This is a genomic window from Saccharothrix mutabilis subsp. mutabilis (genome assembly GCF_039521145.1).
Lineage (GTDB): Bacteria > Actinomycetota > Actinomycetes > Mycobacteriales > Pseudonocardiaceae > Actinosynnema > Actinosynnema mutabilis.
Map to the genome: position 1 here is coordinate 497634 of NZ_BAAABU010000002.1, position 55636 is coordinate 553269.

Below are 55636 nucleotides of genomic sequence, written 5' to 3' on the forward strand. Positions count from 1 at the left end.
CTCGGGTGTTTCCGCGCCGCAGGCGTCGAGGTGGGTGTGGGCGTCGACCACCGGCACCGGAAGCGCTTCCGGGACCGGTGGCCGCTCGCCCTTGCGCGGGGTCACGAGGTGACGATCGGGGCCCACTCCGGGCCGGTCTCCGCCAGCTCCGGCGCGAGCTTGGCGAACAGCGGCGCGGGCTTGGCCAGCGGCCGGCCCACCTCGATCGGCGTGGACTCCCACTTCGCCTGCTCGGCCGCGTAGTCACCGGTGAGCACCGGGTACTTGCGGTCGGGCACGTCCAGGTCGGTGACCTCGTTGACCGACGGCTGCGCCGCCCACACGCCGGTGCCGCCCAGCGCCTCGTGCACCTTCTGCGACGAGTGCGGCAGGAACGGCGTGAGCAGCGCGTTCGCGTCCTGCACGACCTGAAGCGCGGTGTGCAGGACGGTGTCGCGGCGCGCCGGGTCGTCCTTGAGCTTCCACGGCTCCTGGTCGGACAGGTAGCGGTTGGCCGCGCCGACGACCTTCATCGCCTCGCCCACGGCCTGCTTGAACCGCGACCGCCGCAGGCTGGCGCCCACGACGTCGAAAGCGGCCCGGGACTGCTGGAGCAGCGCCTCGTCGGCGTCGGTGCGGGTGCCCGGGGTCGGGACCGCGCCGACGTTCTTGTGCGCCATCGAGATGGACCGGTTGACCAGGTTGCCCCACTCGTTGGCCAGCTCGAAGTTGGTGCGGCGGACGAACTCGTCCCAGGTGAAGTCGGTGTCCTGGTTCTCCGGGCCGGCCACGGAGATGAAGTAGCGCAGCGCGTCCGGGCCGAACTCGCGCAGGAAGTCCGTCACGTAGATGACGGTGCCGCGCGAGGTGGAGAACTTCGAGCCGCTCATGGTGAGGAACTCGCTGGAGACGACCTCGGTGGGCAGGTTCAGCTCGCCGAACACGCCCGGCTGCCCGCCCTTGGCGCCCTGGCCGTTCTGGCCGAGCAGGAGCGAGGGCCACATCAGGGAGTGGAAGGTGATGTTGTCCTTGCCCATGAAGTAGTAGCCCTGGGCGTCGCCGGTCCAGAACTCCTTCCAGGCGTCGTCGTCACCGGTGCGGCGCGCCCACTCGACGCTGGCGCTCAAGTACCCGATCACCGCGTCGAACCACACGTAGAACCGCTTGAGCGGCTGGTCGCGCCACCCGTCCAGCGGGATCGGCACGCCCCAGTCGAGGTCGCGGGTGATCGCGCGCGGGCGGAGGTCCTTGATCAGGTTCTGGCTGAACTTGAGCACGTTCGGGCGCCACTCGGTGCGCGTCCGGAGCCAGCCGCCGAGCGCGTCCACGAACTGCGGGAGGTCCAGGAACAGGTGCTCGGTCTCGACGAACTTCGGCGTCTCGCCGTTGATCCGGCTGCGCGGGTTCTTCAGGTCGATGGGGTCGAGCTGGTTGCCGCAGTTGTCGCACTGGTCGCCGCGCGCCCCGTCGTACCCGCAGATCGGGCAGGTGCCCTCGATGTAGCGGTCGGGCAGGGTCCGGCCGGTGGACGGGCTGATCGCGCCCATCTCCGTCTTCGGGATGACGTACCCGTTGTTGTAGAGGGCGAGGAAGAGGTCCTGCACCACCTTGTAGTGGTTGCCGGTGGTGGTGCGGGTGAACAGGTCGTAGGACAGGCCCAGCCCGTGCAGGTCCTCGGCGATGACGCGGTTGTACTTGTCGGCCAGCTCGCGCTCGGTGAGCCCCTCCTTCTCCGCCTGGACGGAGATGGGGGTGCCGTGCTCGTCCGTGCCGGACACCATCAGCACCCGGTGCCCCGACATCCGCATGTACCGCGAGAAAACGTCGGAGGGGACACCGAACCCTGATACGTGACCGATGTGACGGGGCCCGTTGGCATACGGCCACGCCACCGCGGTCAACACGGAGGCACTCATGGTCCAAGCCTACGGAGCCCCCGCCAGTCGGTTTCGCGCGGCTCGCCGTTGGCGAGGGGCGAGGTGCCCGGGTGTCGGAGACCGAGCACCATGGGCACGTGACCGAGGAACCGCTGCCGGACGTGTTCGCCCGCTGGACCGGCGCGCCGGAGTTGGACGACGCGTTCGAGGCCGCCGTGGCCGCCGCGCGCGACGGGGGCTCCGCCGCGCTCGACAGCGACCCGTGGCGCGACTGACCGTCAGCCCCCGCTGACCACGGCGTCGTACAGCGCCTTCTTGCTCACGCCCGCCGCCTGCGCCACCTCGGCCGCCGCCGCCTTCAGCCGCTCGCCGTCCGCGACCCGCTGCTTCACCTCGGCGACCAGCGACTCCATCGAGGGACCCTCCTGCGGGGCGGCCGGCCCCAGGACCACCGTGATCTCGCCCTTCACGCCCTCGGCCGCCCAGGCCGCCAGCTCACCGAGCCCGCCGCGACGCACCTCCTCGTAGGTCTTCGTCAGCTCCCGGCACACCGCCGCCCGCCGGTCCTCCCCCAGCACGGACGCCGCGTCCGCCAGGGTGGCCGCCAGCCGATGGGGTGATTCGAAGAACACGCACGTGCGCGGTTCCGAAGCCAAAGCCGCGAACCAGCGCTGCCGCTCGCCCTGCTTGCGCGGCGGGAAGCCCTCGAAGCAGAAGCGGTCCGACGGCAGGCCCGACACGGCCAGCGCCGTGGTCACCGCGGACGGCCCCGGCAGGCACGTCACGGTCACGCCCTCCTCGACGCACGCCGCGACCAGGCGGTAGCCCGGGTCGGACACGCTGGGCATGCCCGCGTCGGTCACCAGCAGCACGGTCTTGCCGGCGTGCAGCGACTCCAGCAGGCCGGGCAGGCGGCTGGTCTCCACCTGGTCGTAGAAGCTCACCACGCGCCCGCCGACCTCGACGTCGAGCGCCGCCGCCAACGAGCGCAGCCGCCGCGTGTCCTCGGCCGCGACCACGTCCGCCGTGGCCAGGGCGTCGACCAGGCGCGGCGAGGCGTCTCGCACGTCGCCGAGCGGAGTAGCGGCGAGCACCAAACGGCCTGATCCGGATACAGGTCTCACACCGTTCACCCTACGATCGGCCCCGTGAGCCTGATCGCACCGCAGTCCGCAGACGACGTGGTCGACGTCGGGGACGTCCCCCCGACCAGCCCGCCACCGGGCAACGACCGCGCGACTCGGGCGCAGCAGCTCGAACCGGGACCGCTGAGCAGCCCCCTGCGCGGGTGGCTGGTCACGCTGGCCGTGGCGCTGGTCGGCGGCGTGGTGCGGTTCTGGAACCTCGGGTTCCCCACCGACAAGGGGACCCCGATCTTCGACGAGAAGCATTACGTGCCGCAGGGCGCGCAGGTGCTGCGCAACGGCGGGTACGAGGACAACCCCGGCTACGAGCTGATCGTCCACCCGCCGCTGGGCAAGCAGCTCATCGCGATCGGCGAGTGGCTGTTCGGCTACGACGGCGTCGGCTGGCGCTTCGCGTCCGCGCTGGCCGGGACGCTGACCATCCTGCTGGTGGTCCGGATCGCGCGGCGCATGTCGCGGTCGGACCTGATCGGCGCGATCGCCGGCGTCCTGCTCATCGCGGACGGCGTGAGCCACGTCCAGTCCCGGATGGGGATGCTGGACATCTTCCTGGCGTTCTTCGTGGTGGTCGCGTTCGCGTGCCTGGTGGCCGACCGCGAGCAGGTGCGGGCGCGGCTGGCCGTGGCGGTGCGCGAGGGGTGGGCGACGCGGTCGGTGTTCGGGCCGGCGCTGGGTTTCCGCTGGTGGCGGTTTGGCGCGGGCGTCGCGCTGGGGCTCGCGTGCGGCGTGAAGTGGTCCGGCCTGTGGTACATCGCGTTCTTCGGCGTGCTGTCGGTGGTGTGGAGCGCGCTGGCGCGGCGGGCCGCGGGCGTCCAACGGCCGTGGGCGGGCGCGTTCGTGCGGGACATGCTGCCGTCGCTGTTCGCGCTGCTCGTGATCCCGGTCCTCGCCTACCTGGCGACGTGGTGGTCCTGGTTCGCCAGCGAGACCGCCATCGACCGGCACGTGGTGGGCGCGAAGCTGCCCGACGACTCGTGGGTCCCCGACCCGCTGCGCGCGCTCTGGTACTACAGCAGCAACGTGCTGGACTTCCACACCAAGCTGGTCACGTCGGACACGAACCGGCACCCGTGGGAGTCCAAGCCGTGGACGTGGCCGATGGGCCTGCGCCCGATGCTCTACTACTACGAGGGCGCGGTCACCGGCTGCGGCGCGGCGTCGTGCGTGGGCGCGATCATGCTCATCGGCACGCCCGCGATGTGGTGGCTGGCGTTCCCGGTGCTGGCGTGGGCGCTGTGGAAGTCGATCGCGAAGCTGGACTGGCGGTACGCGGCGGTCCTGGTCGGCTACGGCGCGGGCTTCCTGCCGTGGTTCGTCAACGTGGACCGGCAGATGTACTTCTTCTACGTGACGCCGATGGCCCCGTTCCTGGTGCTGGGCATCGCGCTGGCGCTGGGCGAGGTCCTGGGCGCGGTGGCGTCGGGCCGGGAACGGCGCGGCACCGGGTTGCTGGCGGTGGCCCTGTACGTGGGGCTGGTGGTGGCGAACTTCGTGTGGCTGTGGCCGATCCTGAACGGCATCCCGATCACACCGGAGATGTGGGAGGCGCAGCGCTGGCTGCCGTCCTGGCGGTAGCGCCGGTCAGCGCGGGAGTTCGGTGAGCACGGCGTTGCGGGTGCTCTCGAAGATCACCGAGCTGCGGAAGCTCAGGACCTCGCGGCGTTCGCTGAGCCGGTCGATGAGGAACTCGTGCAGGTGTTCCAGGTCCTGCACGGCGACGTGGATGAGGAAGTCGTCGTCGCCCGCGCACACGTAGGTCGCCAGCACCTCCGGCAGCGCGTTCAGGGCCGCCTTGAAGTTGTCGATCACCGCTCGGCTCAGCGGGCGGATGCGGCACGCCACGAACGCCTCGACACCGCGGTTGAGCGCAGCCAGGTCGATGTCCGCGTGGTAGCCCTTGATCACGCCCCGTTCGCGCAGCAGCCTGACCCGTTCCAGGGCGGTGGACGGGGCCACGCCCAGCCGTCTGGCCAGTTCGCGGTTCGTCAGCCGGGCATCTGCCTGGAGATGGGCGATGATCGCCGAATCAAGTTCGTCCACGCGCTGATCATGCCATCGCCCGCCGAATAGTGTTCGACAACCGACCAGCTGGACCCTCCAGGTGGCTAGTTTCAGCGGTAATCCACCGATCGAATGAACGGGATTCCGCTGTGCTGCCAACCAGGATCGCGCTCGTCCTCCGCGCCGACCTCCCGCCCGGCCTCGCCGCCAACGCCGCCGCCGTCCTCGGCCTCAGCCTGGGCGCGCGCCTGCCCGACACCATCGGTGACGACGGCAAGGACGCCGACGGCACCACCCACCTCGGGATCACCAGCCACCCCGTCCCCGTCCTCACCGCCGACGCCGCGACGATCAAAGCCCTGCACGCCGCCGACGGGGTCACGGCGATCGGGTTCACCGAGGTCGCCCGCCGCGCCCGCGCTTACGACGCCTACCTCGAAGACCTCGCCCGCGCGCACGACCCCGAGTTCGTCGCCGTCGCCCTCCACGGGCCGCGCGAGGTGGTCACCAGGTTGACCCGCAAGTTGCCGTTGATGCCATGAGGCTCACCGCGATGTACCTGGGGGCGGTGCTCGGGCCCGGTGTGCTGGTGCTGCCCGCGTTGGCGACCGGCGAAGCGGGACCGGCGTCCATCCTGGCCTGGGTGCTGCTGCTGGCGTTGAGCGTCCCCGTGGCCATGTCGTTCGCCGAACTCGGCACCCGCCACCCCGGCGGGCACGGTGTCGCCGGGTTCGTGGGGCGGGCGTTCGGGCCGCGCGCCCAGCGGACCGTCGCCTGGTGGTTCGCGGCGGTCGGTGTGCCGGTCGGGGTGTTGGGTGGCGCGCTGGTCGGCGGGCAGTACGCGGCGCACGCGGTCGGCGGGCACCCGCTGGTGTGGGGGACGTCCGTCCTGGTCGCCGCGTTCGCCGCGAACCACGCCGGGCTCAGGGTGTCCGCCACCGCCCAGGTCCTGCTGGTCGGCCTGCTCGTCGCGCTGGTGGCGGTCGCCATCGCGGTCCGGGCGCCGCACGTCACCGCCGACGACTTCCGGCCGTTCGCGCCGCACGGCTGGCTCGCGGTCGGGACGGCGGCGACCGTGCTGTTCTTCGCCTTCGCGGGCTGGGAGGCGGCGAGCCACCTGTCCGGCGGGTTCCCCGACCTCAAGCGGGCGACGCGGCGGACGTTGGCCGTGGTCGCCGTGCTCTACCTGGGGTTGGCGGTGACGACGGTGGCCGTGCCGGGGGACGTGCCGCTCGCCGTGCTGCTGGAACGGGCGTTCGGGCCGTCCGCGCGGGTGGTGACGGCGGTCGCGGCGGTGCTGTTGAGCTTCGGCGCGCTGAACACCTACCTGGCGGGCGCGGTTCAGCTCGGCACGGCGATGGGGCTCAAGCGGTCCCTGTGCGTGCAGGCCGGGTGGTGCGCGGTGCTGCTCGTGGCGACGGCCGCGTGGGAGGTCGAGCTGACCACGCTCATGGGCGTCACCGCCACGACGCTGGCGGCGGTGACGGCGGCGGGCATGGCGGCGGCGGTCAAGCTGCTGCCGCGCAAGGCCCCGCCCGCCGTCGCCCTCGCGTTCACGCTGGTGGTGCTGGGGTTCTCCGGCTGGTGGCTGCTGGTGCCGGCCGCGGTCAGCGCACTGGCCTGGTCGGCGGCTCCGGCCGGTCGATCAGCCGCGTCACCGGGCCCTCCTTGCTGACGCCCGCCTGGGACAGCCACGAGCCCAGCTCGGCCCGGATGGACGACAGCGTCGGCCGCTTGGCCGGGTCGGCGTCCAAGGCGTTGGTCAGCAACCGCGAGTGGGCGCTGTGCTGGGGCAGCTTCACGCACGGCTCGCCCTGCGCCGCCGCCATCAGCGACGAGATCGGGTTCTCCCGCGACCCGCGCGGCGGGTGGCCGGTCAGCGCGTAGCTGACCGTGGCGGCCAGCTGCCAGGCGTCCGACGCCGGGCTGGCCGCCTCGCCGCGCGCGGTCTCGGGGGCCAGGAAGTCCGGGGTGCCGACCATCATGCCGGTGGCGGTCAGGGTGCTGTCGCCCTTGGACCGGGCGATGCCGAAGTCGATCAGGTGCGCCGTGCCGCTGCCGTCCACGATCACGTTCGACGGCTTCACGTCCCGGTGCAGCACGCCCTGTTCGTGGGCGGCGGCCAGCGCGTCGGCCATGTTGACCCACAGGCGGGCGGCGAGGGTGTCCTGGAGCAGGCCGTTCTTCAGGACCACGTCGGACAGCGGCTGGCCGTCGATGTACTCCATGACGATGGCCAGGCCGTCCGGGTCCTGCACGATGTCGAACACGCGCACGCAGTTCGGGTGCCGCACCGCCGCCAACGCCCGCGCCTCGCGCAGCATGCGCTGCTCGGTGTCGTTGTCCGGGGCGTGGGCGAGCTTCACCGCGACCGTGCGGTCGAGCTGGGTGTCCACCGCGAGCCACACGGTGCCGAACCCGCCCCGCCCGAGCTGGCGGACGCGGCGGAACCGGCCGCCCGCCGGGTTCCACACCTTCCCCGAGTCCGGGGTCGGGGTGGGCGGGGTCGAGGACGCGCCCGGACCGAAGGGCAGCGGGCCCGGCGTGTCGGCCAGCTGGGCGGGCTGCTGCTCCACGCGCGTGGGACGCGGCGGCTCCGCGCCCGGCACCGGCGGGACCTCGGCGACCCGCGTCGGCGGGTACTGGCGCGGCGGGACCGGCTTCGGGGCCGGCGGCGTCGGGTTGTACGGCGGGATCGGCCGGTACGGCGGCACGTGCGCGGGCTGGTAGGGCGGCGGCTTGCCGGCCGGCTGGTACGGCGGCGGGTTGTGCGGGTTGTGCGGGTTGTTCTGGGGGTTGTTCTGCCGCGCGGACACGGCCGGCTGCGGCGGGGTGGAGCGCGCCGGCGACGCGCCCGGCTGGGGCGTGGCCGGGGTACCGCGGTCGCGGCCGGGGCGGTTGAGCATGGCGGTAGTCAACCCGAAAATCCGCACGACGAGTGAGCCGATCAGCGCAATCGGGAAGAACCCGAGCAGCAGGTGCCCCACCAGCGTCACGGGCAGTGCCGACGTGGCCACCAGGAGCACCACGAAGGGCGGCCAGAACACCCGACGGGGCCAGTTGGGGCCGAGCCGGAACGCCGACCCGGCCTGCATCATCACGAACACCAGGCACAGCAGCGCGAGCACGGCGGTGACGGACGACGCGACCAGGTACACCGTCCCCGACCCGCCCGTGATCGCGGTGATGATCGACGGCGCGCCCACCAGGTACTGCCCCTGGGTGAAGGTCATGCACGGCGACTCCGCCAGCGACCTCATGCCGTAGAGCGCGCCGCGTTGCAGGGCCTGGGCGGTGCCGGAGAACAGGACCCACGGCAGCACCAGCGTGCTGGTCACGCCCAGCACGGCGAACATCGCCCCGGTGACCGGACCGTAGGAGTTGCCGACGACCCGGCGGATCGTGATCGACAGCAGCGCGGCGACGGTCGGCAGGACGCCGATCAGCGCGCCGAGCGCGGTCGTGGTCCACGCCCAGTCGCCCGGGCACAGGGGGACGCCGGTAAAGCCGTGCAGCCAGTCCAGCAGCGACTTGGCCAGCTCCACGCCCTCCACCACCCCTTCTCGTCGCCTCTCAGGGTACGGGTGAGGGCCACGCCGACATGGCCGCCTCGGCAACATGGCCGAGTTCTTCGCGCGTCGCGCCGTCGCGGGCGAGGTCGGACATGCCGCGCACGACGGCCGCGACGTACACGGCGAGGGCGTGCGGGTCGGTGCGCGCGGGCAGTTCGCCGGTGGTGACGTCGTGCCGGATCTTGTCCTCGACGGCGGCGACGGCGACCGCGCGCAGGTGCCCGAGTTCGGGGGCGCTGAGGATCAGGCAGCCGCGCGGCCGGTCGGCGGCGGTGTACTCGACGGCGGCTTCCCGCAGGAGGCGTTCGACGGCCCGGCGCGCGGTGGGCTCCTCGGCGACGGCCCGGGCGGTGAACGCGCCGTACGTGCGGGCGTACCGCTCGACGACCTCGGTGAACAGGGCTTTCTTGTCGCCGAACGCGGCGTAGAGGCTCGGCGGGTTGACGCCGGTGAGCTTGGTGAGGTCGGCGACGGACGTCGCGTCGTACCCGGCGCGCCAGAAGGCACGCGTCACCTGGTCGAGCACTTCCTCCCGGTCGAAAGCACGCTTGCGGCCCGCCACGGAGCGATTTTATAACGACCGCTACAGCAGGGCGCGCCCGTGAACGTCCGGGCACAAGTGGGGGCGGGGCGTCTCCGCAAACGCCCCGCCACCCGGTGGTGGGACCTGGGGCGCCTCCGCAAACGCCCGTGCGGTCCCGGTGGGGGGAGGCGTCTCCGCAGTCGCCTCGCGCCCCCGGCTACGCGGGAAAGGGGGGTCCGACGCCGGGCGCCGGACCCCTCCCCCGCGCATGTGGCTTGCCGCTAGCCCACGCGCTCCCACAGGGCGGGCACGTTGGGCGGTTCCCAACCGGTTTGGGCTGTGTGCCCCTGCAAGCACCGGTACCCGACGCCGCTGTACGTCACGAGGGAGCCGATCGCGTACGTGGCGCCCGATTGCCAGGTCGTCTGGCCGGGGTTGCCGGTCGTGGTGGTCGGCGACGTCGATGTCGTCGGCGTGCCGCTCGTGACCAGCTGGAGGCCGTAGGCCTGGAGGATCTCGTTCACCGGCTGGAAGTACGTGGTGCCGCCGGACGAACAGTTCCCGGATCCGCCGGAGGTGACGCCCTGGGCCTGGTCACCGGAGAGCCACGAGCCGCCCGAGTCGCCGGGTTCGGCGCAGGCGCTGGTTCGGACCACTCCGGAGACGGTGCCCTGGGGGTAGGTGACGGAGGTGTTGCGCTGCTGGATGGTGCCGCAGCGCCATTGCGTGGTGGAGCCCGAGCGGCACACCGAGGCGCCCACCGGCGCGTCGGTCGAACCGGCCACCGGCACGGTGCCGGGGTAGCGGTTCACCAGGCCGCGCATGGTGTTGCCCGAGGCGACGCGGACCCACGCGTAGTCGTTGCCGGGGAAGCTGGACCCGGCGAACGTCCCGGTCGGCTGGGTGGTGCCCTGGCCGTTGCTGCCGCAGTGGCCCGCGGTGACGAAGCCGCCGTTGACCGAGAACCCGACCGAGCAGCGCCCGCCGCCGCTCATGTAGTAGGCGTTGCCGCCGATCACGTCGATCAGCGGGCGCGGGTCCTCGTTCGACGGCTCGATCCGCACGTCGGCCTCGGACAGGCCGCTGGCCTTGGCGAACGCCTTGGCGTTGCCGAGGTCGCGGGCCAGGACGACCACGGAGTTCGTGGTCACGTCGACGTACCAGGCGGGGACGCCCGCGGGGACGTCCTCGTTGGCGTCGAGCTTGGCCTTGAGCGCGTCGAGCTGGATCTGGCTGTGCTTGACGACCTTGGGCGTCGCCCCCGCGTCCTTCACGGCCTGGATCTGGGCCGCGTTGGTGACGGCGACGGTCAGCGTGGTGGCGTCCTTGTCCAGCCAGGAGCCCGCGTAGGTCGCGCCGAGGCGGTTCTTGAGGTCGTGGTCGGTGCGCGTCGCCTGGGCTTCGCGGACGAGCCGCGACTTGGCCTGGTCAGGGGTCAGGCCGAGGTCGCGGGAGAGAGCGGCGACGAGGTCACTGCTCTCCGCTGGTGGTGGGCCGGCGGTCGCACTGGTGGTCAGGACCGCTGCGACACCGGCAGCGCCCAGGACCGTCACGGCGACGGCGGCGGCGATGCGTCGAGTCATCCGCTGTCTCCTTGCAGGGGTGGTGACACTGGATGCGGGGCCGTGGTGTCGACGCTAGCCGGCCGCGGGGCTCGGCGGATATTCCAGTTCTGTCATAACACCGCGTTATGGTCCATACCATTCGTGATCATGGCTCACGTGCTCAGAACAGGCTGGCCTGCGTGCCCCCGCGCCGCCGCTTCGGCTGGGCGTCGCCGATCCGCCGGAACTCGCCGAGGTCGGCCAGGAACGGCGAGCGCGGCCGGGCCGCGGTGTGGCTGAGGAACAGGTGGCGCCGCGCGCGGGTCATGCCGACGAACAGCAGTCGGCGCTCCTCGTCGGTGTCGTCGTCCTGACCGGGCCAGCGCAGCGGCAACAAGCCGTCCTCGCACCCGACGATGAACACGACCGGGAACTCCAGGCCCTTGGACGCGTGCAGCGTGAGCAGCGAGATCCGGTCCGCGCGCGGGTCCCACGCGTCCACCTCGACGCCGAGCGCCAGCGTGGTGTGGAAGCGCTCGAAGTCCGTGCCGCACTCCACCGCCAGCGGCTTGAGCAACTCGTGCGCGACGTGGTCCTCCCCGGCCGCCGCCCGCACCCGGTCCACAACGGACTCGCCGGCGGTGAACGGGAGTTCCCGCACGATCCGCGCCACACCGGGCCGGTCGGCCAACCGGTCGTGCGACCGCTTCTGGAACGGCAACCCGGACTGGGTCAGCGCGTCCACCAGCGCCCTGGACCGCCGGTCGGTCCGGTAGAGGACGGCGAAGTCGGAGAACCCGAGCCCCTGCGTGCCGTCCGAGGTCACCCGCCCGCTGTCGAACGCGTGGAACGACGCCCCGCCCAGCACCTGCTCGATCGTGCGAACCACGAACGCCGCCTCGGCCTGCTCCGACGCGGCGTGGTGCACGGCGATCAACGCGTCGCCGTGGTCGCCGAAGGGGTGGAGTTCACGTCCGGGCACCAGCGTCGAGGGCGAGATCACTTCCAGAGCGCCCCGCACCACCGCCGCGCTGGACCGGTAGTTGCGGGTCAGGTGCACGACCCGAGCGCCCGGGAAGTCCTCCCGGAACCGCAGGAAGAACCCGACGTCCGCGCCCCGGAAGCGGTAGATCGCCTGGTCCGGGTCGCCGATCGCGGTGAGGTTGCCGTCGGGCGGGGCGAGCAGGCCGAGCAGCCGGTACTGCCGCTCGTCCACGTCCTGGTACTCGTCGACGGAGATCCACCGGTACCGGTCGCGGTAGGCGTCGACCAGCGCGGGATCGTCCTCCAGCAGGGCGAGCGGCAGCGCGACCAGGTCGTCGAAGTCGACCAGGTCCTGTGCCCGCAGGGCTTTCTTGTAGATCTCGGCCCCTTCGGCGACCAGCCGCCGGGCTTCCCCGTCGTCCCCGCACACCGAGCGCGCGACCTCGACCTGCCGCTCGGGGTCCGCGATGCCGAAGGAGGCGGACAGCCCGAGCCGGGCGTGGTGCTCACGCAGGATCCGCACGCCCAACGAGTGGAACGTCGCCACGGCGACCCGCACGCCCAGCGCTTCCAGCCGCTCGGCCATCTCCTCGGCCGCGCGCCGGGTGAACGTGATGGCCAGGCACTCTTCGGCGGGTACCGCGCGCTCGGTGACCAGGTGCGCGATCCGGTGCGTCAACGTGCGCGTCTTGCCCGTGCCGGGCCCGGCGATGATGAGCAACGGCCCACCACCACTCCCGGCCGCCGCCCGCTGGTCCGGATCGAGGCCGTCCAGCAACCCCGTGCCGTGCGCGTGGTCGGCCGGTGCGGGTGCCGCCACCGCCCGTGGAGCGGGTGCCGGCGCGGGTGCCACGACCGGTGCGGGCGCCTCCGCCCGGGCCGGTGGCGCGAACTCGAACAGCGACAGCGCCGAACCGCGCCGCTCCAACTCCCCCGGCTCGAACAGCCGGATCACGCCGTACTCCCCGTCGTACCCGGCGTCGCGCACCACCCGCCCCCGCCGCAGCCGCTCCACCGCCTCCCCCACCAACGGGGACAGCGCGGCCAACTCGTCCACCGGAACGTCCCGCAGGACCACCAGTTCCGGCCCGAACGCCGCCACCAGCCGGTCGACCTCGGCCAGCACCCTCTTGCTCTTCGGCCCGGTCCCCACGACCTCGGAGACGATCTCCGGCAGCGGCACCAGGTTGACGAACCCGGCGGCCCCGTCCGGCCGGAACCCGGCGGCGCGGTCCGCCAGCTCCTCGACCCGGCTCGACACCCCCACCGTCACCGGCTTCCCGCACACCGGGCAGATCCCGCCCAGCGCCGCCGTCTCCGCGGGCTCCAGCCGCACACCGCACTTGCGGTGCCCGTCGACGTGGTACTTGCCCTCCTCGGGGAAGAACTCGATCGACCCCGCGTGCCCGACGCCGGTCTCCAGCGCGCGCCGCACCGAGTGGTAGTCCAGGTCGGTGTCGAACACCGTCGCCTCCCGGCCCAGCGCGGGCGGCGAGTGGGCGTCGGAGTTGCTGACCAGGCGGTAGCGGTCCAGGGACGAGACGCGCCAGTTCATCTCCGGGTCGCTGGACAGGCCCGTCTCCACCGCGAACACGTGGTCGGCCAGGTCGGCGTAGCAGTCCGCGACCGCGTCGAACCCCGATTTCGAGCCCAGCACGGCGAACCACGGCGTCCACACGTGCGCGGGCACCAGGTAGCCGCCGCACTCCAGGGTGATCTCCAGCAGGTCCCGCGAGTCAAGGCCGAGGATGGGCCGCCCGTCCGAGGCGATGTTGCCGATGCGCGCCAACCGCCGGTTGAACTCCGCCGCCGACTCCAGGTCGGGCAGGTAGACCAGGTGGTGGACCTTGCGGGTGCGGCCGTCGCGCTTGTAGATCGTGGAGATCTCCACGGACAGCATGAACCGCACGGTCCGCGCCCGCAGCGACGGCGGCAGGGTGCGGTCGATCTCGCGGTCCAGGTCGTCGCGCAGCCGGAACAGGCCCGGTTCGGCGGGCACCAGCGCGTCGCGCAGGTGGTCGTGCCACGCGGGGTGGGTGAAGTCGCCGGTGCCGACCAGCGTGATCCCCTTGCGGCGGGCCCACCAGGTCAGGTGTTCGAGGTCGCAGTCCCGGCTGCACGCCCGCGAGTACTTGGAGTGGATGTGGAGATCGGCCACGAATCGCACCGTGCGGATGGTAGTGGCACGGCTACCCGGTGAAGTCCGGCGGAGGGGTCCACGGGTCGCCGACCTCGAACACGCGTTGCCGGTACTGGCGGCCCATCACGTCGTCCCACGTGCCGGGCCCGAGCACCGGGTCGTGCGGCCGGTACGCCTGCCACACGGCGGTTTTCTCGTCCCGCCAGTACCCCCGCCAGTTCTCCGGCCGCTGCCGGACCACGTACGCGTCGTACTCGTCGCGCCGCACCCACGTCCGCCCGGCGCCGTCGAGGTCGGCCAGCGCGGCCAGGATCGCGCCCGCCACGTGGTCGACGTGGTCGCGGACGGTCTCGCGGTGCCCGACGGTGCTCAACGTGCGCACGTAGTCGGGCCGCGCGACCGCCAGGACGTCGTGCAGCACCGCGACGAACGACGACCGCGTGTACGGGGAGCGCCCGTCGATCGGGTGCGCCACGAAGTCCTCGTCCAGCACCATGCGCGCCAGGTCCCCGGTCCGGTCGCTGCCGCCGGCGGCGTGGACGAAGGTGAACAGCAGCCGCACCCGCGTCCCGTCGAGCGTGTTGGTGGCGACCTCGTGACCGGCCAGCCGCAACGGCTCGGACGTCCACCGGTCGGCCGCGTGCGCCGCCCGCGCGTACGCGGCCCGCGCGCCGTGGATCCGCATGTCCGCGTAGTCCTTGCCACAGGCCGGAAACCCCTCGCCGCACGGCAGGTCGCCGGCGGTCAGGTACACCACCCACACGTCGTAGCCGGCCTGCACGTCGGACAGGATGTCCGGGTTCATGAAGAGCAGGTCGTCGTCCGGATGGGCTACGAAGCTCACCGTGGTCGTCATCGAATCCCTCCCCTACGGGGGAAGGAGCCGCCCGACCCGCGCCGGATACCCCGGCAAGCGCGCGAACCGCCCGCGGGCGAACCAGGTCGCGCGAGAAGTATTCGGGCGGCGTCCCGAACCCGCCGGGCGCACGAATCCTGGCGAGCCCAGCGGCGGTGTTCTCGGGGAATTGCGACTCACGCGCCTTCGGCCGTCACCAAGCACCGGTCCGGCGCGGGACCTCGCGAAACTAAGGGCGGCACCGGTCAGCCCGGTACCGCCCTCGATGTTTGTGGAGCTGAGGGGAATCGAACCCCTGACCTACTCGATGCGAACGAGTCGCGCTACCAACTGCGCTACAGCCCCGTGTTCAGTTGTCCTTCTCGGTGGTGCGGCGAAAGCATATCAGGCGTCGGGGGGTGGTTTCGCCACCCCCCTCTACTCGCCCACCGCCCGCCGGTACGGCAGCGTCTCCGGGCCGTCCAGCTCGACGAACACCGGGTCCTCGTCGTCGGCGTCCACCACGACCGTGCCGGGGCGGACGTGGTGCTCGAAGCGCGGCTGCGGGGCCAGGCCGTGCTCCTCCTCCACCTGCTCGTCGCGCTCCTCCACGACCACCGGGCGCGGGGCCGGGCGGCGGCGGGACTGGGCCAGGCGGGCCAGTCGGCGGGCGCGGATGTCCTCTTCGATGCGCACCTGGCGGCGCAGGTACACCAGGTAGCCGACCAGGGTCAGGTCGACCGCCGCGTGCCCCCACCACACCAGCGGGTACAGCACGCCCGCGACCACGCCCGTGACCAGGGCGAGCAGCAGCAGCGTGCCGACCACCCGGCGCCGGAACGCGTACTTCGCCTGCGCCACGATCGCCGCGGTCTCCGGGTCGAAGCCGCCGCGACCGGGCCGGTAGGGCCGGTGGGCGACCTCCTCGAACTCGTCGGCCTCCGCGTCGGCGTAGTCGTCGTAGTCGTCGTACTCGGCGTCGGGCATGGCGTCGTACTCCTCCTCCATGCTGGTCCGCGCGTCGGCGCGCTTGCGCGCCACCATCGGGACGAGGACGACCAGCCAGGCCACCACCAGTCCCACGATGATCAGCGAACTCGGCACCCCCGTCACCTCCCCCTACCCGCGCGGACTTCGTACGCCACGTTAGTCACAACAGTCACACCTGTGCCGGAGGCTCGCCGACCGGCGTACGTACCAAAGTGTGGTCTATCACCCACTTTCGGGTGATCCGAATAAGCCGCTCGGCGCGCTGATCAGGCGGTTCGGGCGAACCCCGCCGCGACCAATCGGCGTACCAGGCCTTCCGGCGAGGCTTCTTCCGCGGTCATCGCGAAGCACAGGTGGTCCCGCCAGTCGCCGGCCACGTCGAGGTAGCGCAGGAACAGCCCCTCCTCGCGGAAACCGGCCTTCGCGAGCACGCGCAGGCTGGCCTTGTTCTCCGGCCGCACGGTCGCCTCCAGCCGGTGCAGGCCGGCCTCGCCGAAGCAGTGGTCCACCACCAGCGCCAGCGCCGCCGTCGCCACGCCGCCGCGGGCCCGGTCGGCGGCGACCCAGTACCCGACCCACGCCGACCGCAGCGACCCGCGCACGATGTTGCCGACGGTGATCTGCCCGGCCAGGTCGCCGTCGACGGTGATCACGAACGGCAGCGCCTGGCCGCGCCGGGCCAGGGCCTTGAGCGACGACCACTGCGCGGGCCACGACATGGCGGCGTTGCGCTCGGGCCAGCCGTCGACCGCGGTGGGCTCCCACTCCTCCAGGTAGGCCTGGTCACGCATCCGGATGCGCGACCACGCGGACGCGTCGAGCAGCTTGGGCGGGCGCAGCGCGACGACACCGGCCTCGACCCGCAGCGGACCGAGCCGCACGGGCCAGCCGGGATGCCTGCCGCCTTCCCACGCCAGACCCGCGCCCATCCCCCTCCGTCCGCTCAACCCTTTTGGGCCAGGAAGCTGACCTTCACTTCCTCGCCCGCCGCCACGTCCGTCACGTCCTCGTCGACCATGATCAAGCAGTTCGCCTCCGCCAGCGACGCCAGCAGGTGCGCACCGGAGGTACCCAACGGCTGCACGAGGTACTCGCCGTTGTCCGCGTCCCGCAGCAACTGGCCGCGCAGGAAGCCGTGCCGCCCCTTCGTGGAGGTCAGCGGCGACAGCAGCCGCGCGCCGACCGCCCGCCGGTACGGGTTGCGCTTGCCCAGCGCGGCCCGGATCAGCGGGCGGACCAGCACTTCGAAAACGACCAGGGCGCTCATCGGGTTCGCGGGCAGCAGGAACGTGGGCACCGCGTCCGGCCCGAGCCGGCCGAAGCCCTGCACCGAGCCGGGGTGCATGGCCACGCGCGTGCAGTCCACGTCCCCGAGGTCGGCCAGCGCGGCGCGGACCTCGTCGCCCACGACCCCGCCGACCCCGCCCGCGATGACCACGATCTCGGACAGCAGCAACCGTCCCTCGACCACTTCGCGCAGCTTGCGCGGGTCGACCGACATGATGCCGACCCGGCTGACCTCGGCGCCCGCGTCCCGCGCGGCGGCGGCCAGCGCGTAGGAGTTGACGTCGTAGACCTGGCCCTGGCCGGGGGTGCGGTCCACGTCGACCAGCTCCTCGCCGACGGAGATCACCGACACCCGCGGCCGGGGGTGGACCAGGACCTTGTTGCGCCCGACGGCGGCCAGCAGACCGACCTGGGCGGCGCCGATGGACGCGCCGCGGCGCACGGCGACGTCACCGGTCTGCACGTCCTCGCCGGTGCGCCGCACGAACGCCGCAGACGGCACCGGCCGGTGGACGGTCACCTTCGCCGCGTGCCCGTCGGTGAACCCGAGGGGCACGACGGCGTCGGCCAGCGTCGGCAGCGGCGCGCCGGTCGCGACCCGGACCGCCTGGCCCGGCTGCAACCGTCTGGGCTGGCGGGACCCGGCGGGGATCTCGCCGACCACCGGCAACACCACCGGTTCGGTGCCGGCGGCCTGCACGTCCACGCTGCGCACCGCGTAGCCGTCCACCGCCGCCTGGTCGAACCCGGGCAACGCGCGCTCCGCGACGACCTCCTCCGCGCAGAGCAGGCCCTGCGACTCGGAGATCGCCACGCGCACCGGGGCGGGCCGCACGGCGGCGGCGATCACCCGGGCGAGCTGCTCTTCCACTGACCTCATGTGCCGACCCTCGTTCAGGAGTTGCCGAGGCGTTCCCGCAACCACTCCCCCAGCTCGGGCCCGTAGTCCGGGTGCTCAAGTGCGAAGTCAACCGCAGCTTTGAGGAAACCGGCCGGATTGCCCAGGTCGTGTCGCCCACCCCGGTGGACCACGACATGCACCGGGTGGCCCTCGTTGATCAGCAGGGCGATGGCGTCGGTGAGCTGCAACTCGCCGCCCGCGCCGGGCGTGATGCGCTTGAGGGCGTCGAAGACGGCGCGGTCGAGCAGGTACCGGCCGGCCGCCGCGAACGTGGACGGGGCGTCCTCCGGCTTGGGCTTCTCGACCATGCCGACGACCTGCTTGACGTCGTCGTCGCCGGTGTCGCGGACGTCGAACACGCCGTAGGCGGAGATCTGGTCCTTGGGGATGTCGAACGCGCACAGCACGCTGCCGCCGAACCGCTCGCGCGCCTCGGCCATGCGGCTGAGCACACCCGTGGGCAGCACGAGGTCGTCGGGCAGGAGGACGGCGACGGCCTCGTCCTCGCCGGTCAGGTTGCCCTCGGCGCAGCCGACGGCGTGGCCGAGGCCCAGCGCCTTGTCCTGGATCGCGGTCTCGACCTTGATCAGGTTCGGCGCCCGCCGGACCTTCTCGACCAGGTCGGTCTTGCCGCGCTCTTCGAGCGTCCGCTCCAGCTCGGGCTGCGGCCGGAAGTACTCGGCCACCGCGTCCTTGCCGGGCGAGGTCACGATCACGAGCTTGGTCGCCCCGGCTTGCGCCGCCTCGGTGGCGACCAGTTCGATCCCGGGGGTGTCCACGACCGGCAGCAACTCCTTGGGCACCGCCTTGGTGGTGGGGAGGAAGCGCGTGCCCAGTCCCGCCGCGGGCACGATTGCTGTCTGGAAGGCGCTCATGGACAGCGAGCGTAACGGCGTGGTCAGGGGTGTTCGCGATGACGTCCGATGAACGTAACCGGAAGACGACGGAGCGCACACGGCTGCTCGCGGCGCGGCGGGTGGCCGGGGCCGCGCCGTTGACGTCGGTCGTCCTGCCCGCCGTGGAGGCTTTCGGGGTCGTGCCTGGTCAGGCCGTGTGCGCGTACCTGGCGGTGGGGGGTGAGCCGGGGTCGGTCGAGATGCTCGACGTGCTGCGGGACGCGGGGTACCGGGTGCTGCTGCCGGTCGTGGTGGGGGCGGCGCCGTTGGACTGGGCGGAGTACGACGGGGCGTTGCGGCCCGGTCCGCACGGGCTGCGGGAGCCCGCCGGGGCGGTGTTGGGGCCCTCGGCGATCGGGGCGGCGGCGTTGGTGCTGGTCCCGGCGTTGGCGGTGGACCACCGCGGGGTCCGGCTGGGGCGCGGGGGCGGGCACTACGACCGGTCGTTGCCGCTGGCCCGGGGGCCGAAGGTGGCGGTCGTGCGGGAGTCGGAGTTCGTGCCCTCGCTGCCCGCCGAGCCGCACGACGTGCTGATGGACGCGGTGCTGACGCCCGCGGGCTTGGTCAAGCTGCCCCTGTGACTTTCACCTGCGATGTTTGCGCGGGATATGCCGGCCGGCGCATCATCGTGGTTGGCACTCTGGCGGTCTGAGTGCCAACCAGGACCCGTGGAGGGGCGACCAGTGCCGACCTACCAGTACGCATGCACCGAGTGCGACCACCGGTTCGAAGCGGTGCAGTCCTTCTCCGACTCGGCGCTGACCGAGTGCCCGGAGTGCAAGGGCAAGCTGCGCAAGCTCTACGGCGCCGTGGGCGTCGTGTTCAAGGGCAGCGGCTTCTACCGGACCGACAGCCGGACGTCTTCCTCGTCCTCTTCGTCCTCTTCGTCCTCTTCCTCCTCTTCCGGCTCGTCGTCGAAGAGCGAGTCGAAGCCGGCGGCCTCGTCGTCGTCCTCCTCGGCCCCGGCCGCCGCGGCGTCGTAAGTCCGCTCGTTCCTCCGCCGCGGCCCGTTCGGCGGTCGCGGCATCCCCAAGTTATCCACAGCCCCCGAGTTGTCCACAGCTCGGGGGCTCGTGCTTTTCCGCCCCCTGATCCTTCCCTACCGTCGAACCCATGAACCTCATGCGGAAGATCTTGGCGGTCCTGTTCCTGCTGGTGGCGACCGGTGTCGCGGTGTGGCCCGCCCCTGCCGGGGTGGAGGTCGCGGTGGCGGCCCACGACCTGGCGGCCGGGGTACCGTTGACCCCTGGTGATGTGGTTGTCCACCGAATACCCCCAGAGTTGTCCCCAGGGGGTGCGGTGCCTGTGGAGCGTGCCGTCGGGCGGGCCCTGGTGTCGCCGGCGCGGGCCGGCGAGCCGCTGACGGACCTGCGGCTGTCGGCGGCGAACCCGGACACGGCGTCGGTGGCCGTGCGGCTGGGCGACCCGGCGGTGGCCGGCCTCCTGACAACCGGGGCGCGGGTCGACGTGGTGGCCCAGGACCGGGTGCTGGCGGAGGCGGCGTCGGTGGTGGCGGTGCGCGACGGCGAGGTGGCCGTGCTCAACCTCGACCGCGCGGCGGCGACCCGGGTGGCGTCCGAGTCGCTGGCCCAACCGGTGGCCCTCACCCTGCGCTGACCTGCGCCGACACCCCGCCCGAAAAAATCATCGCCGGACCGATGAGTGTTCGGGCGGGCCGACGTTCCACAGCATGTAAAACGCACGCACCGAGCGGAGGAGCGCACCGTGGACTGGAAGCTGGAAGTCGTCATCGTCCCCGTGACCGACGTGGACCGGGCGAAGGAGTTCTACGCCGACAAGCTGGGCTTCACCGTCGACACCGACCACAGCGCGGGCGACGCGTTCCGGGTCGTCCAGGTGACACCGCCGGGGTCGGGCTGCTCGATCGTGTTCGGCAAGGGCCTGGGCGGCGGCATGGAGCCGGGCTCGCTGAAGGGCAACCACCTGGTGGTCGCCGACATCGAGGCCGCCGCGACCCAGCTGGACGCGGCCGGGGTCAAGCACTCGGGCGTCCAGCACTTCGAGAACGGGGCGATGACACCGGGCCCCGACCCGCAGGCGGCGGACTACAACAGCTTCATCTTCTTCGAGGACCCGGACGGCAACACGTGGGCCGTCCAACAGGTCGCCAAGCCCGTCCGCTGACCATGCCCACCACCCCCGCCCCGGCCACCGGCCCCGACCCGACACCCACCCCGACCGCCGGTCCCACCCCGACCGCCGGCTTCGACCCCACCGCCGACCCCGACCCCACCCGGGCGGCCGGTCCCACCCCGGCACCCGACCCCGACCCAGCCGGCCAACTCTCCCCGGCAACCGCCGTCGACCCCGACCCCGACCTCGACGCCGACCCCGACCTCGACGCCGCCCACGACGCCGCCCTCGACCTGGACGAGGCGTTCCGTCGACACCGCCGTGAGCTGCACGTCCACTGCTACCGCATGCTCGCCTCCTACGACGAGGCCGAGGACGCGGTGCAGGAGACGCTGCTGCGGGCGTGGAAGGGCCGGGACACGTTCGACGGCGGCAACGTGCGGGCGTGGCTGTACCGGATCGCGACGACGACGTGCCTCGACGCGATCCGCTCCAAGGCGCGCAGACCGGTGACGACCCAACAGGAGGTGAGCTGGCTGACCCCGTACCCGGACACCCTGCTCGCCCCCGCGCACGACGAGCCGGACGTGGTGGCGGTGGCGAGGGAGACGGTCGAACTGGCCTTCCTCACCGCGCTCCAGGTGCTGCCACCACGCCAGCGGGCCGCGCTGCTGGCCAAGGAGGTGCTCGACATGTCGGCGAAGGAGACCGCCGACCTGCTGGACCTGAGCGTCGCCGCGACCAACAGCGCACTCCAGCGCGCCCGCGCCACGATGCGGCAGCACCTGCCGTCGCACCGCAACGACTGGTCGGCGCACGAGCCGGGTCCGGCGGAACGGGACCTGCTCGAACGGTTCATCGACGCGCACGAACGCTGCGACGCCGTCGCCGCGGTGGCGATCGCGGCGGAGGACCTGCGCGTCACCATGCCGCCGCTGCCGCTGTGCTTCGACGGCCTGGCCGCCATCGCGCCCCTGCTCGAACGGGCCCTGGGCCCGGACCGCGAGGGCGACTGGCGACTGCTCCCGACGAGCACGAACCGCATGCCGGCGGCGGCGAGCTACCTGCGCCGCCCAGGCGACACCCTGTTCCGCGCGTTCAAGCTCGACGTCCTGCGCGTCGAAGGCGACCGCATCGCCGAGATCACGACCTTCGGCACGGCCCTGTTCGACCTGCTCGGCCTGCCCCCGACCCTCACCCCAACAGACTGACACCGCTCGACACACGTACCCGCTGCGTCACAGGAAGGCGGGCAACCGGTTACCCTCCGCTAGCCCCCAAGTGTCCCCCCGAATGGAGGAGCCGGTCGTGATCAAAGGCTTCAAAGACTTCCTGATGCGCGGCAACGTGGTCGACCTCGCGGTCGCCGTCGTCATCGGCGCGGCGTTCGGCGCGATCGTCACGGCGTTCACGAACAACCTGATCAACCCGATCGTCGCGCTGTTCGGCGGCAACAACGTCAACGGCCTGGCGGTCCAGCTCGGCAGCAGCGACAAGACGATCATCGACTTCGGCGCGATCATCACCGCGGCGATCAACTTCGTGATCGTGGCGGCGGTCGTCTACTTCATCTTCGTGATGCCGATGAACAAGGTGAAGGAACGCCGCAAGCGCGGCGAGGAGCCGGGCCCGTCGGAGCCGACGGACGTGGAACTCCTCAAGGAGATCCGCGACCTCCTGGCCCAGCAGCAACGCCAGAACCAGAACTGACAGGAGCCGCCCCACCGCGCACGCCCCAGGCACCACCCAGCCGCCGCTCGGCCCCAGACACCCGCCGAGCGGCACCGCTGCGCCACCCGGCAGCCGCCGAACGGCACCGCTGCACACCCGCTGAACGGCTCCGCTGCGCCACTCGGCAGCTGCGGAACGCCACCGCCACCGCCACCGCTGCGCCACTCGGCAGCCGCCGAACGGCACCGCCACCGCTGCGCCACCCGGCAACCGCCGAACGGCACCGCCGCACCCGGCAACCCGGCCAGGCGGCAGCGGACAGGCGGCCGGTCCCGCGGCCTACTCGTGGTGCGGTGGGCGGTTCTCCCGGTACCACCGCTCGTCGCGGGCGGCGGCGGTCGGTTCATCGGGGGACTCCGGCAGCACGTCGCCGAAGACCTCCGCCAGCCGGCGACGACGCGCCGCCTCGGCGGCAGCCGCAGCCTCAGCCGCAACCTCAGTCGCAGCCGCTGCTGCTTCCGCTGCCGCCTCCGCCGCCGGGGCGGGTGCGTCGTCGGCCGGCTCGGTCACGCCTCGTCCAGACCCGAAAGCTGCTCGATCACGTACGGCACCAGGGCCGACAGGGTCGCCATGCCGTCGCGCACCGCCGACCGCGAACCCGCCAGGTTCACGACCAGGGTGCTGCCCGAGATCCCCACCAGGCCGCGCGAGATGCCCGCGTCCACCGCGCCCGCCGCCAGGCCGGACGCCCGCAGGGCCTCCGCGATGCCCGCGATCGGCCGGTCCAGCACGCCCTGCGTCGCGTCGGGTGTGACGTCGCGCGGCGACACGCCGGTGCCGCCCACGGTGACGACCAGGTCGACGCCACCGATGACGGCCGTGTTCAGCGCGGCGCGGATGCCCACGACCTCGCCCTCCACCGCGACGGTGCCGTCGACGATGAATCCCGCTTCCTCCAGCAGCTCGGTGACCAGCGGCCCCGTGCTGTCCTCGTGCTCACCGTGCGCTACCCGGTCGTCCACGATCACGACCAGGGCACGTCCCAGGCGCTGAGCGCTGCGTTCCATGCGGATCACCGTACCCAGTGACGGGCGAAGCGGTTCCGCGGACACGGCGTCACGCGGTGCGCAACGGCAGCCGGACTTCGAACCGGCAGCCCGCGCCGTGGTTGCGGGCGTCGATGGTGCCCCGGTGCGCCTCGACCAGGCCGCGCGCGATGGCCAGGCCCAACCCGCCGCCCACCGGCTGGCGGCTGGGCGTGCCGCGGAACGCCACCTCGAACACCCGCGGCAGGTCCGCCTCCGGGATGCCGCCGCACGCGTCGTCCACGCGCAGCAGCGCCTCCGAGCCCTCGACGTCCACCTGGACGGCGACCGTCCCGTCCGGCGGGGTGTGGCGGATCGCGTTGGCCAGCAGGTTGCGCACCACCCGCGCCAGCTCGGGGTCCGAGCCGAGCACGACCGGCCAGGTCACGGCGTCCGCCCGCAGCTCGACGCCCTTGCGCGCCGCGACCGCCCGTTCCGCCGCCACGACGTCGCTCACCACGTCCGCCAAGGGCACTTCGGACAACGTCAACCGCAACGCGCCCGCGGTGATCCGGGACAGCTCGAACAGGTCGTCCACCATCCCGGACAGCTGCCGCGCCTCCGCCGAGATCCGCCCCGCGTAGTCGGCGACCTCGGCGGGCCGCGTGACGACGCCGTCCGCCAACGCCTCCGCCATCGCCCGGATCCCGGCCAACGGCGTGCGCAGGTCGTGGCTGATCCACGCGACCAACTCGCGCCGCGACGCCTCCGCCGCCCGCTCCCGAGCCCGAGCCTCCCGCTCCCACACGCTGCGCCGCGCGACGGACCGCCCCAGCACGACCGCCGCCGGAACCGTCACCAGCGCCACCAGCACGCACACCAGCACGGTCGTGACCAGCATGGACGTGAACATGAACCCGGAGACCGCGAGGACGCCGCCGATCGTCGCGACCACCGGCACGATCGCCAGCACCGTCAGCGCCGCGGTCAACGACCCGTGCACGAACCGCCGCAACAGCAGCGCGCCCAACACCGCCAGCGGCAACGAGAACAGCACCGCGTACGGGAGGATGTGCGAGATCTCGACGAGCATTCAGGCGCTCCTGTCCCACCGGTAGCCGACGCCCCACACGGTGGCGATGCGCACCGGCCGAGCCGCGTCGAGTTCGACCTTCTCGCGCAGCCGTCGCACGTGGACGGTCACGGTGGACTGGTCCCCGAACTCCCACCCCCACACGCGCGCCAGCAGCTCGGCGCGTGAGAACGCCGTACCGGGGTGGGTCAGGAAGAACACGAGCAGGTCGAACTCGCGCGTGGTCAACGCCAGCTCGACCCCGTCCCGCCACGCGGTGTGCGCACCGACGTCGACCCGCAGGTCCCCGTCGACCAGCACCGACGGCGGCACGCTAGCCGCCACCCGCGACCGCCGCAGCACCGAGGTCACCCGCAACGCCAACTCGCGCGGGCTGAACGGCTTGGTCACGTAGTCGTCCGCGCCGAGCGTGAGCCCGGCGATGCGGTCCTCCTCCTGCCCCAACGCGGTCAACATGACCACCGGAACCGCACTGCGCCCACGAAGCCGCCGGCACACCTCCAGCCCGTCGATCCCCGGCAACATCAGGTCGAGCACGACGAGATCGGGCTCCCGCTCGGCGATCCGCCGCAACGCCTGCTCGCCGTCGCCGACCAACTCGACCTGGTGCCCGGCCAACTCAAGGTACCGCCGAACGACATCCCGCACGGTCACGTCGTCATCGACAACCAGAACCCGCCCAACCTCACCCACCCCCACAAGGTACGACCCACCCACCCGGCAATCCCGACCACGACGAACACCGTCACCGCCCCGTAAGACACCCGCCAGCCGCAGCGTGGGCAACCGGCCGCACTCAGGTGGCCACCACACCCGCCGCACTCGCGCACTCAGCCCGCACTTGGCCCGGCCGCCGCGCTCGCCCGCCCCCAGCCAACCGCCACCGGCCCCGGTGCACAGCCGGCCGCCGCACCCGCCGCACCCAACCCGGCTCCCGCACTCAGCCCGGCCACGGCACCCAGCCCGGCCACAGCACCCAGCCCGGCCACCGCACCCAGCCCGGCCACCGCACCCAGCCCGGCCACCGCACCCAGCCCGGCCACCGCACCCAGCCCGGCCACCGCCCCCAGCCCGCCGCCGCACGGGGTCCGCCCGAGCCTGAAGCCTGCCGTTGTCCCGCGCTCCTTGTTCACGGGACGCGCGACAGCGCAAAACGGCTCGGATCCTGTATGTCCCCGATCGGGTGATTCCCACCCAAGCTGAAAGAGCGCATCCCGGCAGGTGAGGGGAACCTGCCGGTATGCGGCCTTCGTCCGGCTCGGGGCACGTGAGCCGGAGTCCTCGGACCAGGCGTTACCTGGTTTCCACCGGTTGGCTGCCCAACGTCACCTCGACGGTTCGGCTGCCCACCGTGAGCTGCACCTTCTCGCCCGGAGCGCGGGAGCGGACCGCTGCCACCAGGGCGTCCGACGAGTCGATGGGGCGGTCTCCCAGGCGGGTGATCACGTCGCCCGGCTTCAGGCCCGCCTGCTCGGCCGCGCCGCCCGCCGTGACCTCGCGGACCAGGGCGCCGCCCTCCTGGTTGTCGGTCACCTGCACGCCCAGCACCGTCTGGGTGGCCTTGCCGGTCTCGCTCAGCTCCTTGGCCGTCCGCTTGGCCTGGTCGATCGGGATGGCGAAGCCGATGCCCACCGAACCCGCCTGCGAACCCTGCCGGTTGGGTGAGTAGATCGCGGAGTTCACGCCCACGACCCGACCCTGCATGTCGACCAGCGGGCCGCCGGAGTTGCCCGGGTTGATGGCCGCGTCCGTCTGGATGGCGTTCAGCACCGTCGCCTGGCTGCCGTCTTCCCCACCCGCCCGCACCGGGCGGTTCAGGGAGCTGACGATGCCCGACGTCACCGTGCCGTTCAGGTCGAACGGCGAACCGACCGCGACCACGTCCTGGCCGATGCGCAGGTCGCCCGAGCTGCCCAGTTCGGCGGTCGGGAGGCCGGACACGCCGTCCGCCTTCACCACCGCCAGGTCGGACGTCGGGTCACGGCCGACGATCTTGGCCGCTGCCCGCTTGCCGTCCTGGAACTGGACCCGGATCGCCCCACCGGCGGCGGCCGACTCGACCACGTGGTTGTTGGTCAGCACCAAGCCGTCCGAGCTGACCACGATCCCCGAACCGGCACCGCCGCTGACCTGCACCTGCACGACCGTCGGCAGCACCTTCTGCGCCACCTGCTCGATCGAACCGGCGGGTGCGCCGCCGGTCTGCTGCGCGGGCGGCGGGGCGTTCAGCGCGTTGGTCACCGGACCGGAGCTGTCCGCCGCCTGGTACCCGATGTAGCCGCCGACCCCGCCCGCCACGCCCCCGACGGCGAGGACCAGCGCGGTGACACCGGCGACCACCTTCCCGCGGCCCCGGTTCGGCGGTGGTGGCGCCTGGGTGACGACGGCTCCGGGCGCTGCGTAGTAGGGCCCCGGCCGGCCAGGCGTCCCCTGCTGAACGCCTGGCTGGCCGGGTGCTCCCGGCTGGGCACTCCCCCAGCCGGTGGATGGCTGCCCGGCGCTGCCCTGCACAGCACCCGGCGAGCCGAGCGGGCCCCCGATGACCGGGAACCCTGGCACCGGGGACGCGGCGCGCTCGTAAGAGGCGCTCGGCGTTCCGGCGTCCGATGGCGAGGTGCCCACGAAAGGGGCACCCGCGGCACCGGTGTCCGGCGGCGTGGCGCTGCCCTGCACAGCGCCCGCACCGCCGTGGTCCGGCGCGGCGGTGCTGCCCTGCACAGCACCGCCCGCACCGGTCTCGCTCGACGGCACGGAGCTGCCCTGCACAGCTCCGGGGCCGCCGTCCTCCGGCGTCCCGGCACCCTGCTGCCGGTCACCGGCGTCTTCACGACCGGGGCCGCTGGAAGCCCACGGGCTCCGCGGCTGCTGCGGCTCGTTCTCGGTCATGCCCACCACTCTGGGGTGTGCGCCTGAGAGGAGCCTTAAACAGACCTGGGCATCACTTATGAGTCCTCGGGGGAGAACTTCACCCGCGCAGGCGCTCGGCGATCTGCTCCGGCGTCGCGTCGTTCACCCAGACGCCCATGCCGGACTCGCTGCCGGCCAGGTACTTCAGCTTGTCGGCGGTGCGCAGCACGGAGAAGACCTCCAGGTGCAGCCACGCCAGGTCGCGCCCGACGCGCGCCGGGGCCTGGTGCCACGCCGCGATGTAGGGCAGGGGCCGCTGGTAGAGGGCGTCCAGCCGGTGCAGCACCGACAGGTAGAGGTGCGCGAAGTCGTCGCGTTCCGCGGCGGTCAGCGCCGGCAGGTCGGGGACCTGGCGGTGGGGCACGACGTGCACCTCGACCGGCCAGCGGGCGGCGGCGGGCACGTAGGCCGTCCAGTGTTCCGACGACCCCACGACCCGGGCGCCGGCGGCGCGTTCGGCGGCCAGCACGTCACCCATCAGGTGGGTGCCGTGCGCAGACAGGTGGTCGGCGGCGACGGCCAGCATGCGCTCGGTCCTGGGCGTCACGAACGGGTAGCCGTAGATCTGGCCGTGCGGGTGGTGCAGGGTGACGCCGATCTCCTCGCCCCGGTTCTCGAACGGGAAGACCTGCTCGACGCCGGGCACCGCGTTCAACGCGGTCGTGCGGTCGGCCCACGCGTCCACCACGGTGCGCACCCGCGACACCGGCAGCGAGCCGAACGACGTCGTGTGGTCGGAGGTGAAGCACACCACCTCGCACCGGCCGCGCCCGGCGGCCCGCGCCACCATCGGCATACCGTCCACAGTGGACGGAAGTTCGGGCACGTCCGGCGCGAAGGACGGGAACCGGTTCTCGAACACGACCACGTCGTAGTCGGCCTCGGGGACCTCGGTCGGCATGTCCGGCGTCGAGGGGCACAGCGGGCACAGGTCGGCGGGTGGCTTGTAGGTCCGGGTCTGGCGGTGGGCGGCCATCGCCACCCACTCGCCGGTCAGGGGATCGCGACGCACCTCGGACAGCGGTCGCGTCCGCGGGAGGTCCCGGGTGTCCACCGCCACGCGCGGCGGCGCGTCCGGGCTGTCGTCGAAGTAGATGATCTCCCGACCATCGGCAAGTTTCCCCGCCGTGCGCTTCACGCGAACTCTTCCTCTCCCCGTCCCGGCACGTGCGCCAGGACCAGCTCACCCACCTGCTCGCCGAGCACGCCCCGCGCGGCCTCGGGCAGTCCCTCGTCGGTCACCAGCACGTCCGCCTCGTCCAGCGCGGCGATGGTGGAGATGCCGACCGTGCCCCACTTGGTGTGGTCGGCCACCACCACGACCCGGCCGGCCGCGTCCACCAGGGCGCGGTCGGTCTCGCTCTCGTTGAGGTTCGGGGTGGTGAACCCGGACCGCTCGGCCATGCCGTGCACGCCGAGGAACACCACGTCCAGGTGCAGGGACCGCAGCGCCTGCACGGCGACCGGGCCGACCAGCGCGTCCGACGGGGTCCGCACGCCGCCGGTCAGCACGACCGTGCGGTCCGTGCGCCCGCTCTGCTGGAGCACGTCGGCGACCCGGATGGAGTTGGTGACCACGGTCAGGTCCGGGATGTCGTCCAGGAACCGGGCCAGCGTCCACGTGGTGGTGCCCGCGGACAGGCCGATCGCGGTGCCGGGGCGGACCAGGGTCGCGGCCTCGGCGGCGATCGCCTCCTTCTCCGGCAGCTGCCGCACCGACTTGGCCTCGAACCCGGGCTCGTCGGTGCTGCGCCCGACCACGGACGTCGCGCCGCCGTAGACCTTCTCCACCAGTCCGCGGGCGGCCAGCACGTCCAGGTCGCGGCGGACCGTCATGTCCGAGACGCCCAGCCGCACCACGAGGTCGCTCACCCGCACCGCGCCGGTCCGCTTGACCTCTTCCAGGATCACCGCTTGTCGTTGCCGCGCCAGCACGTCACACCTCTTCCCTGAGGACAACCACTCCTCCGGCGGGCACGGTGAGCGAGCCGGTCACGCGCGTGCCGGACAGCAGCTCCACCCCCGCCGCGGGCAGCTCGACGTCGCCGCCCCCGTGGTTGATCGCGACCAGCCACGATACGGGCGATCCGGCCACCGCACCCCGGCGACGCACCACCTCGACGCCCTCGTGACCGCGCGGCACGCCGGCGTCGAACAGCACGGCGTCCACCAGCTTGGCCAGGCCCTCCCCGGACAGCCCGCAGGCCAGGTACCAGGCCGCGCCGTCGCCGCGCTCGTTGCGGGTCACGGCGGGCACGCCGGGCAGCGGCCCGTCCGCGTAGGAGGCGACCGCCTTGGCCCCGTCCAGGTGCAGCAGCTCGGTCCACAGCGCCACCGGGCCGCCGTCGTCCAGGGTCGCGGTCTCGCCCCGGCCCAGCGGGAAGAACTCCTCGGTGCGCACGCCCAGCAGTTCCCGGAACGCGCCCGGGTAACCGCCCAGGTGGACGTGGCCCCGGGTGTCGGTGATGCCGGACAGGTAGGTGACCAGCAGCCGGCCGCCGTTCTCGACGTAGCGCTCGAACGGCTCGGCGGAGTCCAGGGCGTACAGCGCGGGCACCACGACCAGGGGGTACCCGGAGAAGTCGCCGTCAGGCGGCAGGAAGTCCACCGTCACACCGGCCCGCCAGAACGCCCGGTACAGCGCGAAGGCGTTCTCCTGGTAGGAGAAGTCCGAGTTCGGGTGCGCCGGCTGCTCCACGGCCCACCGCGACTGCCAGTCGTGGACGAACGCCACCTTGGCGTCCACAGTGGACCCGATCAGCTCGCGGATCTCCCGGTACTCCGAGCCGACCCGGCACACCTCGCGGAACACCTTGGTCTCGGCGCCGGCGTGCGGGACCATCGCCGAGTGGTAGCGCTCCGCGCCGGCGCGGGACTGCCGCCACTGGAAGAACAGCGTGCCGTCCGCGCCGCGGGCCAGGTGGGCGAAGGAGTTGCGGCGCAGCTCACCGGGCTGCTTGGCGATGTTGCGCGGCTGCCAGTTCACCGCGGACGTCGAGTGCTCCATCAGCAGCCATGGCCGCCCGGCCGCGAGCCCGCGGGTCAGGTCGGCGGCGAACGCCAGCTCGACGTGCCGCTCGGCGTCCTCGGCGGCGGTGTAGTGGTCGTTGGAGACGAAGTCGACCTCGCGCGCCCACGCCCAGTAGTCCAGCGCGGAGAACGTCCAGCCGACCATGAAGTTCGTGGTGACGGGCACGCCCGGGGTCACCTCGCGCAGCACGTCCCGCTCGGCCTTGAACAGCTCCAGCAGGGCGTCGGAGGAGAACCGGTCGAAGTCCAGCAGGTGGCCGGGGTTGCCGTAGGTCGGCGTGGCGCGCGGGGGCAGGACCTGGTCCCAGTCGGTGTGGTGCTGGCTCCAGAACGCCGTCGCCCACGCCTCGTTGAGCGCGTCCAGGGTCCCGTGCCTGGCCTTGAGCCACTCGCGGAACGCGGTCGCGCAGCGGTCGCAGTAGCAGCGGGACACGTGGCAGCCGTACTCGTTGCCGACGTGCCACGCCGCGAGCGCCGGGTGGTCGCGGTACCGCTCGGCCAGGGCGCGGGCCAGCGCCACGGCCTTGCGCCGGTAGACCGGTGAGCTGGGGCAGTACTCCTGGCGCGAGCCGTGCGCGAGCCGGACGCCGTCGGCGCGTTCGGGCAGCATCTCCGGGTGCGCGGTGGTCAGCCACGGCGGCGGGGACGCGGTGGCGGTCGCCAGGTCCACCCGGACGCCGCCGTCGTGCAGCAGGTCCAGCACCCGGTCCAGCCAGGCGAACTCGTAGCGGCCGTCCTCGGGCTCCAGCAGCGCCCAGGAGAAGATGCCGACGCTGACCAGGTTCACGCCCGCCTCGCGCATGAGGCGCACGTCCTCGGCCCACACCTCTTCGGGCCACTGCTCCGGGTTGTAGTCAGCGCCCCACGCGAGCCCCGGCATGCCCACCGGCCAATCGGTCATGCGGCAAGCCTGACCGACGAACCACGACAACGTCAACACAAGCGAACAGAAGCGATCGTTTAGGTCTGTTTGGCGGTAGACGATCACCGGGTTGGGCGGTTCCCCCTGCTCAGCGTCACTATCCGCAGCACAGGCGGGTTAACGGCTCTGTAACGAGGCTTGACAGGCGGTGTGCTGCGGACCACATTGTGCGCAACTTTGTTGAATCGTGTGTTCGGTCGTGCAGCCGTGTGTCACCCGAAGGAGCGAAGATGGCAAGGTTCGAGACCCCCCACCCGCTCATGGGCCGCCGGGCCCTGCTGAAGGCGCTCGTCGCGGGCGCGGGCCTCGCGGCCGTCCCCGGCCTGGCCGCGTGCGGCGGCTCCGACAGCGGCGGCGCGACCGACACCGTGTCGTTCGGCAACAACCTCTCCGACCAGGTCCCGAAGGACGCCATCACCGCCGCGCTCCAGGGCTTCGAGAAGGAGTCCGGCCTCAAGGTCGCCATCAACACCAAGCAGCACGAGCAGTACCAGGAGCAGATCAACAACTACCTCCAGGGCCGCCCGGACGACGTGCTCGCCTGGTTCGCCGGCTACCGGATGCGGTTCTTCGCGGGCAAGGGCCTCACCGGCGACCTGTCCGACGTGTGGGGCAAGGTGGGCGGCGGCTACGCCGGCGCGCTGAAGGAGGCCTCCACCGGGTCGGACGGCAAGCAGTACCTGATCCCGTTCACCCAGTACCCGTGGGGCATCTTCTACCGCAAGAGCGTCTGGCAGCAGCGCGGGTACGAAGTGCCCAGGACGCTGGACCAGATGGTCGCGCTGGCCACGAAGATGAAGGCCGAGGGACTGGTGCCCATCGCGTTCGCGCAGAAGCAGGGCTGGCCCGGCATGGGCACGTTCGACCAGCTCAACTTCCGCGTCAACGGCTACCAGTTCCACGTCGACCTCATGGCGGGCAAGGAGGACTGGCAGAGCCCGAAGGTCAAGGAGGTGTTCGACACCTGGAAGCGGCTGCTGCCGTTCCACCAGGAGAACGCCCTGGGCCGCGAGTGGCAGGAGGCCGCCCAGGCGCTCGGGCAGGGCAAGGCGGGCATGTTCCTGCTCGGGTCGTTCGTCGCCCAGCAGTTCAAGGGCCCCGACCTCGACGACCTCGACTTCTTCCCGTTCCCCGAGATCAACCCCGCCCACGGCCAGGACACCGTCGAGGCGCCCATCGACGGGTACATGATGGCCCGCAAGCCCGCCAACGAGGCCGGCGCGAAGAAGCTGCTGGAGTACCTGGCCTCGCCCGCCGCGCAGCTGGCCTACCTCAAGTCCGACCCGACCTCGATCGCCACGTCGAGCAACGCCGACACGGCCGGCTACAACGCGCTGCAGAAGAAGGCCGCGCAGGTCATCAGGGAAGCCAAGCACATCACGCAGTTCCTCGACCGCGACACCGACCCGCGCTTCGCCAGCGACGCGGCCACCAACGGGCTGAACTCGTTCATCCAGAACCCGAACGAGATCGACTCGATCCTCAAGGGCATGGCCGACCAGGCGAAGACGATCTTCACGGGGTGACCGGCGTGACCGCGGTGCAGGACCAGGCTCCCGACCACACAGACCCCGGCGGCGCGGCGGCGACCTCTCCCCCGCCGCACCGCCGGACCAGGCGCGCGACCGCGCTGCCGCCCGGGGACAAGCTCGTCCTCGGGCTCATGCTCGGCCTCCCCTCGCTGGTGCACGTCCTGTTCGTGTGGGTGCCGGCGCTCGGGTCGGTCGCGCTGTCGTTCAGCTCGTGGGACGGCATCGGCGGGTTCGAGGACATCCAGTGGATCGGGTTCCAGAACTACGTCGACATCTTCACCCGGTACCCGCGGTTCTGGCCCGCGTTGCGGCACAACCTCATCTGGTTGGCGTTCCTGCTCGTGCTGCCGACCGTCGCGGGGCTGTTCCTCGCCGTGCTGCTGGACCGCGAACTCCGCTTCGGACGGCTCTACCAGAGCGCGCTGTACCTGCCGATGGTGTTGTCGCTGGCGCTGGTCGGGTTCATCTGGCAGCTCATCTACCAGCCCGAGCAGGGGCTGCTGAACAACCTGCTCGGCACCGCCGACGACAACCCGACCAACTGGCTGGGCGACCCGGACATCAACCTGTACGCGGTGCTGGTGGCCGCGGCCTGGCGGCACACCGGGTACATCATGCTGCTGTACCTGGCCGGGCTGAAGTCGGTGGACCCGGCGTTGAAGGAGGCCGCCGCGCTGGACGGCGCGAACGCGTTCCAGACCTTCACCCGCGTCACGTTCCCGGTGCTCAAGCCGGTGAACATCGTGGTGCTGGTGGTGACGGTGATCGAGGCGCTGCGCGCGTTCGACATCGTCTACGTGGTCAACAAGGGCCGCAACGGGCTGGAACTGCTGTCCGTGCTGGTGACCGACAACATCATCGGCGAGTCCAGCCGGATCGGGTGGGGGTCCGCGCTCGCGGTGATCCTGCTGCTGATCTCGCTCGGGTTCATCGTCACCTACCTGTTCCAGGTGTTCCGGAAGGAGGAGCGGGCGTGACGATCCGACCCGGCCGAGTGGTCCTGCACGTCTTCCTCGCGCTGACATGCCTGGTGACGCTCGCCCCGCTGCTGTGGGCGCTGTACGCGTCGCTGCGCACCTACGACGACACCAGCCGCAACGGGTACTTCTCGTGGGCGGAAAGCCTGACCCTGGACAACTTCGGCAACGCCTGGACCCAGGCCGACCTGCCGCACTACTACCTCAACACGCTGCTGATCACCGTGCCCGCGCTGGTGTTCGTGCTGCTGCTCAGCTCGATGGTGGCGTACGGGGTCTCGCGGTTCAGCTTCAGGTTCAACATCGCGCTGCTGATGCTGTTCACGGCGGGCAACCTGTTGCCGCAACAGGTGGTCGTGACCCCGCTGTACCGGCTGTACCTGCTGATCGAGGTGCCGGAGTGGCTCTCGGAGTCCGGGCTGCTGCTGGACTCGCAGCTCGGGCTCGTGCTGATCCACGTGGCGTTCCAGTCCGGGTTCTGCGTGTTCGTGCTGAGCAACTACATGAAGACGATCCCGCACGAGCTGGGCGAGGCGGCCCGCGTGGACGGGGCCGGGGTGTTCCGGCAGTACTGGCAGGTCGTCCTGCCGCTGTGCCGGCCCGCGCTGGCCGCGTTGGCGACGCTGGAGTTCACCTGGATCTACAACGACTTCCTGTGGGCGCTGGTGCTGATCCAGACCGGCGACAAGATGCCCATCACGTCGGCGTTGCAGAACCTGAAGGGCACGTTCTTCACCGACAACAACCTGGTCGCGGCCGGATCGCTGCTGGTCGCCCTGCCGACGCTGGTGGTGTTCTTCGTGCTGCAACGGCAGTTCATCGGTGGTCTCACGCTCGGATCGACGAAGGGGTAGGCATGAGGATCGTCGCCGAGATCCCGGTGGACCCCCGGTGCGCGCGGGTGCACGAGCAGGGGTGGCAGTCGTGGTCACCGTCCACCGGCTACTCCCTGGCGCAGGCGCCGCACCGCTGGGTCGCGCCGGAGCACCGCATCGGCAACTACCGGGCCGAGTCGTTCCCGGCCGGGTTCTGGGGCGAGGGGCTGCTGGCGGTGGACCCGGGCGACGGCGCCCCGGTGACCGTGGTGGCCGCAGCGTCGCCCACCGAGGCGGTGCCGTCGATCAAGGCCACCTACGTGGACCAGCGCGTGGTCGTGTACGCGGACGGGCCGGTGGAGGTGCGGGTGGAGGCCGCGTCGGTGCCGCGGGCGTTCGCGCGGTGGGCCGACGACGTGGTGAAGGCGTTGGGGTTGGGCGCTCCGCGGCCCGCGCCGACGATCTGGTGCTCGTGGTACCAGTACTTCACCGAGGTGACGGAGTCCGACGTGGACCGGAACCTGGCGCTGCTGGACGCGCTGGACCTGCCGGTGGACGTGGTGCAGGTGGACGACGGGTACCAGGCGGAGATCGGCGACTGGCTGGCGCCGTCCGGGCGGTTCGCCAGTGTGCGCGGGGTCTTCGAGCGGATCACCGGGACCGGTCGGCGCGCCGGGGTCTGGACCGCGCCGTTCCTGGTCGGGCGGCGGTCGCGGGTCTTCGCCGAGCACCCGGAGTGGCTGGTGCGGGCCGGTGACGGGTCGTTCGTGTCGGCCGGGCGGAACTGGAACCAGCCGTTGTACGCGCTGGACACCACGCACCCCGGGGCGGTCGAGCACCTGCGGGAGGTGTTCACGGCGTTCCGGTCGTGGGGCATCTCGTTCCACAAGATCGACTTCGTGTACGCCGCCGCGCTGCCGGGTCGCCGGTACGAGGACGTGTCGCCGATCGAGGCCTACCGGCGCGGGGTGGAGCTGATCCGGTCGTTCATCGGGGACGCGTACCTGCTCGGGTGCGGCGCGCCGCAGTTGCCGTCGATCGGGTTGGTCGACGCGATGCGGGTCAGCCCGGACATCTCGCCCGAGTACGAGCCGGGCAACGGCGACGTCGCCCAGCCCTCCCAGCGCGGCGCGGTGCTCAACGGGGTGTCGCGGGCGTTCCAGCACGGCCGGTTCTGGGTCAACGACCCGGACTGCCTGATCGCGCGGCCCGAGGTCGAGCGGCGGGAGGAGTGGGCCGGGCACGTCTCGGCCTACGGCGGGCTGCGCGGGTCGTCGGACGGGTTGGACCGCCTCGACGCCTGGGGGCTCGACACGACCCGGCGGGTGTTGAGCGAGCCGGTGCCCGAGCGGTTCGTGGAGAGCTAGCCGGGGGGCGAGCGGTTCGAGGCGAGCCGGCGGGGAGCGGGTGCGGACCCGCTCCCCGGGCCCGTCACGCGACGGCGGTCCCCTCCAGTTCGACCACCAGGTCGGGGACCGCCAGGCGCGTCACGCCGAGCATCGTGGTGGTCGGGGCCACCCGCGCCGCGCCCAACCGGGCCGCCAGCACGCCGTAGTGCTGGAAGAGCAGGTCAACGTCGGTGGTGTAGACGTTGAGCCGGACCAGGTTCGCCAGGGACATGCCCGCCTCGGCGAGCACCGCCTCCAGGTTGTCCAGGCTCAGCGCGAGCTGCGCCCCCATGTCACCCACGTGCTCGGGCTTCCCCTCGGCGTTCATCGCGGTCTGCCCGGAGCAGTACAGGGTGCGCGTCTGGCCGGTGACGACCTCGCCCTGGTTGAACCCCATCTCCACCGACCAGTTCCACGGGTTGACCGCCGTTCGCTGCACAGCCACGAAAACTCCATTCGGTTCATCGACTGCGCCAAGCCTCGCAACGAATCACGACACCCTGTGTCGTGTATTGGTTAGGGTTTTCCCGTGCGTGCGGACCGGTTGGTGTCGCTGGTGCTGCTGCTGCGCCAGCGCGGCCGGCTGTCCGCGACGACGCTGGCCCGGGAGCTGGAGGTGTCCACCCGGACCGTGCTGCGCGACATCGAGGCGCTGTCCGCCGCGGGCGTCCCCGTGTACGCCGAGCGCGGGCGCAACGGCGGTTTCGCGTTGCTGCCGGGGTTCCAGACGCGGCTCACCGGGCTCAACCACGACGAGGCGCTCGCCCTGCTGGTCGCCGGGTCCCGCCGGGGCGCGCAGGTGTTCGGGCTCGGCTCCGCGCTCGCGTCGGCCGTGCTCAAGGTGGTCGACGCGCTGCCCGAGAGCCACCGGGACACCGCCGCCGGCGTGGCCGAGCGGCTGCTGGTCGACCCGGAGACCGACCTGCTGTCCCGCCGGGTGGTCGCCGACGAGGTGCCGGACGCGGTGGTGGCGCGGATCCGGCGGGCGGTGCTGGCCGGGAACCGGCTGCGCATCCGGTACGCGGCGGCGGGCGGCGCGCCGCGGTGGCGCACGGTGGACCCGATCGGGCTGGTCACCGTGCGGGACCAGGGCTACCTGCTGGCCACGCGGGACGGCGCGGACCGCACCTACCGGCTGTCCCGGGTGTCGGCCGCCGAGGAGCTGCCCGAACCGGCGCGGCGGCCCGAGCGGGTGGACCTCGACCGGGCGTGGCGCGAGCGCAGCACGCGGTTCCGGACCGGTGGCGACCAGGTCGCCGTGCTGGTGCGGCTCGACCCGGCCCGGCGCGAGGACCTCGTGGGCACCGCGCTGGCCGTGCTCTCCGAACACGTCGAGGCGGACGGCCAGCTGCGGATGGAGGTCACCTTCCAGGACCGGCGGCACGCCCAGTGGGCGCTGTGGCAGCTCGCCGTGCAGGCCGAAGCCCTCGAACCGCGGTGGTTGCGCACCTACCTGCACGACCGCGCCGCCGCGATCGTCGCCCGCTACGCCGTCACGGGCGACCCGGCAGCCTCAGGGTGAACAGCGCGCCGCCCTCGGGGGCCCGGCCCGCGTAGGCCGCGCCGCCGTGCCGTTCCGCCGCCTGCTTCACGATCGCCAGGCCCAGGCCGGACCCGGGCAGGGTGCGGGCCTCCGACGAGCGGTAGAAGCGCTCGAAGACGTGCGGCAGGTCGGCGTCCGCGATGCCCGGACCCGAGTCGGCCACCTCCAGCGCCACGCTGCCGTCGCCCACCTGCCGCAGCTCCAGGCGCACGACCCCGCCGGACGGGCTGAACTTCACCGCGTTGTCCAGGAGGTTGAGCACGGCCCGCTCCAGCGCGCTGGAGTCGCCCAGGAGCGTCCACGGCTGGAGACGCACGTCGAAGTGGACGTCCGAGGCGGCGCGGCGGCGGGCCCGGTCCAGGGCGCGTTCCACGACCTCCACCAGGTCCACCGGCTCGTGGACCACCTGCGGGGCGTCCTCGCGGGCCAGTTCGACCAGGTCGCCGATGAGCGTGGTCAGCTCGTCGAGCTGGGCGCGGACGTCGGCGTGGATCTCGGTCTTGTCCTCGTCGGAGAGGGTGGGGGCGTCCGGGCGTTCGGAGGCCAGCAGCAGTTCCAGGTTGGTGCGCATGGACGTCAGCGGGGTGCGCAGCTCGTGACCGGCGTCGGCGACGAGCCGGCGCTGGCGTTCCTGCGAGTCCGCCACCGCGGCCAGCATCGCGTTGAACCGCTGGGTGAGGCGGGCCAGCTCGTCGTCGCCGGTCACCGGGATCGGGCGCAGGTCACCGGTCATCGCGACGCGCTCGGTGGCCTCGGTCAGGCGTTGCACCGGGCGCAGGCCGGTGCGGGCCACGGCGGTGCCGGCCGCCGCCGCCACGAGCACGCCGATGCCGCTGATCACGAACAGGACCACGGACAGCTTGCCCAGGGTCTGGTTGAGCGGAGCCATCGACTGGGCGATCACCATCGCCCGGCCGTCCTCGTAGGGCACGGAGATGACCCGGAACCCGGTCCGGTGGTCGTCCCACATGTTCTCCAGCCGGGTGCCCCTGGCCACGTCCAGGTCGCCGGAGCTGGTCGGCGGCGCGATGGTGCCGGTCGGGTAGAGCATGCGGCCGTCCACGCCGAGCAGGCCGATGCGCACGTCGCCCGCCGCGAGGAACGCGCCGGGCAGCTCGGTGACGTCGGTGTTGACGCGGGGCGCGGTGACGGCGGCGCGGGCGCGTTGGCGCAGGTTGTCGTCGAGCTGCTCGTCGAGGTTGGTGCTGACGGTCATGTACGCGCCCAGCGACACCACGGCCACCACGCCCGCCACGCAGAACGCCGCCAGCAGGGTCACCCGGGCGCGCAGCGACACCCGCTGGAACCGCCCGTTGGCGGTACCGATCACGGAGGGGTCTCCCGCAGCACGTACCCGACGCCGCGCACGGTGTGCAGGAGGCGGGGCTCGCCGTCCGCCTCGGTCTTGCGGCGCAGGTAGCCGACGTAGACCTCCAGCGCGTTGCCGGAGGTGGGGAAGTCGTAGCCCCAGACGTCCTCCAGGATGCGGCCCCGGGTCAGCACCTGCTTGGGGTGCGCGAGGAACAGCTCCAGCAGGGCGAACTCGGTGCGGGTGAGGCTGATCGGCCGGTCGCCGCGCCGCACGTCGCGCGTGTTGGGGTCCAGTTCGAGGTCGCCGAACTTCAGCACGGCGCCCGCGGGTTCGGCGGCGTCGGCGGCGGCCCGGCGCAGCAGCGCCCGCAGCCGGGCGAGCAGCTCTTCGAGCGCGAACGGTTTGGGCAGGTAGTCGTCGGCGCCGGCGTCGAGGCCGGACACCCGGTCGGACACGGCGTCGCGCGCGGTGAGCACGAGGATCGGCAGGTCGTCACCGGTGCTGCGCAGCCGGCGGCACACCTCCAGCCCGTCCAGCCTGGGCATCATGACGTCCAGGACCATCGCATCGGGACGCTGCGCGACGACCGCTTCCAGGGCCTGCTGACCGTCACCGGCCAGGTCCACCTGGTAGCCGTTGAACTGCAGTGAGCGGCGGAGCGACTCACGCACGGCCCGGTCGTCGTCGACAACGAGGATGCGCATGGGATCAGTTTTGCCTCTCGTCCTGAGAGCGGCCTGAGAAGGGCATGTGAGCTAACCGTCAAGTTTCGGCGCGGTCGGGGCATTCCAACCACGCCAAAGTGCCAGTATGCGCAACCCCATGATGACCACCGACCCGGTGATCGTCACCGCCTCGGCCGGGAGGCCCGCGTAGTCACCCAGCGCGACGATCACCGCGCCGGCCAGGGCGGCCACGGCGTAGATCTCGCGGCGCAGGACCAGGGGGATCTCGCGCAGCAACACGTCCCGCAAGGCTCCGCCGCCGATGCCCGTGGTCATCCCGACCAGGCACGCGGCGTAGGGAGGAGCGCCCAACGCGAGGGCCGTCGAGGTGCCCGAAGTGACGAACAAGCCCAGGCCCACGGCGTCCAGCACCAACACGGACCGGCGAAGTTTGGCCACCGTCGGGTGAAACAGGAACACGACGAGTCCCGTGCCGCCCGCGACCGCCAGGTACGGCCACGTCACCAGGGCGGTGGGCGGGGTGACGTCCAGCAGCACGTCCCGGATGATCCCGCCGCCCAACGCGGTGGTCAGGGCGAGCACGATGACCCCGAACACGTCCAACCGGGACCGCACCGCGGCCAGCGCGCCCGAGGCGGCGAACGCGGCGATCCCGATCAGCTCCAGCGCGGTCAGCACCGGTGGAGGCTAGGCGACACCCCCGCGTCCGGTCACATCGGACGCGCTTCAGAAGAAGTCGGCGAGCCGGGGCACGCCGGGCGCGCCGGCCAGGCGGTCCAGCAGGGCCGCGTCGCCGCCGCCGTCGAGCAGGCCGGCCCGGCGCAGGGCGTGGGTGTCCTGCATGCCGCTGAACCACGGCCCCAGCGCGCGGGCGTGCAGCCGCACCGCACCCGTGCCGCCCGGCTCGACCCGGACCGCGCCGTCCTCCACCACGAGCCGCTGCCGGCCCGCGTGCCAGGGCGCGTGGTCGTCCACGACCTCCAGGTCCACGGCCGCGTCGCGCAACGCCGCCGCGGCGGGCCAACCCCGGGCGGCGACGGCGGCGGGCAGGTCCACGACCCGCAGCAGCCAGGCCGAGGTGGTGACCGTGTACCGGATGGCCTGGTTGGTCAGCAGGCCCGGGACGGCCGGGTCGGTCACCCGCAGGGACACCTGGTCCAGCAGGCCCGCCCAGCTGCCCAGCGCGCGCAGCAGCCCGAGCTGGGTGTCGCGGTCCCGGCCGACGAGGTCGAAGACCCGCAGGCCCTCGCGGTTGCGCTCGGCGGTGAGGAAGCCGCGCACCTCGCCGTCGTGGCCGGGCACCACCGTGACCACGTCGAGGGTGAGCACGTCGGCCACGTCCACGCCCGGCTTCGAGCGGTCCACCAGGCCGTTCACCGTGGACGCCAGGTCGACGTAGCAGGCGTGCAGCGCGTCCAGGTCGGCCTCGGTCGCGGGCCGGGTCGCCGCCGCCGGGCCGGTGGGCAGGCGGTCGATCGGGAAGTCGATCCACTCGAACACGCCGGCCCGCTCCCAGCCGCGCGACCGGTACAGCGCGGGCACCGTCGCGTAGAGGACGGACAACGGCTGCCCGTGCTCGCGCAGGTCGACCAGGGTCCTGTCGAGCAGTCCGCTCGCCACGCCCCGGCCGCGCGCCGACGGGTCGACGGCGACGCCGCCGATGCCGCCCATGGGCACCGGCGCGCCGCCGAAGAACTGGTGGAACCCGGTGATCGTGAGCACCGCCGCGGGCCGGCCGTCCACCTCGGCCAGCAGCCCGCGCCGGCCGGGGCGGACCGGGTCCTCCTCGGACGTGGCGCCGAAGGCGACCTTGCGCAGTCGGCGGACTTCGTCGGCGTCGGCCCCGGTGAGCTCTCGGATCAGCACACCGTCCTGCTTACCAGGTGAAGAAGCCCTGGCCGCTCTTGCGACCCAGCTCGCCGCGCGCGACCTTCTCGCGCAGCAGCGCTGGCGGCTCGAAGCGCGGTCCCAGCTCGGCGGCCAGGTGCTCGGCGATGGCCAGGCGGACGTCCAGCCCGACCAGGTCGGTGAGCTTGAGGGGACCCATCGGCCAGCCGTAGCCCAGGCGCATGCCGGTGTCGATGTCCTCAGCGCTGGCGACGCCCTCCTCCAGCATGCGGATGGCTTCCATGCCGACCGCCACGCCGAGGCGCGAGGTGGCGAAACCGGGCGCGTCGCGGACCTCGATGACCGTCTTGCCCAGCTCCTCGGCCCACTTGCGGGCGCTTTCGACGGTCGAGGGCGCGACGGCGTCGTGCACGACCAGTTCCACGAGCTGCTGCACGGGCACCGGGTTGAAGAAGTGCATGCCGATCACGCGTTCGGCGGGCAGGCCCCGCGCCAGCGCCGTGATCGACAGCGAGGACGTGTTGGAGGCCAGGACCGCGTCGGGGCAAGCGTTTGCGGCGATGCTCAGCACGCGCCGCTTCAGCTCGACGTCCTCGGGCACCGCCTCCACGACCAGGTCGGCCGGCACGGCGGCCAGCTGCTCGACCACGGTCAGGTTCTTGAGCAGCTCGTCGGGCGAGGTCGCCAGCTTGCCCCGGTCCGCCGCCTTGGCCAGCGACGCCGCCACGGCCGACCGCGCGGTCACCACCCGGTCCGCGGACGACTCGGCGAGCACCACCTCGTGCCCGCCCGCGAGCAGCAGGTGCGCGATCCCCGCGCCCATCGTGCCGCCACCGATCACGACCGCGATCATGCTTCGACGACCTCCGCCGCGAACATGGCGACCAGGTCCATCCCGCCGATCTCGGTCAGGTTCGCCCCGGAGGCCTGCCACTCGGGCGACTTGAACGCGGCCTTCATGTCCTGCTCGGACGCGAAGTACATCTCGGCCACCAGGTGCGGCTCGTGCTCGCCGAGGAAGCCGGGCACGAACACGCGGCCGACCTTGGCGACCTCGGCCCGGAGCAGGCCGGGCGTCTTGCTCACCAGCGGCAGGTGGGAGGCGAAGTAGGCCTCGTCGAAGGCCTCGGGGTCAGAGGGTTTCCGGTACAGCGCGATGTACTTGATCATGTGACACCTTCCGTCCGGTTTCGCCGCCGGACTGTAACACCGGCACGATGGCGGGGTGCGGATCATCCTGCTGCGCCACGGGCAGAGCCTGGGCAACGTCGACGAACTGGCGTACTGCCGTATACCCGACCACGCCCTCCCGCTCACCCCGCGGGGCGAACGGGAGGCGGCGGAGGCCGGTCCCAGGATCAAGGAACTGCTGGGCGGCGCGCCAGTGGCCGTCTACGTCAGCCCGTACGTCCGCACCCGGGCCACCCTGCGCGGCCTGGCCCTCGGCGAGCAGGCCGAACGCGTGGTCGCCGAACCCCGCCTGCGCGAGCAGGACTGGGGCAACCTCCAGGACCCCGTGCGACAGGAGGTCTTGAAGCACCAGCGCCACGCCTTCGGCCACTTCTTCTTCCGCCTGCCCAACGGCGAGTCCGGCGCGGACGTGGACGACCGGCTGGCCGCGTTCCTGGTGGACCTGGAGGCGCGCATGGCCCACCCGGACCACCCGGACACGGCCCTGATCGTCTCGCACGGCCTGACGATCCGGCTCCTGTGCCGGCGGCTGTTCGGCTGGAGCGTCGAGCTGTTCGAGTCCCTGTCCAACCTGGAGACCTGCGAACACCGGGTCCTGACCCACGACGGCGGGTGGACCCTGGACCGCCCCTTCGCCCAGTGGCGCGACTCCCCGGACGGCGAGACCCAGCTCCGGGGTCAGAGGAGTCCGCGCCGGTAGGCCGCGACCAGTCGCCGGGGCACGAGCAACTCCCGCCCGTCGAGCGTCTTCACCGGGACCAGGTCGGGCGCCGCCGCTTTCCACCGCGCACGCCGGTGCCGGGTGTTGCTCCGCGAGGTCTTCCGCTTCGGAACCGCCATCAGCGCGCCCTCTTCCCGTACCGCCGGTTGAACTTCTCCACGCGCCCCGCCGTGTCCACGACCCGCTGCGAGCCGGTCCAGAACGGGTGCGAGTCCGACGTCACGTCCACGACGATCAACGGGTACGTGCGGCCGTCCTCCCACTCCACCGTCCGCGACGACGTGGCCGTCGAACGGGTCAGGAACGCCTTGCCCGTGCCCGAGTCCTGGAACACCACGGGGTGGTAGTCCGGGTGGATGCCCTTCTTCACCTACAGCTCCTCCATCTCGTGCTCGGCGAACGGGTCCACGAAGTCCAGTTCGTCCGCCAACGCCCACTCCTCGTCGGTCACCAGCGCCTCGCGCAGGGCCGACACGATCTCGAACTCCGCCGCCTTCCACGTGATGGCGACGATCTCCTGCACGCCATCGGTCCGCCGCCCGATCTCCCCCATGTGCAGGCCGCCGCCCGCGGACTCCAGCCACAGCAGCGCGTCCGGCTGGCTCACCAGCCACAACCGGCCCCGGCCGCGCACGACGCCGTCCAGCAGCACGTCCAGCGCGACGTGCAACCGCATCGGGTGGAAGGGTCGCGACGCCACGAAGTGCACGACCCCGACGTCCCCGGCCGGGTCCAGCGGCGCGCCGCGCAGCAGCGACCCCGTGACCTGGTCGAACCGGGGCACCCGCCGCAACCCGGCCACCACGGCGGGCAGACCCTCAAGCGACACCCGCGGCACGCCGGGCGAGAGCCGGTCCAGCACGGCGTTCAGCGTGGGGTCCGGCTCGCCGACCACGACCAGCACGTCCGCGAACTCGGTCCGGCCCACCACGACCTGCGCCAACGTCCGCTCGTCGCCCGGCACGTCGGACACCAGCTCCTCGTCCCCGGTCGCCTCCGCCAACCAGGTCGCCGCGTCCACCGCCGTCACCACGGCCGCCACCCGCACCGGGCGGTCGGTCAGCGCCAGGCAGACCGCCTCCGGTTCCAGCGCGGGGTCGAGGTCCACGATCACGTGCCCGCCCAACGCGTCCAGCAGCGGCAGCAGGTCGTGGCGCAGGGTGCAGGACACGCAGCCGTGCTCCAGCTCCAGCACTTCCAGCGACCCGTCCACCCACCGCCGCACGACGCCCGAGCGCAGGCCCGCCAGGTCGTACCGGACGAGCACGGCGCCCGGCGAGGCGCACCACAGGGACGTGGCCACGCCGTGCCCGCCGGCCACCAGAACGACAACGGTTTCCATTTGCGCTACAGTAGATGAAAACCGTTGTCGTTTCAAAGAGAGGTGCCGCGTGTCCCACCGCCACTGCCAGTTGACCGGGCGCAAACCCGGCTACGGCAAGCAGGTCTCCCACTCGCACCGGCGCACGAACCGCCGCTGGCTGCCCAACACCCAGCGCCGCCGGTACTTCCTGCCCAGCGAGAACCGGTTCGTCGTGCTGACGCTGTCGGCGAAGGGGATCAAGACCGTCGACCGGCGCGGCATCGAGTCCGTGGTGGCCGAGCTGCGCGCCCGGGGGGAGAAGGTCTGATGGCCAAGAGCACCGACGTCCGGCCGATCATCAAGCTCCGCTCCACCGCCGGCACCGGCTACACCTACGTCACCCGCAAGAACCGCCGCAACGACCCGGACCGGCTGGTGCTGCGCAAGTTCGACCCGGTGGTGCGCCGGCACGTCGACTTCAAGGAGGAGCGCTGATGGCGAAGAAGTCCAAGATCGCCCGTGACCGGCAGCGCCGCGAGGTCGTCGCCCGGTACGCCGAGCGCCGGGCGCAGCTCAAGGAGGTCGTGCGCACCGATCCTTCGCGGCGCGCCGAGGCCCAGCTCGCGCTCCAGCGCCTGCCCCGCGACGCCAGTCCGACCCGGCTGCGCAACCGCGACGCCGTGGACGGCCGGCCGCGCGCCTACTTCCGGGCGTTCGGGCTGTCCCGCCTCCGGTTGCGGGAGATGGCGCACAAAGGTGAGCTACCGGGTGTCACCAAGTCGAGCTGGTAGGGGAGGACGCACGTGCCCAGGACCGAACGCACGCCCAAGAAGCGGGTCAACCTCCTGCGCAAGGAGGGCGTGACCACCGTCGACTGGAAGGACGTCGCGCTGCTGCGCAAGTTCATCTCCGACCGCGGCAAGATCCGCTCGCGCCGCGTGACCGGGTTGACGCCGCAGCAACAGCGCCAGGTCGCGACGGCGATCAAGAACGCGCGGGAGATGGCACTGCTGCCCTACCCCTCGCAAGGCCGCTGAGCGAGGCGGTGCCGGCCGCCGCCAGCACCGCCAGCGCGGGCCAGTCGGGCGCGAAGTGCCCCTCCGCCCCCACCACGAAGCTCCCGTACAGGCCCCAGCACTGGAGGGCGGTCAACGCCGCCCCCAACGGCGTGGTCACCAACGACACCGCCACCACCACGGCCACCAGCGCGACCAGCGCCGGCAGCGGCCAGTTGCCCGCGACCACGGTCGCGACGACACCGCCGGCGAAGCCCAGCGCGGACCCGGGTGCGCTTCCGATCCTCGGCATGACCCGCCATTCAACGCGCGGTGGAGACGCACGCCACCGCACGACGGCGGAGTTCACCTGATCGCGTGGGCAGATTCCGCCGACCGAGTGGGGTGGCGGGGGTGAGCCGGCGGGGCGACAAAGCGGCAAGGCGGCGCGGCGGCAGGCCAACGGGGCAGCGAGGGTGGGGGCGGCAGGCTGGCAGGGCGGCAGGCTGGCAGGGCGGCAGGCTGGCGGCGTGGAGGCGGACGTTTCGTGGGGGCGGATGTTTCGTGGGGCGGCCTCCGGCCCCCGACACCATTTTCCCACGCGGGTACGACAGTCGGCCGAGCAGCCGCCCGGCCGCGGACCCCGCGTCGGCACGCACGTGAGACGCACGCCACCGCCTCAACGCACGGTTCGCCTGATCGCGTGAGGCACGATCCTCCGAATGAGCTTCTACGACGTACTGCACCGCCGCCGGGACACCAGGGGCGAGTTCACCGGCGCCCCCATCCCGGACGACGTGCTGCGCCGGGTGCTCACGGCCGCCCACGCGGCGCCGAGCGTGGGCCTCTCGCAGCCGTGGGACTTCATCGTCGTGCGCGACCGGGACACCCGGCGGGCGTTCCGCGACCACGTCCAGGCCGAGCGCAGCGTGTTCGCCACCGAACTCGACGGCGAGCGGGCCGAGACGTTCGCCCGGATCAAGGTCGAGGGGATCATGGAGTCCTCCCTCGGGATCGTCGTCACCTACGACCCCGAGCGCGGGTCGCCCGCCGTGCTGGGCCGGCACGCCATCGCCGACGCCGGGCTGTACTCGGTGTGCCTGGCCATCCAGAACCTGTGGCTCGCCGCGACCGCCGAGGGCCTGGGCGTGGGCTGGGTGAGCTTCTACCGCGAGGACGAGCTGCGCCGCCTGCTGGACATCCCGGCCACCGTCCGCCCGGTCGCGTGGCTGTGCGTCGGCCCGGTCGCGTGCCTGCCCGACACCCCCGACCTGGAGCGCCACGGGTGGCGGAACCGGCTGCCGCTGGACGACGTCCTGCACCAGGAGCGGTACACACGGCGTCCGTCCCGGTAGCCTGTCTAAGCCGTACCGCTGGTGGGCGGTCCCGCGTACCCGCCCACCGAGCCGGAATGGAGTGTCGACACGGGTGGAGCAGCGAGATCCGCTGGTAGCGGTGCCACAGCTGGACCTTGAGGTCAAGGCGTTGCTGAACGCTGGCCGCCTGCCGGAGGCCAACACGCTGTTCGACCAGGTCGTCAGCCGCATCCCGCCGGGCGCCGACCGGTGGACGCGCTCGGCCGTGCTGGTCAACCGGGCGAAGCTGGCGTGGCGGCTGGGCCGCATCCCGCTGGCCCTGGAGCTGGCCGCCGAGGGCTGGACCGACCTGGACGGCGAGAACGCCGACAACCCCGCCGCCGCGCAGGCCATGCACGCCCTGGCCTACCTGCTTGAGGGCATCGGCAACCGGCGCGCGGCGGTGGACATGCTGCGGCTGTCCGTGCAGGTGGCGCGCCGGGCGGAGGTCCCCGAGGTGCTCGGCCACTGCCTCCAGGGCCTGGGCGGCACGCTGAACTTCCGCGCCATCTCCTCCCCGCCCGACCGCGCCCCGGCGATCTTCGCCGAGGCCCGCGAGTACCTGCGCGAAGGCCTGGAGCTGACCACCGACGAGCAGATGCGCCGCGCCCTCCTCGGGGCCTACAGCCGGTCGCTGGCAGGCGTCGGCGAGCTGATCGAGGCCGAGCAGGCGGCCCGGGAGACGCTGCGCCAGGCCACCGAGGCGGGCGACCGCTGGTCCCAGGCGGTGGCCAACTGGGTCCTCGCGGTCGTGCGCCGCGACCAGGACGACCTGGTCGAGGCCCGCACCCTGGCCAGCCGCGCGGTCGCGGCGGCCGAGGCGATCAACGACGCGTCCCTGCTGCTCAGGTTCTCCCTGGACCTGGCCGACATCTGCGCGAAGATGAACGACCACGTGGGCGAGGCCGCGGCCCTGCGCTGCTCGGTCGCGGCGAGCAAGACCGCGACAGAGACGTTGCAGGAAGGCCTGGCCCAGGCGCTGGAGCAGCGGCGGGTGGCGGTGCAGGCGCAGCGGCTGGCGGTGGCGGCCCAGGAGGCGGCGGCCCGCGACCCCCTGACCGGGCTCGCCAACCGCCTCGGCCTGGAGCGCGCCGCCGCGGGCCTGCTCGAATCGACCGCCGCCCGGGGCCGGGTGCCGTGGCTGGTGCTGGTCGACGTGGACTGGTTCAAGGGCGTGAACGACGACGCCGGCCACGCCGCCGGGGACGCGGCCCTCCGGGAGATCGCCCAGCTGCTCAGGCGCGAGTGCCGGGCGGACGACCTGGTCGCCCGGTGGGCCGGCGACGAGTTCGTGGTGCTGCTGGGCGACACGGACAGCAACGCCCGCGACGTGGGACCGGTGGTGGCCGAGCGCATCCGGGCGGCCGTGGACTGCCACGACTGGACGATGGTCCTGGGCACGACCCGCCGCCCGACGGTCAGCATCGGCGTCGCCGCCGGGCCGGCCAAGCTGGACCAGCTCTTCGCCGCCGCCGACATGGCGCTCTACCGGGCCAAGCGCCACGGGCGCAACCGGGTCGAGGTGGAACCCAGCGTCGCCGAGATCGTCGGCGGCACCTGACGCCGACAGGCGCGGGCCGACAGACAGGCGCGGGTCGGCGGCAAAAAGCCGGCACTCCCCCGCGGCCCCACACCGCGGAGAAACACCGGCTCTTCGAAAAGCGCTAGGCGATCAGTCCACCCCGGAACGCGACCAGGGCGGCCTGCACCCGGTTCACCGCGCCGATCTTGCCCAGGACCGAGGACACGTACCCCTTCACGGTCGCCTCGGACAGGTGCAGCGTCCCGCCGATCTCCGCGTTGGACATGCCCTGCCCGATCAGGACGAGCACCTCGCGCTCCCGCTCCGACAGCGACGCGAGCAGGCGGCGCGCGGGCTCGGCGGCCCGCTCACCGTCGGCCACCGCCGCCAGGACCCTGGCCGCCACGCCCGGGTCCAGGACCGCGCCGCCCGAGGCCAGGTCGCGGACCGCCCGGACCAGTTGCTCGGGTTCGGTGTCCTTGAGCAGGAAGCCCGACGCGCCCAACCGCAGCGCCTCGGACACGTACTCGTCCACGTCGAACGTGGTCAGCATGGCGATCCGGGGCGCGTCCGGGAGCGAGCGCAACCGCCGCAGGGCGGTCAGGCCGTCCGAGGACCGCATCCGGATGTCGAGCAGCACGACGTGCGGGCGGTGCTGGCGGGCCAGGTCGGCCACCAGGTGCCCGTCGTCGCATTCAGCCACGACCTCGATGTCGCCTGCGCTGTTGAGGATCATGCGAAGGCCGGACCGGACGAGGTCTTCGTCATCGGCCAGCATCACCTTGATCACGACGCCTCCCCGCGTTGGCGTTTCGTGTTCGTACCCGCTCAGCCTCGCGCACGAACACGCAAGCTGACGTTAATTCCCCGTTATCTCACCACGGATGAGCCTCGGAACAGCCTGTTCACAGTTGCCAGGAAATCCCGGAGATCAGCCGAGAACGCGCGCAACTTCCTGGCGCAGACGTGGCAGGAGGGCGTAGAGCTTGTCGCCCGGGCAGAGCGTGTCGCGGTAGTCGCGGTGGCCGAAGATCTCACTGGGCGGGATGGCGTACTGCTCACATGTGTGCACGCAGAACGAGACCAGCGAGTCCCACAGCAGGACCGGCGGCTCGACCGCCATGTAATTGCCCTCGTTCTCGATGCCGATGGCCGCGCTGTTCTGGCCGGGGCAGTGCGCGCCCACGACGACCCGGTCCCCGGACCGCAGCGCGGCGAGGCTGCCGTGCCTGCCCTCCATCAGGAAACCGCCGCGGCTGTTGGTGAAGTGCTGCCCCGAGTCGATCCAGCCGTTGGTGTCCATGTGGAGGTCCTGGATCCACCGGGCGTGGGCGTAGGCGTGCTCCTGGCTGACGTCGGAGGTGTTCTCGGTGGCGGTGTGGTGGACCAGGATGCGGACGGGGCGCTGGGCGAGCACGGTCGGCGCGGCGGCGGGCGGCCGGGCCGACCAGTCGGCGCAACCGCGGATGGGCAGGACGGGCGTCGCGTGCGCCGGGGTGGCGGTCAGGAAGCCGGCGCCGACGACGCCGGCGAGCAGGGTTCGTCGACGCATCACGTGGAACGTTTTCCCACTATCGGGACTTCCTGGCAACGACCGACACCCGTTCGATGGAGTGACGCGAAAACGCGAAGCACTTTCGCGAATCTTTACTTGTGAGTAACGTGCGTCACACGAACCCTGCCTGGAAGGAGCTTCGCGCCATGCGGAGAGCCGCCCGATCCCTGGCCGTGGTCGCACTCCTCGCCACGGCCGTCACCGTCCCCGCCGTCACCGTCCCCGCCGCCCAGGCCTCGCCTCGCACCACCGCCTTCGCCCCGGACGACTACTGCCTGGGCCAGTGCCACGACGTCTTACCGCCCGGCCAGAACGGCAACGCCACCCTCGCCGAGATCCTGGCCCACAAGGCGCTGGGCACCCGGCCCGCGCACTCCGCCGACCAGCTCGGCAAGTACGACGCGCTGGTCTCCGGCTACGCCGGCCTGACCAACGACCAGCTCGCCACCTTCTTCAACGACGCCTCCTTCGGCGTGCCGGCCGACCAGGTCGCGAGCACGATCAAGCCCCGCGCGGACGTGACGATCATCCGCGACAAGCGCATCGGGATGCCGCACATCTACGGCACCACCCGGTCCGGCACCGAGTTCGGCGCGGGTTACGCCGCCGCGCAGGACCGGCTGTGGCTGATGGACCTGTTCCGCCACCTCGGGCGCGGGCAGCTGACCGGGTTCGCCGGCGGCGCCGAGGGCAACCGGGCGCTGGAGCAGAGCTTCTTCAACCAGATCCCGTACACCGAGGCCGACCTCCAGCGGCAGATCGACCAGGTCGCGACGCAGGGTCCGCGCGGGCAGCAGGCGTTGCAGGACGTGCGCGACTACGTGGCCGGCATCAACGCCTACATCACGGCGTCGGTCAACGGCCGGTACTTCCCCGGCGAGTACGTCCTGACCGGGCACGCCGACGCCATCACCAACTGGAACGACATCCGGCCGTTCCAGCCGACCGACCTGGTCGCCATCGCGGCCGTGGTGGGCGGCCTGTTCGGCGCGGGCGGCGGTGGCGAGGTGCAGAACGCCCTGGTCAAGCTGGCCGCGCAGAACCGCTACGGCGCGGCCGTGGGCGACCAGGTGTGGCGGTCGTTCCGCGAGCAGAACGACCCCGAGTCGGTGCTGACCCTGCACGACGGGCAGCGGTTCCCCTACGCCACAACGCCTTCCGCGCCGCAGGGCGTGGCGCTGCCGGACGGCGGGGTCGTGACGCCGGAGCGGATGGTGTACGACCAGGCGGTCGCCGCGCAGTCCACTGTGGAGGTTCCGGCCGAGTTGCAGGCCGTGCGCGGCATCTTCAAGGACGGCGTGCTGCCCAAGGACCTGTTGAGCAGGAAGCAGGGCATGTCCAACGCGCTGGCGGTGTCCGGCGCGCACACCGACACCGGCAACCCGATCGCCGTGTGGGGGCCGCAGACCGGGTACTTCGCGCCGCAGTTGCTGATGCTGCAGGAGCTGAACGGTCCGGGCCTGCGGGCGCGGGGCGTGTCGTTCGCGGGCGTGAGCATGTACGTGCAGCTCGGGCGGGGCATCGACTACTCGTGGAGCGCGACGTCGGCGGGGCAGGACATCACCGACACCTACGCCGTGGAGCTGTGCGAACCCGACGGGCGGCCGGCGTCGGCGGCGTCACTGCACTACCGGTTCCGGGCGCAGTGCCTGCCCATGGAACGCATCGAGCGCAAGAACTCGTGGAAGTCCACGGTCGCCGACCCGACGCCGGCGGGCTCGTACACGCTGGTCATGCACCGCACGAAGTACGGGCTGGTGCAGAGCCGGGCGCAGGTCGGCGGCAAGCACGTGGCGTACACGTCGCTGCGCTCGACCTACCTGCACGAGGTGGACTCGATCATCGGGTTCCAGGAGTTCAACGACCCGGACGCGGTGCGGTCGGCGCAGGACTTCCAGCGCGCCGCCGAGCACATCGGGTACGCGTTCAACTGGTTCTACGTCGACGCGCGGGACACGGCGTACTTCAACTCCGGCGCGAACCCGGTGCGCAAGGCCCACGTGGACCCGCACCTGCCCGTGCACGCGGTGCAGGCCAACGAGTGGGAGGGCTGGGACCCCGACCGCAACACGGCCGCCTACACGCCGTTCGCGCAGCACCCGAACTCGGTCAACCAGGACTACTACATCTCGTGGAACAACAAGCAGGCGCTGGACTACTCGGCTTCGGGCTACGGCAACGGGTCCGTGCACCGCGGCGACCTGCTCGACGACCGGGTCAAGGCGCTGCTGTCGAGCGGGCGCAAGGTGACGCGGACGTCGTTGACCCAGGCCATGGCCGAGGCGGGCGTGGCGGACCTGCGGGCCGAGCAGGTGCTGCCGGACGTCCTGCGGGTCCTCGACGCCGCCGCGATCACCGACCCGGCGCTGGCGTCCGCCGTGACGAAACTGCGGGACTGGCAGCGGTCCGGGTCGCTGCGCAAGGAGACCGCGCGCGGCAGCAAGACCTACGCGCACGCCGAGGCGATCCGCATCCTGGACGCGTGGTGGCCGTTGCTGGTGAAGGCGGAGTTCCAGCCGGGGCTCGGCGAACCGCTCTACACGCAGCTCACCCGCGCGATCTCGGTGGACGAACCGCCGTCGGACAAGCACGGGGCCGCGCCGCACAAGGGTTCGGCGTTCCAGTACGGCTGGTGGAGCTACGTGGACAAGGACCTGCGGGCGGTGCTGGGTGACGGCGTGGCCGGTCCGCTGGGCGCGAAGTACTGCGGCGGCGGGGTCCTGGCGACGTGCCGGCAGGTGCTGCTGGACTCGTTGGCGCAGGCCGTGGCGGTGCCGGCGGCGACGGTGTACCCCGCGGACGGCGACTGCGCGGCGGGCGACCAGTGGTGCGCCGACACCATCATCCACCGGGCGATGGGCGGCATCACGCACGACAAGGTCCACTGGCAGAACCGGCCCACCTACCAGCAGGTCGTGCAGTTCCCGGCGCGGCGGGGCGCGGCGGTGACCAACCTGGCCGCGGGGTCCTCGGCGTCGGCGAGCAGCTACGAGCGCGGCTGGTACCACTCGCCGCCGGCCCACGCGGTCGACGGCAAGCCGGACACGCGGTGGGCCAGCGACTGGAGCGACGCCCAGTGGCTGCGGGTGGACCTGGGGTCGTCGCGCGTGGTCGGGCGGGTGGTGCTGTCCTGGGAGGCGGCGCACGCCAGGTCGTACCGAATCGACGTGTCACCCGATGGCACCAACTGGCGCGAGGTATTCACGACAAGTGCGGGAAACGGTGGACAGGACGTGGTGTCGTTCACCCCAACTGCCGCACGATTCGTACGAATGACCGGTATCCAACGCGCCACGGGTTACGGATACTCACTGTACGAACTTGAGGTCTACGGCTCGTAGACCGGTCCGCAGGAAGACCCCGGTCCACCCCCAGGGACCGGGGTCTTCCGCCTTTCAGTGGGCCGTGAACAGGTAATTGCGCAGGTCGCGGTGGACGCGGTGGACCTGCCGCCAGGCGCCGCGCTGCCAGGTGTGCATGCGGTAGCCGCGTTCCGCGAGCCAGTCCGCGACATCCTCCGCGCGGTATCCGAACCGTTCCACGTGCCGTTCCTCGATCTCCAGGAGAAGTTTTGGTCGAAACTTCTCGATGGTCTCGGTTCCGCCTTGCAGGACGCGCAGTTCGGCGCCTTCCACGTCGGCCTTGACGAAATCCAGCCGTTCAATGCCGTTGGCCGCGACGAACCGGTCGAGGGTGTCGGTGCGGACGACGACCTCCAGGTGCTCGGCGAACTCGGTGTTGGACCCGAGCCCGTCCGCGCCCGCGGTGAGGAACGACCGGCCGGTGACGGGGAGGCCGTGGCGCACCGGGACGCTCATCACGTCCTTGCCCTCGCGGGTGCCCAGCGCCACCGAGTGCCGGACGATGTTGCGGCCCTCGCGCGGGCGCAGCAGGTAGGACAGCGCGGGGTGCGCGAAGACCAGCGGCTCGACGCTGTGGACTGTCCCTTGTGGACCGACGAGGCGGGACAGCGACACCGTGTAGAGGCCCAGGGCGGCGCCGATGTCGAGGCACGTGTCGCCGGTCTTGACGATGTCGCGCAGGCCGATCAGCTCGGGCTCGACGAACGGCGTGACACGGGCGAGCACGCGCAACGCGCCCGCCACCGCCGCGCCGCGCGCCTCGGTCAGGTTCTGGTTCACGGAACCACAGTAGAGAAATCAGGGCAGCGGTTTGGCCCCGTTGTTCTGGGTCAGGCCGGGGGCGTTGTGGTGCGGCAGCCCGGGTGCGTCGTGGTGGGGCAGCCCAGGGGCGTCGTGGTGGGGCAGCCCGGGGGCGCTGTGGTGTGGCAGGCCGACCTGCTCGGCGAACTCCTCGGCGACCGTCGTGCCGCCGTAGATGCCCAGGGCCTTGGCGAGGTGCTGCTTGAGCTCGGTGCGGTGGCCGTCGGACAGGCGGGGCAGGGCGGTCTCGAAGCTGGTGACGAGGGTGTCGGCCCAGTGCTGGTCGCGGCGTTGGGCGGCGATGCGGACCAGTTCGCCGAGGTGCTGGGAGAGGGCGACGGCCTGCTCGACCTGGTAGCCGTTGCGGTGCAGCCACCAGATGGTCGCGGTGGACAGGTCGGTCAGGACTTCGTCACGCAGGTACCGGATCTCGGCCCGTTCGGCGTCCCGCTCGGCCTGGCGGACGGTGGTCGAGCGCAGCAGCTCGATGTGCTTGCGCGCGGATTCGAGGTCGCCTTCGTCCACGCTCAGCTCGACGCCTTCGGCGCGGGCCCAGACGTGCGTGCCCTCCACCTGCCGTTCGGCGGCGAGTTCGTCCCCGAGCTGGAACTGGAGGGGAGCGTGGTGCACCAGCATGGCGCGCTCGGTGATCTGCCGGGCGCGCTTGACGATGTCGTTGATCGCGGCGCTGCGCGGCGAGTTGTGCCGGGCCCCGGTGGTCAGGTCGAGGCGCCAGTGCACGGTGAACTTCGCCCGGAAGTCCAACCCGTAGACGGCGCTGGGCAGCGGCGTCTCGAAGACGTGCTGGTGCGAGGAGGAAGGAGGGACGAATGTGAAGTCCTCCCCCCGCCGCTCCTGCCGCCGCCGCCACCAGGCCCCCACGGCCCCGAGGGGCCCGGGCCGGAAGTCGGGCCAAGGTCTACCACTCATCAGCGTCTTCTCCCGCCGGCAACCACAACCGCCCCCTGACTACCCGACCAACCCGTGGAGGAGAAGCCACCCACCCCCACTTCCCCCCAACAGCCCACCACACTCCTCCGCCCCCGGTCACCCGCGGTGCATACTCACCCGACCCAGGTGTCCACCCGGGTGACGCCCCACCTCCGACCCCGGCGGCGAGGACCCGGTACGCTGCCCCGTGCGCCCTCGTAGCTCAGGGGATAGAGCATCGGTTTCCTAAACCGTGTGTCGCAGGTTCGAATCCTGCCGGGGGCACTCACCTTTCGCCGGGTGAATCAGGCCCTGAGCAGCGGCAACGCGCTCGGGGCTTGATCTTTATGGTCAGTCGCTGTCAGCGGGAATCTGCCCCTGTTT

General features: G+C 72.2%; 59 protein-coding genes and 2 tRNA genes (1 of these 61 running past the window's edge). 24 read left to right on the forward strand and 37 right to left on the reverse strand.

Annotated elements, in window-relative coordinates; genetic code table 11:
* Positions 1-105 carry the 5' portion of a TatD family hydrolase gene (locus ABD126_RS06160; RefSeq protein WP_343932647.1) on the reverse strand. It extends 735 nt beyond the left edge of the window, so 105 of the gene's 840 nt are visible here — the first part of the coding sequence; it begins with the start codon at positions 103-105; its stop codon lies off the left edge, out of view.
* Positions 102-1895 (reverse strand): methionine--tRNA ligase, encoded by a 1794-nt coding sequence (gene metG / locus ABD126_RS06165; protein WP_343932648.1) that lies wholly within the window; start codon positions 1893-1895, stop codon positions 102-104. The genes ABD126_RS06160 and metG overlap by 4 nt, the downstream gene beginning before the upstream one ends.
* A 98-nt stretch (positions 1896-1993) precedes the next feature.
* On the opposite strand from metG, the gene ABD126_RS06170 reads away from it, so the two are divergent.
* Positions 1994-2131 carry a hypothetical protein gene (locus ABD126_RS06170; protein ID WP_343932649.1) on the forward strand — a complete coding sequence of 46 codons (138 nt, stop codon included), beginning with the start codon at positions 1994-1996 and terminating at the stop codon, positions 2129-2131.
* Positions 2132-2134: 3 nt separating this feature from the next.
* Here ABD126_RS06170 and rsmI read toward each other — a convergent pair whose 3' ends face one another.
* Positions 2135-2989 carry a 16S rRNA (cytidine(1402)-2'-O)-methyltransferase gene (rsmI, locus tag ABD126_RS06175; protein WP_425542747.1) on the reverse strand — a complete coding sequence of 285 codons (855 nt, stop codon included), beginning with the start codon at positions 2987-2989 and terminating at the stop codon, positions 2135-2137.
* Positions 2990-3004: 15 nt separating this feature from the next.
* On the opposite strand from rsmI, the gene ABD126_RS06180 reads away from it, so the two are divergent.
* Positions 3005-4576, forward strand: coding sequence for a dolichyl-phosphate-mannose--protein mannosyltransferase (locus ABD126_RS06180; RefSeq protein ID WP_425542749.1), 1572 nt, complete (start codon positions 3005-3007; stop codon positions 4574-4576).
* Positions 4577-4582: 6 nt separating this feature from the next.
* Here ABD126_RS06180 and ABD126_RS06185 read toward each other — a convergent pair whose 3' ends face one another.
* Positions 4583-5041 carry an Lrp/AsnC family transcriptional regulator gene (locus ABD126_RS06185; protein ID WP_343932651.1) on the reverse strand — a complete coding sequence of 153 codons (459 nt, stop codon included), beginning with the start codon at positions 5039-5041 and terminating at the stop codon, positions 4583-4585.
* A gap of 110 nt (positions 5042-5151) precedes the next feature.
* On the opposite strand from ABD126_RS06185, the gene ABD126_RS06190 reads away from it, so the two are divergent.
* The gene (locus ABD126_RS06190; RefSeq protein ID WP_343932652.1) at positions 5152-5544 is read left to right on the forward strand and encodes a DUF2000 domain-containing protein; all 393 of its coding nucleotides are present in this window, start codon (positions 5152-5154) and stop codon (positions 5542-5544) included.
* Positions 5541-6677 (forward strand): APC family permease, encoded by a 1137-nt coding sequence (locus ABD126_RS06195; RefSeq protein ID WP_343932653.1) that lies wholly within the window; start codon positions 5541-5543, stop codon positions 6675-6677. Before ABD126_RS06190 ends, ABD126_RS06195 begins: the two co-directional genes overlap by 4 nt.
* Here the strand turns inward: ABD126_RS06195 and ABD126_RS06200 are convergent.
* The 10 genes from ABD126_RS06200 to ABD126_RS06245 all read right to left on the reverse strand — a co-directional run bounded on the left by ABD126_RS06200 (position 6610) and on the right by ABD126_RS06245 (position 18653).
* A complete protein-coding gene (locus ABD126_RS06200; RefSeq protein WP_343932654.1) occupies positions 6610-8559 on the reverse strand; it encodes a serine/threonine-protein kinase in 1950 nt (649 codons plus the stop codon). The genes ABD126_RS06195 and ABD126_RS06200 overlap by 68 nt on opposite strands.
* 16 nt (positions 8560-8575) lie before the next feature.
* On the reverse strand, positions 8576-9136 hold the full coding sequence (locus ABD126_RS06205; RefSeq protein WP_343932655.1) for a TetR/AcrR family transcriptional regulator: 561 nt from the start codon (positions 9134-9136) through the stop codon (positions 8576-8578).
* A 242-nt stretch (positions 9137-9378) separates the two neighbouring features.
* The gene (locus ABD126_RS06210; RefSeq protein WP_343932656.1) at positions 9379-10680 is read right to left on the reverse strand and encodes a carbohydrate-binding protein; all 1302 of its coding nucleotides are present in this window, start codon (positions 10678-10680) and stop codon (positions 9379-9381) included.
* Between the two features lie 142 nt (positions 10681-10822).
* On the reverse strand, positions 10823-13792 hold the full coding sequence (locus ABD126_RS06215; RefSeq protein ID WP_343932657.1) for a UvrD-helicase domain-containing protein: 2970 nt from the start codon (positions 13790-13792) through the stop codon (positions 10823-10825).
* Between the two features lie 22 nt (positions 13793-13814).
* Positions 13815-14621: a PIG-L family deacetylase gene (locus tag ABD126_RS06220; protein WP_343932658.1), complete on the reverse strand. Its 807-nt coding sequence runs from the start codon at positions 14619-14621 to the stop codon at positions 13815-13817.
* A 272-nt stretch (positions 14622-14893) separates the two neighbouring features.
* A tRNA-Ala gene (locus tag ABD126_RS06225) sits at positions 14894-14966 on the reverse strand.
* Between the two features lie 72 nt (positions 14967-15038).
* The gene (sepX, locus tag ABD126_RS06230; RefSeq protein WP_343932659.1) at positions 15039-15704 is read right to left on the reverse strand and encodes a divisome protein SepX/GlpR; all 666 of its coding nucleotides are present in this window, start codon (positions 15702-15704) and stop codon (positions 15039-15041) included.
* 152 nt (positions 15705-15856) lie between these two features.
* Positions 15857-16519 (reverse strand): GNAT family N-acetyltransferase, encoded by a 663-nt coding sequence (locus tag ABD126_RS06235; protein WP_343932660.1) that lies wholly within the window; start codon positions 16517-16519, stop codon positions 15857-15859.
* Positions 16520-16533: 14 nt separating this feature from the next.
* A complete protein-coding gene (glp, locus tag ABD126_RS06240) occupies positions 16534-17757 on the reverse strand; it encodes a molybdotransferase-like divisome protein Glp (RefSeq protein ID WP_343932662.1) in 1224 nt (407 codons plus the stop codon).
* Positions 17758-17771: 14 nt separating this feature from the next.
* Positions 17772-18653 carry a UTP--glucose-1-phosphate uridylyltransferase gene (locus ABD126_RS06245; RefSeq protein ID WP_343932663.1) on the reverse strand — a complete coding sequence of 294 codons (882 nt, stop codon included), beginning with the start codon at positions 18651-18653 and terminating at the stop codon, positions 17772-17774.
* 38 nt (positions 18654-18691) lie between these two features.
* Between ABD126_RS06245 and ABD126_RS06250 the strand changes: the two genes are divergently transcribed.
* From ABD126_RS06250 to mscL, 6 genes are all read left to right on the forward strand, one after another.
* A complete protein-coding gene (locus ABD126_RS06250; RefSeq protein WP_343932664.1) occupies positions 18692-19255 on the forward strand; it encodes a 5-formyltetrahydrofolate cyclo-ligase in 564 nt (187 codons plus the stop codon).
* A gap of 102 nt (positions 19256-19357) precedes the next feature.
* Positions 19358-19657 carry an FmdB family zinc ribbon protein gene (locus ABD126_RS06255; protein WP_343932665.1) on the forward strand — a complete coding sequence of 100 codons (300 nt, stop codon included), beginning with the start codon at positions 19358-19360 and terminating at the stop codon, positions 19655-19657.
* Between the two features lie 130 nt (positions 19658-19787).
* Positions 19788-20291 carry an SAF domain-containing protein gene (locus tag ABD126_RS06260; RefSeq protein ID WP_343932666.1) on the forward strand — a complete coding sequence of 168 codons (504 nt, stop codon included), beginning with the start codon at positions 19788-19790 and terminating at the stop codon, positions 20289-20291.
* Between the two features lie 108 nt (positions 20292-20399).
* Positions 20400-20819 carry a glyoxalase superfamily protein gene (locus ABD126_RS06265; RefSeq protein ID WP_343932667.1) on the forward strand — a complete coding sequence of 140 codons (420 nt, stop codon included), beginning with the start codon at positions 20400-20402 and terminating at the stop codon, positions 20817-20819.
* A gap of 2 nt (positions 20820-20821) precedes the next feature.
* On the forward strand, positions 20822-21979 hold the full coding sequence (locus ABD126_RS06270) for an RNA polymerase subunit sigma-70 (RefSeq protein WP_343932668.1): 1158 nt from the start codon (positions 20822-20824) through the stop codon (positions 21977-21979).
* Positions 21980-22076: 97 nt separating this feature from the next.
* Positions 22077-22478 carry a large-conductance mechanosensitive channel protein MscL gene (gene mscL / locus ABD126_RS06275; RefSeq protein ID WP_343932669.1) on the forward strand — a complete coding sequence of 134 codons (402 nt, stop codon included), beginning with the start codon at positions 22077-22079 and terminating at the stop codon, positions 22476-22478.
* A 300-nt stretch (positions 22479-22778) separates the two neighbouring features.
* Here mscL and ABD126_RS06280 read toward each other — a convergent pair whose 3' ends face one another.
* The 8 genes from ABD126_RS06280 to ABD126_RS06315 form a co-directional block, all read right to left on the reverse strand.
* Positions 22779-23009, reverse strand: a complete 231-nt coding sequence (locus ABD126_RS06280; RefSeq protein ID WP_343932969.1) for a hypothetical protein — start codon at positions 23007-23009, stop codon at positions 22779-22781.
* Positions 23006-23506: a MogA/MoaB family molybdenum cofactor biosynthesis protein gene (locus ABD126_RS06285; protein ID WP_121223263.1), complete on the reverse strand. Its 501-nt coding sequence runs from the start codon at positions 23504-23506 to the stop codon at positions 23006-23008. The genes ABD126_RS06280 and ABD126_RS06285 overlap by 4 nt, the downstream gene beginning before the upstream one ends.
* A gap of 49 nt (positions 23507-23555) precedes the next feature.
* On the reverse strand, positions 23556-24557 hold the full coding sequence (locus tag ABD126_RS06290) for a sensor histidine kinase (protein WP_343932670.1): 1002 nt from the start codon (positions 24555-24557) through the stop codon (positions 23556-23558).
* Positions 24558-25250, reverse strand: a complete 693-nt coding sequence (locus ABD126_RS06295) for a response regulator transcription factor (protein WP_343932671.1) — start codon at positions 25248-25250, stop codon at positions 24558-24560. It abuts the gene before it with no gap.
* A 600-nt stretch (positions 25251-25850) separates the two neighbouring features.
* On the reverse strand, positions 25851-26897 hold the full coding sequence (locus ABD126_RS06300) for a S1C family serine protease (protein WP_425542751.1): 1047 nt from the start codon (positions 26895-26897) through the stop codon (positions 25851-25853).
* Between the two features lie 625 nt (positions 26898-27522).
* Entirely contained in the window at positions 27523-28602 is a 1080-nt protein-coding gene (galT, locus tag ABD126_RS06305; RefSeq protein WP_343932672.1) for a galactose-1-phosphate uridylyltransferase, read from the reverse strand.
* Complete coding sequence (locus ABD126_RS06310) at positions 28599-29399, reverse strand: DeoR/GlpR family DNA-binding transcription regulator (protein ID WP_343932673.1); 801 nt, start codon at positions 29397-29399, stop codon at positions 28599-28601. Before ABD126_RS06310 ends, galT begins: the two co-directional genes overlap by 4 nt.
* A 1-nt stretch (position 29400) precedes the next feature.
* Entirely contained in the window at positions 29401-31395 is a 1995-nt protein-coding gene (locus ABD126_RS06315; RefSeq protein ID WP_343932674.1) for a beta-galactosidase, read from the reverse strand.
* Positions 31396-31646: 251 nt separating this feature from the next.
* Between ABD126_RS06315 and ABD126_RS06320 the strand changes: the two genes are divergently transcribed.
* From ABD126_RS06320 to ABD126_RS06335, 4 genes are read left to right on the forward strand one after another with little or no spacing between them, the layout of a single operon-like run.
* Complete coding sequence (locus tag ABD126_RS06320; protein ID WP_343932675.1) at positions 31647-32942, forward strand: ABC transporter substrate-binding protein; 1296 nt, start codon at positions 31647-31649, stop codon at positions 32940-32942.
* Between the two features lie 5 nt (positions 32943-32947).
* Entirely contained in the window at positions 32948-33925 is a 978-nt protein-coding gene (locus ABD126_RS06325) for a carbohydrate ABC transporter permease (RefSeq protein ID WP_343932676.1), read from the forward strand.
* Complete coding sequence (locus ABD126_RS06330) at positions 33922-34779, forward strand: carbohydrate ABC transporter permease (RefSeq protein WP_343932677.1); 858 nt, start codon at positions 33922-33924, stop codon at positions 34777-34779. The genes ABD126_RS06325 and ABD126_RS06330 overlap by 4 nt, the downstream gene beginning before the upstream one ends.
* Before the next feature lie 2 nt (positions 34780-34781).
* The gene (locus tag ABD126_RS06335) at positions 34782-36107 is read left to right on the forward strand and encodes a glycoside hydrolase family 36 protein (RefSeq protein WP_343932678.1); all 1326 of its coding nucleotides are present in this window, start codon (positions 34782-34784) and stop codon (positions 36105-36107) included.
* A 64-nt stretch (positions 36108-36171) separates the two neighbouring features.
* On the opposite strand, the gene ABD126_RS06340 is transcribed toward ABD126_RS06335, so the two are convergent.
* Positions 36172-36567, reverse strand: coding sequence for a RidA family protein (locus ABD126_RS06340; protein ID WP_343932961.1), 396 nt, complete (start codon positions 36565-36567; stop codon positions 36172-36174).
* A gap of 90 nt (positions 36568-36657) precedes the next feature.
* Here ABD126_RS06340 and ABD126_RS06345 point away from each other — a divergent pair, with 90 nt between their 5' ends.
* Positions 36658-37650, forward strand: a complete 993-nt coding sequence (locus ABD126_RS06345; RefSeq protein ID WP_343932679.1) for a helix-turn-helix transcriptional regulator — start codon at positions 36658-36660, stop codon at positions 37648-37650.
* Here ABD126_RS06345 and ABD126_RS06350 read toward each other — a convergent pair.
* The 6 genes from ABD126_RS06350 to ABD126_RS06375 are packed head-to-tail and all read right to left on the reverse strand — an operon-like array spanning position 37622 to position 42687.
* Positions 37622-39001 (reverse strand): HAMP domain-containing sensor histidine kinase, encoded by a 1380-nt coding sequence (locus ABD126_RS06350; RefSeq protein ID WP_343932680.1) that lies wholly within the window; start codon positions 38999-39001, stop codon positions 37622-37624. The genes ABD126_RS06345 and ABD126_RS06350 overlap by 29 nt on opposite strands.
* Positions 38998-39687, reverse strand: coding sequence for a response regulator transcription factor (locus ABD126_RS06355; protein ID WP_343932681.1), 690 nt, complete (start codon positions 39685-39687; stop codon positions 38998-39000). Before ABD126_RS06355 ends, ABD126_RS06350 begins: the two co-directional genes overlap by 4 nt.
* A 51-nt stretch (positions 39688-39738) precedes the next feature.
* Positions 39739-40347: a trimeric intracellular cation channel family protein gene (locus ABD126_RS06360; protein ID WP_343932682.1), complete on the reverse strand. Its 609-nt coding sequence runs from the start codon at positions 40345-40347 to the stop codon at positions 39739-39741.
* Positions 40348-40395: 48 nt separating this feature from the next.
* Positions 40396-41535, reverse strand: coding sequence for a GNAT family N-acetyltransferase (locus ABD126_RS06365; RefSeq protein ID WP_343932683.1), 1140 nt, complete (start codon positions 41533-41535; stop codon positions 40396-40398).
* Between the two features lie 10 nt (positions 41536-41545).
* Positions 41546-42370, reverse strand: coding sequence for a 3-hydroxyacyl-CoA dehydrogenase family protein (locus ABD126_RS06370; RefSeq protein WP_343932684.1), 825 nt, complete (start codon positions 42368-42370; stop codon positions 41546-41548).
* Complete coding sequence (locus tag ABD126_RS06375) at positions 42367-42687, reverse strand: EthD family reductase (protein ID WP_343932685.1); 321 nt, start codon at positions 42685-42687, stop codon at positions 42367-42369. Before ABD126_RS06375 ends, ABD126_RS06370 begins: the two co-directional genes overlap by 4 nt.
* 55 nt (positions 42688-42742) lie before the next feature.
* Here ABD126_RS06375 and ABD126_RS06380 point away from each other — a divergent pair, with 55 nt between their 5' ends.
* Positions 42743-43408, forward strand: a complete 666-nt coding sequence (locus ABD126_RS06380; protein ID WP_343932686.1) for a histidine phosphatase family protein — start codon at positions 42743-42745, stop codon at positions 43406-43408.
* On the opposite strand, the gene rpmF is transcribed toward ABD126_RS06380, so the two are convergent.
* From rpmF to ABD126_RS06395, 3 genes are read right to left on the reverse strand one after another with little or no spacing between them, the layout of a single operon-like run.
* On the reverse strand, positions 43387-43548 hold the full coding sequence (gene rpmF / locus ABD126_RS06385; protein WP_343932687.1) for a 50S ribosomal protein L32: 162 nt from the start codon (positions 43546-43548) through the stop codon (positions 43387-43389). The two genes, ABD126_RS06380 and rpmF, sit on opposite strands and share 22 nt — an antisense overlap.
* Complete coding sequence (locus ABD126_RS06390; protein ID WP_343932688.1) at positions 43548-43799, reverse strand: type B 50S ribosomal protein L31; 252 nt, start codon at positions 43797-43799, stop codon at positions 43548-43550. Before ABD126_RS06390 ends, rpmF begins: the two co-directional genes overlap by 1 nt.
* Positions 43800-44771 (reverse strand): GTP-binding protein, encoded by a 972-nt coding sequence (locus tag ABD126_RS06395; RefSeq protein ID WP_343932689.1) that lies wholly within the window; start codon positions 44769-44771, stop codon positions 43800-43802.
* A 49-nt stretch (positions 44772-44820) separates the two neighbouring features.
* Here ABD126_RS06395 and rpmB point away from each other — a divergent pair, with 49 nt between their 5' ends.
* From rpmB to rpsR, 4 genes are read left to right on the forward strand one after another with little or no spacing between them, the layout of a single operon-like run.
* On the forward strand, positions 44821-45060 hold the full coding sequence (gene rpmB, locus ABD126_RS06400; RefSeq protein ID WP_343932690.1) for a 50S ribosomal protein L28: 240 nt from the start codon (positions 44821-44823) through the stop codon (positions 45058-45060).
* The gene (gene rpmG / locus ABD126_RS06405) at positions 45060-45227 is read left to right on the forward strand and encodes a 50S ribosomal protein L33 (protein ID WP_033439124.1); all 168 of its coding nucleotides are present in this window, start codon (positions 45060-45062) and stop codon (positions 45225-45227) included. Before rpmB ends, rpmG begins: the two co-directional genes overlap by 1 nt.
* On the forward strand, positions 45227-45523 hold the full coding sequence (gene rpsN, locus ABD126_RS06410; protein WP_343932691.1) for a 30S ribosomal protein S14: 297 nt from the start codon (positions 45227-45229) through the stop codon (positions 45521-45523). The genes rpmG and rpsN overlap by 1 nt, the downstream gene beginning before the upstream one ends.
* A gap of 12 nt (positions 45524-45535) precedes the next feature.
* Positions 45536-45769 carry a 30S ribosomal protein S18 gene (gene rpsR, locus ABD126_RS06415; protein WP_309114942.1) on the forward strand — a complete coding sequence of 78 codons (234 nt, stop codon included), beginning with the start codon at positions 45536-45538 and terminating at the stop codon, positions 45767-45769.
* Here rpsR and ABD126_RS06420 read toward each other — a convergent pair.
* Complete coding sequence (locus ABD126_RS06420) at positions 45717-46040, reverse strand: hypothetical protein (protein WP_343932693.1); 324 nt, start codon at positions 46038-46040, stop codon at positions 45717-45719. The two genes, rpsR and ABD126_RS06420, sit on opposite strands and share 53 nt — an antisense overlap.
* 409 nt (positions 46041-46449) lie before the next feature.
* On the opposite strand from ABD126_RS06420, the gene bluB reads away from it, so the two are divergent.
* Entirely contained in the window at positions 46450-47082 is a 633-nt protein-coding gene (gene bluB, locus ABD126_RS06425) for a 5,6-dimethylbenzimidazole synthase (RefSeq protein ID WP_343932694.1), read from the forward strand.
* A 100-nt stretch (positions 47083-47182) separates the two neighbouring features.
* Positions 47183-48643 carry a GGDEF domain-containing protein gene (locus tag ABD126_RS06430; protein WP_343932695.1) on the forward strand — a complete coding sequence of 487 codons (1461 nt, stop codon included), beginning with the start codon at positions 47183-47185 and terminating at the stop codon, positions 48641-48643.
* A 103-nt stretch (positions 48644-48746) separates the two neighbouring features.
* Here ABD126_RS06430 and ABD126_RS06435 read toward each other — a convergent pair whose 3' ends face one another.
* A complete protein-coding gene (locus tag ABD126_RS06435; protein ID WP_343932696.1) occupies positions 48747-49394 on the reverse strand; it encodes a response regulator in 648 nt (215 codons plus the stop codon).
* A gap of 141 nt (positions 49395-49535) precedes the next feature.
* Positions 49536-50156, reverse strand: a complete 621-nt coding sequence (locus tag ABD126_RS06440) for a peptidoglycan recognition protein family protein (protein WP_343932697.1) — start codon at positions 50154-50156, stop codon at positions 49536-49538.
* Positions 50157-50305: 149 nt separating this feature from the next.
* On the opposite strand from ABD126_RS06440, the gene ABD126_RS06445 reads away from it, so the two are divergent.
* Complete coding sequence (locus ABD126_RS06445; RefSeq protein ID WP_343932698.1) at positions 50306-53500, forward strand: penicillin acylase family protein; 3195 nt, start codon at positions 50306-50308, stop codon at positions 53498-53500.
* A gap of 54 nt (positions 53501-53554) precedes the next feature.
* On the opposite strand, the gene ABD126_RS06450 is transcribed toward ABD126_RS06445, so the two are convergent.
* A complete protein-coding gene (locus ABD126_RS06450; protein ID WP_343932699.1) occupies positions 53555-54301 on the reverse strand; it encodes an FkbM family methyltransferase in 747 nt (248 codons plus the stop codon).
* A gap of 18 nt (positions 54302-54319) precedes the next feature.
* Entirely contained in the window at positions 54320-55252 is a 933-nt protein-coding gene (locus ABD126_RS06455; RefSeq protein WP_343932700.1) for a hypothetical protein, read from the reverse strand.
* 212 nt (positions 55253-55464) lie between these two features.
* Here ABD126_RS06455 and ABD126_RS06460 point away from each other — a divergent pair.
* Positions 55465-55537, forward strand: a tRNA-Arg gene (locus ABD126_RS06460).
* The last annotated feature ends 99 nt before the right edge of the window (positions 55538-55636 follow it).

Excerpts from the sequence above, each read along its gene's own strand:
- ABD126_RS06285 (WP_121223263.1), bottom strand. The coding sequence starts at position 23,506 with ATGGAACGCAGCGCTCAGCGCCTGGGACGTGCCCTGGTCGTGATCGTG.
- ABD126_RS06220 (WP_343932658.1), bottom strand. The coding sequence starts at position 14,621 with ATGACGACCACGGTGAGCTTCGTAGCCCATCCGGACGACGACCTGCTC.
- metG (WP_343932648.1), bottom strand. The coding sequence starts at position 1,895 with ATGAGTGCCTCCGTGTTGACCGCGGTGGCGTGGCCGTATGCCAACGGG.
- ABD126_RS06315 (WP_343932674.1), bottom strand. The coding sequence starts at position 31,395 with ATGACCGATTGGCCGGTGGGCATGCCGGGGCTCGCGTGGGGCGCTGAC.
- ABD126_RS06455 (WP_343932700.1), bottom strand. The coding sequence starts at position 55,252 with ATGAGTGGTAGACCTTGGCCCGACTTCCGGCCCGGGCCCCTCGGGGCC.
- bluB (WP_343932694.1), top strand. The coding sequence starts at position 46,450 with ATGAGCTTCTACGACGTACTGCACCGCCGCCGGGACACCAGGGGCGAG.
- ABD126_RS06245 (WP_343932663.1), bottom strand. The coding sequence starts at position 18,653 with ATGAGCGCCTTCCAGACAGCAATCGTGCCCGCGGCGGGACTGGGCACG.
- ABD126_RS06420 (WP_343932693.1), bottom strand. The coding sequence starts at position 46,040 with ATGCCGAGGATCGGAAGCGCACCCGGGTCCGCGCTGGGCTTCGCCGGC.
- glp (WP_343932662.1), bottom strand. The coding sequence starts at position 17,757 with ATGAGGTCAGTGGAAGAGCAGCTCGCCCGGGTGATCGCCGCCGCCGTG.
- ABD126_RS06375 (WP_343932685.1), bottom strand. The coding sequence starts at position 42,687 with ATGATCAAGTACATCGCGCTGTACCGGAAACCCTCTGACCCCGAGGCC.
- ABD126_RS06195 (WP_343932653.1), top strand. The coding sequence starts at position 5,541 with ATGAGGCTCACCGCGATGTACCTGGGGGCGGTGCTCGGGCCCGGTGTG.
- ABD126_RS06445 (WP_343932698.1), top strand. The coding sequence starts at position 50,306 with ATGCGGAGAGCCGCCCGATCCCTGGCCGTGGTCGCACTCCTCGCCACG.
- ABD126_RS06355 (WP_343932681.1), bottom strand. The coding sequence starts at position 39,687 with ATGCGCATCCTCGTTGTCGACGACGACCGGGCCGTGCGTGAGTCGCTC.
- ABD126_RS06320 (WP_343932675.1), top strand. The coding sequence starts at position 31,647 with ATGGCAAGGTTCGAGACCCCCCACCCGCTCATGGGCCGCCGGGCCCTG.
- ABD126_RS06250 (WP_343932664.1), top strand. The coding sequence starts at position 18,692 with ATGACGTCCGATGAACGTAACCGGAAGACGACGGAGCGCACACGGCTG.
- rpsN (WP_343932691.1), top strand. The coding sequence starts at position 45,227 with ATGGCGAAGAAGTCCAAGATCGCCCGTGACCGGCAGCGCCGCGAGGTC.
- ABD126_RS06395 (WP_343932689.1), bottom strand. The coding sequence starts at position 44,771 with ATGGAAACCGTTGTCGTTCTGGTGGCCGGCGGGCACGGCGTGGCCACG.
- ABD126_RS06335 (WP_343932678.1), top strand. The coding sequence starts at position 34,782 with ATGAGGATCGTCGCCGAGATCCCGGTGGACCCCCGGTGCGCGCGGGTG.
- ABD126_RS06290 (WP_343932670.1), bottom strand. The coding sequence starts at position 24,557 with ATGCTCGTCGAGATCTCGCACATCCTCCCGTACGCGGTGCTGTTCTCG.
- ABD126_RS06235 (WP_343932660.1), bottom strand. The coding sequence starts at position 16,519 with ATGGGCGCGGGTCTGGCGTGGGAAGGCGGCAGGCATCCCGGCTGGCCC.
- ABD126_RS06370 (WP_343932684.1), bottom strand. The coding sequence starts at position 42,370 with ATGATCGCGGTCGTGATCGGTGGCGGCACGATGGGCGCGGGGATCGCG.
- rpmF (WP_343932687.1), bottom strand. The coding sequence starts at position 43,548 with ATGGCGGTTCCGAAGCGGAAGACCTCGCGGAGCAACACCCGGCACCGG.
- ABD126_RS06260 (WP_343932666.1), top strand. The coding sequence starts at position 19,788 with ATGAACCTCATGCGGAAGATCTTGGCGGTCCTGTTCCTGCTGGTGGCG.
- rpmG (WP_033439124.1), top strand. The coding sequence starts at position 45,060 with ATGGCCAAGAGCACCGACGTCCGGCCGATCATCAAGCTCCGCTCCACC.
- ABD126_RS06270 (WP_343932668.1), top strand. The coding sequence starts at position 20,822 with ATGCCCACCACCCCCGCCCCGGCCACCGGCCCCGACCCGACACCCACC.
- ABD126_RS06210 (WP_343932656.1), bottom strand. The coding sequence starts at position 10,680 with ATGACTCGACGCATCGCCGCCGCCGTCGCCGTGACGGTCCTGGGCGCT.
- ABD126_RS06440 (WP_343932697.1), bottom strand. The coding sequence starts at position 50,156 with ATGCGTCGACGAACCCTGCTCGCCGGCGTCGTCGGCGCCGGCTTCCTG.